Raw genomic sequence first — 50,705 nt, 5'->3', positions numbered from 1 at the left:
GCCTCCCGCGCCGCGTCGGGGTTGTCGCCTTCGAGCGCGACCTGCACCGCGGCTTCGAGCGCCTCCGGAACCAGTTCGGCGAGTTCGGACACCTCGTCGGCGACCGCCGGCGGGAGAGGGTCGGAGACCGCCGACGCGACGGTGGCGATTCGCTCGGCTTGGTCGGCCACGCGCTCTAACTCGCGGGCCGCGGTGTGGAGGCGGAACAGTTCCGGGCGCGTCTCGCCGAGGGCGTCCACTTCGTCGAGGCGGTCGAGTCCGCGGGTGAAGTGTCGGTCGACCATAGCGAACAGTCGGTCGGCGCGGTTGTCGCGCTCCGCGAAGCCGTCGAGGGGTGCGGCCCCGGTGAGCGCGGCGGTCGCGTCGCGGTGCATCGAGACGGCGACGAACTGCAGTTGTCGAACCGACTGGCGGATGGAGACCTCGTTCGCGTCGAGGACGTTCCGAACCGTGACGGCGGTATCCGACTCCTCCGTGATGGTCACGCCAACGAGGTTCCGTGCGACCCGCCTGACGGCCTGTCGCTGCTCGGCGTCGAACGTCCCGTCGGCCTCGATGACGACCTGTTTCGACCCGGCGGCGTAGGCCGCTCGGAGCGTCTGTTCGAGGACATCGCCTGTGTCGCCCCCGCCGTCCGGGTCGCTCCCACCGACAGTTACCGTGAACTGCATCGACGAATCGTCCTCGCACTCGGGAGCCTGTACGACTAACATCCCGTCGAGGTGCGTGTGGAGGTTGACGACGGTTCCGGCGGAGATGCCCTCGCCGTCCGCCCACTCTCGGGGGAGAGAGACGGTGAACGTCCCGTTGCTGACCTGCTGTATCTTGCGTGTCTCCATTGTGTTGGCTGTCTGAATTTGTGTTGTTTGCATGCCAGTTCCGCGGTGACGCCGACCCCGCCTCGGCGGGTGGCTCGACTGGTGAGAAGCGAGCGCCGCCGACCGACGGTCCGGCTTCGACGGCCGCAGGTCGTCGAACGTCGTCGTCACGTCGCGTGGTCGAAGTCGGGACTCCCGCTGCGGGGACAGGCGGGCGGGTCGGCGGCCTGTCCGGGTCGAGACGGCCGGTCTGGGTCCGGCGTCGACTACCCGAACTTGCCGCTGATGTAGTCCTCGACGCGCTGGCTCTGGGGGTCTTCGAACACCTGGTCGGTGTCGCCGTACTCGACGAGTTCGCCGCCGGTGAGGAACACCGCTGTCTGGTCCGAGATGCGCGCGGCCTGCTGCATGTTGTGCGTGACGATGACGACCGTGTAGTCCTCCGCGAGGTCGTGGACGAGGTCCTCGATTTTCGAGGTCGCGATGGGGTCGAGCGCCGACGCCGGCTCGTCCATGAGAAGCACTTCGGGGTCGGTCGCCAGCGCGCGGGCGATGCAGAGCCGCTGTTGCTGGCCGCCGGAGAGTCCGAGCGCGTTGTCGTCGAGTCGGTCCTGTACCTCGTCCCACAGCGCCGCCTGCCGCAGGGAGCGCTCGACGAGTTCGTCGACCGCGTCGTCGTCGCTCCGGCCGAGCAGGTTGGCGAGCAGACCGGTGTCGAGGTCGCCGTGCTTCCGCGGCCCGTAGGAGATGTTGTCCGCGATGCTCTTCGGGAACGGGTTCGGCGACTGGAACACCATCCCGACGCGCTTGCGGAGTTCGACGAGGTTGACGCCGTCTTGATATATCTCCTCGCCTTCGAGCTGAACCGAGCCGTCGATGCTCGCGGCCTTGATGCGGTCGTTCATCCGGTTGAGACACCGGAGGAACGTCGACTTCCCACAGCCCGAGGGGCCGATGAGCGCCGTGACGCTGTTCTCGGGAATCTCCATCGAGACGCCCTTCAGCGCGTGGTCGTCGCCGTAGTACACGTCGAGGTCGGAGACCGAGAGCTTCGCCTCGCCCTCGAACTCGTGTTCGACCCACTCCTCGCGGGTCCGCTCGCGCGTCTCGCCGCTCGTGACCTCGAGGGGCTGGTCGGTGCCGGGGCTCGCGCCGCCGGCGAGGTCGCTGTCCGTCGTCGCCTGTGCGTCGTCCGTCGTCTGTCTGGTTTCACTCATGGTTACTCGTGCTGCAGTTTACTCCGGAAGTAGTATCGCGTCGCGATGCCGACCGCGTAGAAGCCCAAGACGACCACGAGCAGGATGAGCGCCGTCGCCCACCGGAACTCGTCGATAGCGCCGATGTTCGACGACTGCCCGACGCCCGCGGTGATAAGCGAGTAGAGCTGATACGGAAGCGCCGACGTCGCCTGCATCAGTTCGGGGTTGGTGACGAACGGCGGCGCGTACTGGAACTGGAAGCCGCCGAGCACGTCGACCGTCTGGCTGCCCGGCGGGGCGACGCTCCCCGACATAGTCAGGAGAATCGGGGCGGTCTCGCCGGCGATGCGACCGACACCGAGGATGATGCCCGTGACGATACCCGGGAGCGACGCCGGGAGGACGATGCTCCGAATCGTCTGCCACTTCGTGACGCCGAGCGCCGCGCTCGCGTCGCGGTACTCGTCGGGGACCGCCAGCATCGACTCCCGACTCGTGATGACGACGAGCGGGAGGAGCATGAAGCCGAGCGTGAGCATCCCCGCCAGCAGCGACTTCTGGTTACCGAGCCGCGGGACGAGGAACGCCAGACCGAACAGTCCGAAGACGATGCTGGGCGTACTCCACAGGCCGTTGGTCGCGATTTCGACGACCTGCGTGAAGCGCCCACGGTCGGCGTACTCCGTGATGAAGACGGCCGCGCCGACGCCCAGCGGGACGGCGAACAGCACCGCCCCGATGACGAGCCAAATCGTGCCCGCAATGGCCGGGAGGACGCCGTTCACGTCGTTGAGAAGCGCGACGCCGTTCATCACGAACGGCCACGAGACGGGAAGCGAGAACGTCAGGCCGACGAGCGTCACTTCGGGACCCGCGCCCGCGCCGAACGCGAATCCGTTGAACAGCCCCGGGAGACCCTTCAGGACCGTGAACGCGACGAGGAGGAACAGCAGCGCGATGATGGAGATGGCGTTCAGGTAGACGAGGACGTACGCGCCGACGTGACGGCCACGTGCGCCGAACCCGCCGTAGGCCTTCGCGGCGGCCCAGCCGACGAGCAGGGAACAGAACGCCGTCAAGACCGGAATCGTGAACTCGGCGTTGAACGACGCCTGCTGTTCCCACCCGAGGTTCCAGACCCACGACGGGCCGATGACGCCGGTGAGGAAGACGATACCGGCGAAGAGGGCTAGCGCGCCAGCGGGGAGCGTCGAGCCGATGTCCTCGCGGGGGAACGCGCTCACCGCGAACGCGGCCCCGCCGGTAACGAGTGCTCCGATGACCCATCCGGCCGTCCCGAATCCGAGACTCTGGGAGGCGACCAACCCGCCGACGACGAACCAGACGAGGCCGAAGGCAGTCGAGGCGACCAATCCGGCGGTCGGTCTGGGGTCGGTGGCGACGTAGCCGAGTCGGGAGCCGACACCGAAGGTGACGACAGCAAAGCCGAGAACGACCAGCAGTCCGCCGAGGAGCGCGACCATCGGCACGCCCGCGACGGGGTCGGTGATGGTCACGAGTTCGAACACCGACGCGAGCGAGAGGGCGAACAGCACCGCCGCCAGCCCCACCGCGCCGGCGGCGACCGCCTCGGTCTCGGAGGTGTCCTCGCTGACGAGCGCGGTGTCGGTCGCGCTCGCCATTATTCGGCACCTCCGAGCTTCCGGCGCATGCGCGCCTCGATGTACTGCGACCCGATGCTGAGGAACAGCACCGTAACGAACAGGATGACGCCCGCGACGAACAGCGCGGAGAGCTGGAGGCCGTCGCGTCACCGTAGTTCGCCGCGATGAGCGACGTGAGCGTGTCGTTACCGTAGAAGACGTTGTACAGCGGCTTCGTGAGCCCCGGACTGCCGCGGAGCATCACGGTCGCGGCCATCGTCTCGCCGATGGCACGACCCACGCCGAGGAGGACCGCAGCCGAGACACCCGAAAAGGCCGCCGGCAGGGTGATAGAGGTCATCGTCTGCCAGTCGGTCGTTCCGAGGGCGAGGGACCCGCTTTTCATCGATTCGGGGACGCTGTTGAGGGCGTCTTCGGCGACCGAGACGACCGTCGGCAGCGCCATCAGTCCGACGACGATGCCGACAAAGAGGTACGTGCCCTGCCCGACGATATCGAACTGGTCGGCCGCCCACGGGCTGAGGATAGTAAAGCCGATGAAGCCGTAGACGATGGAGGGGATACCCGCCAGAATCTCGACGCCCGGTTTGACGACCTCGCGGACGGTCCGCGGCGCGATTTCGCTGAGGAAGAGCGCCGCGGCCACGCCCAGCGGGGCGGCGACCGCCGTCGCGATGATGGTGACGAGCACCGTCCCGTGAATCATCGGGACGAGCGAGTACTGAATCGGCGGCGTCACCGGACTCCAGCGCGTCTCGATGAAGAGACGCAGGCCCGGAATCGGAATACCGAAGACGTTCACGGTCGCGTACTGCACGGTCGGCCACGCCTCCGCGAAGATGAAGACGAGGATGAGCCCGAGGACGAGGATGGTCGAGACCGTCGTCGTCAGTGTGAGCACGCGCGCTGTCAATTCTTGGTGTCTGAGCCAGCCGTAGCCCGTCGCGACGAGGAACACCGCGAACGGGACGGCCGTCAGCGACGAGACGGCCAGGAAGCCCGCGAACGCCGCGAGGAGCGACACCGCCGCGACCGTGACCGTGACGAGCGCGTCGGGCGGCGTCTCGTCGACGAAGTCGCGACTGCGCCGGAGCCCTCGCCGAGCCGCCGCTCGGAGGCCGGCACCGTCGGAGTCTGGAAGTACGTTCATGATTGGAGCGTGGAGCGTCGATGAATGGAAAGAACGAGGTTCAGGAATCGCTACCGCGTCCGAGTCGCGTTACGCTTGGCTCGGAAGCTTGTCCTTCTCGGACTGAAGGTCCTTGTCAGGCAGTGGGATGTAGTTGTTGTCCTCGACGAACACCTTCTGACCGAACGTGGTCAGGAACATGTTCATGAACGCGGCTTCGCGCATGTCCGTCCCGCTCGGGGTGTCCTCCGTGATGGTCGTGTACTGGTGGAGGTCGCGGTTGAGCGGGTAGTCGCTGTCGAAGATGGTGTGCTCCGCGCTCTTGTCCGGCGCGTAGAGTGTGCCCTCGAATTCGATACCGATAGGGCTGGACCTCCGGGCCGGTGAAGGCGAGTGCCATGTACGCGATGGCACCGTCGTTCTGCTGGACGACGGTCGCAACCTGCTGGTTCTGACCCTTACGGGTGTCGACGCCCTCCATCGAGGCGTCGGCGCTGCCGAGCATGTTGAGGCGGAACGAGGTGTCCGTCCCGGAGCCTTCCGCGCGGCCGACCACGTAGATTTCCTGGTCGTGGCCGCCGACTTCGCTCCAGTTGGTGATCTCGTCCTGGTAGATCTGGCGGACTTCCTCGCCGGTGAGCTCCGTGACACCCGCGTCGTGAACGTCCTTCGAGACGACGACGGGCTGGCCGTCGCGGCCGAGGACGTGGTCCACGTAGTTCGCGTCGCGCTCTTCTTCGCTGATGCCGAGTTCCGCCGTGATCGGACCCGACGAGTTACCGATGTCGACGAGACCGTCGCGGACGGACTTACAGCCCGTCCCGGAGTGGCTCAGGCCGATGGACGTTGCGAACGCGGGGTTCGCCTGCGTCTCGGTCGGCTCGAAGCCGTAGAGGGATGCGAAGTAGTCGGCCAGACGCATGTCCGGTGCGCCGAGTTCGTCCCAGCCGGGGACGGTAGATTCGTCGTTCGAACCCCAGTACTCGCCGTCGCTCGGCGGCGCGTTGGAGTTCCAGTAGGAACTTCCCTTGTTCGCGATGGGATACACCGTCGAGGAGCCCTCGGCGGTGAGCATCTGCGGCGCGCTCGATTCGCTCGTCTCCTCGGGGGTCGAGGTCGTGGTCTCCGGAGCGTCCGTCTCTTCTTCTTCGGTCGCCGGCGCGTCGGTCTCGGGGTTCGACTGCCCCGAACAACCGGCGAGCCCCGCGACGCCCGCCGCGCTCGATGCGACGAGGAACTGCCGACGTGATACGCTGCCTGCCAACTTCTTGGAATCTTGCGCCATCACGTGGTCAGACCCGGTTTTAAATAAAATGCGTTTATAATACCACTTTAGTTCTATCAGAGTTCAACGTAACACTAAGAGCCGAAATAGTTCGATATTAGCGCACACATCTGTACAGAGACCTATATACGCGAACGTAATCGAGACGACAGAAAATATAACGGGTGCCGAGATACGTACGCACGATGGCCCAGCAGGACCGAAACATAGGCTCCGAACGTATCGTCGGTCTGTCGAAATCCGCGGCGGTCGTCCGCGTCGTGGACGCGGACGAGTCCCGCGACCCCGACACCGTTCGGGCGGTACTCAGTCACGTGACCGAAGACGGCGCGGTGACGGCCGACGGCGTCGATTCGGCGGTCACGGACGCGTCGATGATTCTCTCGACCGCGGAGACCCGCGTCGAACTCGCGTCTATCGACCTCGACGACGCCCGCGAGGCCGCCGGCGACGACGCGGCCATCGGTGCCGTTCGGTCACGTCTCGACGTGTTCGAGGCGAAGGTCTCGAACGCGACCGAGCGGGTCGAGTCGCTCGGCGAAGAGCTACAGGGGCTCTCCGACTGGCGCGACGACCCCCGGTCCGTCTACGACATCGTGCTCGGACTCCGGGAGGTCGCGTCCGAGTCGCAGGCGCTCACCGCGCACGCGGACAACGTACAACTCGACATCGAGGAGTTCGACCGATGGCTCTCGAACCACGACGTTCGCGTGCGCGGGGTCAACGGCGACGTGGCGGCGCTCGAACAGTCGCTCGACGGACTCGAAGACCGGGCCGCGGCCGTCGCCGACGCGGAGGGTTCCGAAGACAGCGCCGACGCCGCCGAGGACGCTGGCGACGACCGCGCGACCGAGTGGTGCAACGCCGCGCTCCGCGCCCGCGTCTCCGCCCTGTTGGTCGAGGACACCCGGGCCGAACTCGCCGACCTCCGGAAACTGGCTCCCGACCCGGACGCGGAGACCGACGGTCTCGACGAGGCCGCCGCCGACCTCGCCGACCTCGACGCCCGCGTACAGCGACTCCGCGGGCGACTCGACGACCTCGCCCGGCCGCCGTGGACCGACGAGTACGGGGCGCGAATCGAGTCGTTCGAGGCGACGCTGGCGACGTTCGAACCGCCGGTGTCGTGGGGGGAAGTGCAGGCCGAACTCGACGACGCTCGGGCCGGCGATGACGGGTGAGTGGAGGCCCGCTCACTCCAAGAGCAGAACCGAGGGGAGGCGGTCGGGGCTCTCCAGTCGTAACAGCGAGTAGACGACGCCGGAGAGACCGTGGAAGAACATCGGGTTCGTGAAGGTTTCGGTGTGTCCGGTCATCGAAAGCTCGCCGTGAGCGGCCCTCCGGGTGAGGCTCCGACGGGCCAGTTCAGTCGCGTGCGACTCGTCGAGGGGGCCGCGGCGCGCGCCGACGAGGAGCGACTCGACCCGCCCGAAGTTTCCGCAACAGAGGTGGTCCATGTTCGACGGTTCGGCACGGGCGGTCTCCGAGAGCGCGTCAATCGCGGTGTCGCGGAGGTCGCGGTCGTCGAGCGTGTCCGCGATGCCGAGCCGGGCGAGCGCCATTCCCGACCGCCCGTGGCACCACTTATCGTCGTAACTCCGGTCCTCGTGGGATTTCGCCCAGTTGTTCCGGCTCTGGTCGTACAGCGACGATTCGAAGGCGAGCGCCTCGCGCGCCGCGTCCGAGAACCGCCCGTCCCCCGTCGCCTCGGCGAGTCGAGCGAGCGCGTAGCCGATTCCGGACGCACCGTGTGAGAACCCCGTGAGCGGCGGGTCGTCGTCGGCAGTCCGCCACACTCGGTAGCCGTTTTCGAGCGCGCGGCCGTCGAGGAGGCGCTCCCCGCACGCGACCGCTCGGTCGAGGACGGACTCGTCGCCGTGCCGCTCGTAGTACGCGAGGAGGCCGAGCAGCGTCCCTGCGGAACCCTCCAGCACGTCGAACGTCTCGTCGTTCGCCACGTGGGACTCCGTGACGGTCTCCGCTGCCGAGCGCGCGGCGCGGCGGTACTCGTCGGCGTCGAGGAGTTCCGAGACGACCGTGAGCGTGTAGACGACCGACCCGACCCCGAGCATCCCGCCCAAGTTCGGCGGCGGGCCGCCGTCTCCGATGGCGGAGAGCACGGGCGATAAGACCTCCTCCGCCACGGTTCGATAGCGCGCCTCGCCCGTGGTTTCGAAGAGCGCCGCGGCCGCGAGGGCGATGCCGCCGCGTCCGTGGTACAGCGAGAAGTCCGTCGGGTAGAGGTCGATGCCCGTCTTCGTCGGCGAGATAGATACCCAGGCGTCGCCGTCCGGCGTCTCGATACCGGCGTCCAGAACCTCCTCGAACAACGCCCTCGCGGTCGAATCGAACGCGTCGGCCGATATGTCGGGCTCCGGTGCCGGACCCGGAACCTGCGGCCCGAAGGCGTACTGCAGTAGCCACGCTTGGCGGTCGCGGTCGTCGTCGCTCATCGAGTCGACCCGCTGTCGGCATCGGTCGTACCCGGGGGTATCGACCTCAACGGGGAGTTCGTCCCCGTCGTGGACGACCGTGCCGCTCGTCGGCGACGAGGCGAACCGCGGGAAGTCACGGCGGCGGAGCGCCCGCCGTTCGGCCGCATACAGCGGCCAGTACTCGTCGGCGTCGATTCGGCCGTCGAAGAAGGGCACGGCGAGCTTTTCGTACTCGACCGAGAGGCGAGCCCCGTCTCGAAGCGGGTCGCGCGCGGCCGCCGACCGGAGAATCGAGCCGTACCGGGCCGTCGCCCGGTACACCAACCGGTTTTCGATACCATCGACGAGGTCGGATGGCAACACGTCGCCGAAGAACGCGCCGTCTTCGCGCAACGAGCGGATGGCGTCGTAGGCTTCGGTGAACCCCTCGACGAGCGGCTCGGTGTACGAAACCGGCGGGTGGTCGCGCTCCGCGGTGCTCGCGGTGTTCGTGGTCAGGTTGACTTCCGGTCGAACCTCCGTTACCGTCATGACGTCCGTGTTCGCCGCTTCGATACCGGGTTTGGAGACGTCTTTGAACCCCCGTTCGCTCGAACTACCGAACCCGGCGTGCGGAACGCCGGCGTCGTCGTCGCTCGGGGTGCGCGGATCGCCGACCGACCACGGTGCCAACAGCGTCGCGAGTACCGTGCTGTGGGCGACCGTGGACACTTCCGTCGGTGTCGGCATGGCCGCCGGGTCAACGTGGGGGTGGAAGACCGTCTCGCCGTCAACGACCATCGGACTCTCGCCGTCCACGAGGAGGTTCTCGTACTGGCAGTCGGTCACGTTGAGCACGTACGCGACGCAGGTGAGGACGCCCGCCTGCTCGTAGTACCGCCGAACCGCGTCCTCGTCGGCCAAGTCGTCGTACGCTATCGGTTCCATCCACCCGTAGCCGTCTCTGGGAAGGTATTCTGGCGGTCGAAAGGTCGCGACCGACGTGTAGTCGCTCACTCGTTCGAGCACCTCGTACAGGGCAACGCCGCCGCCGACGCCTCTCGGTTTGTAGATGACGTCGGCCGACCCGAACGAGACGCGGACGGGGATTCGGCCCCTCGCGTGCGCGTCCGTCGAGAGCGGTTCGAGCGCGGTCACCGAGCCGTCGATACCGAACCGCTCTCTGAGCGCGGGGGTGTCGTCGCGAATCCGCCGACAGAGTTCGGAGACCGCGTCGCCCCAGTTGTCGATGATGACGGCGATTTGTCGGGCGAGAACGGGGTACTCGACGCAGAGGTTGGACATCCCGTGTGCGAACATCGCGTCGATGAACTCCTCGTAGTACTCCGTCGGTGGGTCGTCGAACTCGTCGGGGTCGGCAGCGGCGAGTTCGGGGTCGAAGTGCTCTACGAAGCTCTTGAACTCGACGTACAGCGGCCGGACGCAGAGCGCGTGAAACCGCCTGGTTAGTCCCTCGACCAACGGTTCCAACGACTTGTCCGGAACGGAGAGCGTGCCGAGCCGGCTCCGCGCGAACTCGCTGAACCCGGTCAAAAGCTCACGGAACGGAACATCGTCCGGCGTGCTTGAGTAGCGTGTCGGGTCGGAAGCTCGGAGATACTCGATTAGCTCTTCGACCGTCTCGAGCCACGCCGGGAGCGGCTCGTCGCTCGGCCACAACGTGGCCGCGGATTGCGTTTCGACGTCCGCCCGCCGGATTCCGTCGGCCGCCAGCCGCTCAGCGAACTGTTCCTCGTCGGCGAAGAGGCCCTCCCACTCGTCCAGAACCGCGTTCGGAGATATCTCGGGGTCGGGACCGGGGTCGTTCGGTGGCCCGTCGAGACGCTCGTGGAGCGTCCGGGCGCGACCGGCGATTTCGCGACGTTGTCGTTGTGTGAACACCATCTCGTCAGCTGTCGATGTCGTCATAGTAGGTGTGAATCGGTACGCTACGGGGTGAATCGGAGAGCATCTGCAGGCCGTCGGAAAAAACCGATGTCCCTCTCCGCGGTCGAGCGGCGCGGAGAAGGCTCGGAGACACCTCAGTTGGTGGTGTCGCAGCAGGGGAGCTTCGAGGCCGTGTGACACGGGAGGTAGCACGACGCCGTCCCGGTGCTGTCGTGGGACATCTCGAACTTGTCTGAGATGATCGACCCGAAGAGACCGTCGTAGTGCGATTTATCAACAGTACGTGCAATATCGATGTCCAATGCTACTGACATCAAAACGTATGTCCGGCCGACCCGTTATAAATCTAATGGCAATTGATTATAAATTCAGTTCGTGCTGTCGCTGGGGAGAGCGGGACGGCACCCCGAACGGTGGACGACCGCTCAGTAGTGTCCCATGACGCCCCGGCGCCGAGCGACTCGCGAGCAGTACTTGAAAACGACGTATCCGCAGACGAGATAACCGACGCCGACTCCGAGGAGCACGGACAGCTCCCCGGCCGAGAACTCCCACAGCCGAACCCCCCGGCGCATCGATTGCTGGAGGAGCGCAGAGCCCTGAACGAGCGGCAGCAACCGAAGGAGCGGCACGTCCGCCGTCGGTGCCCCAACGAGGCCGACCATCGCGAACTGCATGAGGTTCGAAACCGCCCCGATTCGCTTGTAGATGAGCGCGAGCCCCGCGAACACGAACCCGATTCCGACGACCGAAAGTAGCGCCGCGAGTACGACGGGGACGATAGTGAGCAGGTCGACCGAGAGCGTTCGGCCCGTGGTCACCAGCATGAGAACGAGGATGAGCCCCCCGATGGCCATGCTCTGAATCACGTTGGAGGCCGCTTTCAGGAGCATGATACGCCCGAACCCGAACGGGGACATATACAGCTGTTCGAGGGTTCCCCACTGGGACTCCTGCGTGACGTTCCCGGAAAGACCGGAGTAGGCGCCCTGTGCCATCGTCCAGAGGAACCAGCCGACGATGACGCCATTGAGTGTCGAATCGAGCGATTGTGGAGACCCGCCGATTCCGCCGACAACCGCTTGTCCGCCGAAGAAGACGATGGCGAAGAACACGTACATCGTCGCCACGTTGATGGCGAAGTTCACTCGGTACCGGAGCATCACGGTGAACTGCTTTCTGACAATCTCCCAGAGGAGTCGGCCGAAGCCAGCAAGCGTGGTCTCGCTACCGGGACTGGTCGAATGCGCTGTCTCCGAACTCATGTCTGCGTGTCCATCCGCTGTGAACGGTCGGATTCGAGCGGGCCCTCGGAAGGCTCGTTCGTCAGTTGGATGAATACCTCCTCGAGGTCGGGTTCTACCGAGGTGAACGACTCGACGTCGCACCCGGCCTCGCGCAGGCCGTCGACGAGACGGTAAAACTCGTCGCCGCCGACGCGGACCGAAAACTGGGTCGAACCGCCCCTCGTCTCGAACGAATCCGCGTCGAACTGAGCCGAGAGACGCCGGCGGACCTCCTGTGGGAGCGTTCCGTCGACCACGATTCGATACGACTGAATGTCGAACACGTCGAGAAGGTTCGAGACGCTCCGGTCGGTGACGACTTCGCCGTCGTTCATCACCACGACCCGGTCGCAGATGTCCTCGATGACGTCCATGTCGTGGCTCGACAGGAGGAGCGTCGTCCCTCGGTCCGTGACGAGGCGTCGAAGCTCCTCGCGCAGTTCGAGCGAACTCTCGACGTCGAGTCCGAGCGTCGGCTCGTCCAGAAGGACGACATCGGCGTCCCTCGCGAGCGTACACGCGAGCGAGACTTTCTGTTTTTCGCCCCGCGAGAGTTCTCTGACGGTCGAATCGGCTTTCTCCGTGAGCCCGAATTTATCGAGTAACTCCCGTTGTCGCCGCTCCGTTCGCCGCGTCGATTCTCCGGCAAGCGCCGCGAAAAACCGCATGTTCTCCCGCACCGTCAGCCGCCAGTAGACGTTCCGTGCGCCCTCTAACATCGCCCCGATATGTCGATACGCGCGCTCCGGTTCGTCGTGGATGTCGGTTCCGTGAACCCGGACGGTGCCGCCCGTGGGGACGATGAGCCCGAGTACCGATTTAATTGTGGTCGTCTTCCCGGCCCCGTTGGGTCCGAGTAGCCCGACGGCAGTGCCCCGCTCGATGTCGAAGTCGACTCGCTCGACCGCCGTAACCGACCCGTCGCTCCCCTCGTACTGCTTGTGGAGGTCCGATACGGAGAGGACGGTCGCTTCGGTATTGGTGGAGGGCTCGGCTTCGTCAGCGCGTACTGACGAATCGTGTAAGTCTCCCATCACGTCAGTTCGTGACGACGGTCTACTATAATAACTTGTTGGCTGTTAAACAATAACAAGAATCCCGAAGGGTCACGCAGTCGTCCGGTTTTTGAGGTGTGTCCTCAGTTCCGAGCCGGACGAGCGCCTCGGAACTGTCTGTTCGCACCGTCTCTCCGTGAGTCGGTGAATTTGTGAACGGAGCCGGACCACGAAATATCATATCCACTACGTAAATCGCGTTCAGCGAACGTACATATGTGTTCGGTCCCTCGGTCTAACTGCGAACACCAATGTCAGACTACGAACTTGACCCCCTCCCGTACGAGTACGACGCGCTTGAACCCCACATCTCCGAGCAGGTGCTGACGTGGCATCACGACACCCACCACCAGGGCTACGTCAACGGCTGGAACGCGGCCGAGGAGACCCTCGCCGACAACCGCGAAGCAGGCGAGTTCGGCTCGTCCGCCGGCGCGCTCCGCAACGTCACGCACAACGGCTCCGGTCACATTCTGCACGACCTGTTCTGGCAGAACATGTCGCCGGAAGGCGGCGACGAGCCCTCGGGCGCGCTCGCAGAGCGCATCGCGGAGGACTTCGGCTCCTACGAGGCGTGGAAGGGCGAATTCGAAGCGGCGGCCGGCGCGGCCGGCGGCTGGGCGCTCCTGGTGTACGACTCGTTCTCGAACCAGCTTCGGAACGTGGTCGTCGACAAGCACGACCAGGGCGCGCTCTGGGGTAGTCACCCGATTCTCGCGCTGGACGTCTGGGAGCACTCGTACTACCACGACTACGGCCCGGCCCGCGGCGACTTCGTGAGCGCGTTCTTCGAAGTCGTCGACTGGGACGAACCGTCGGCTCGCTACGAGCAGGCCGTCGAACTCTTCGAGTAACGCCGCATCGCCGACCCGGCGCGCTTCCCGCGCGACCACCACAGGTTACCGTGAAAGGGTGCCTCACCGAGGGCATCCGGCGGGGTGGGTTCACCCCGCCTGACCGGCACCCTTCTGCCGAACGTCCGGCGTATCTCCCGGCAAGCGGCGCGACCGGGCGCGCTCGGAACCCACTTTGTTTCAATCAAAATTCATAACTACGCGGGAGGGGATGTGCGGGTAATGAGCAACCCACCGTGGACCGCCGAATTCGCCGCGCTGAAGTCCGACTGTGCCGCCGAACTCGCCGCGCTACTGGAGGAATACCCGCAGCCGGTCGTCTACGAGGTGATGAGCGAGATGCTTCGCCGTGAGATGCGCGACCAGTTCGCCGTCTCGTTCGCCGAGTCGCAACTGGAGGAGTAGACGTCGAAGCGTCACGTCGGTCGGTTCCGGGCTCGGCCGACGCGGCGAATCGCCTCGCCGGTCCGTGTTCACGAGGAGAACGCCGAGGACTGCGCCGAGACGCACGCCCGGGTAGAACGTAACCGAGAGGAACACAAAATATCCGCTTTACCGAGGTTCTTTATCGAGTGCGCTAGTGCATTGGGCATGGCAGACGTAATCGTCATCGGCGGCGGTCCCGCTGGTCTGACAACCGCTCTCTTCACCGCCAAGAACGGGCTCTCCACGACGGTCTTCGACACCGACGAGACGTGGATGCACAAGGCGCATCTGTTCAACTACCCCGGAATCGGCTCCGTCGACGGTTCGGACTTCATGGAGACGCTCCGCACGCAGGTCGACCACTTCGCCGCGGAACGCCATCAGGGCGAGGAAGTCACCGACGTGAGCGAGAGCGACGACGGGTTCGTGGTCGCGACCGACGACGGCGAGTACGAGGCTGACTACGTCGTGCTCGCCACGGGCGCGAACCGCGACCTCGCCGAGGCGCTCGGCTGCGCGTTCGACGACGGAATCGTCGACGTGGACGTGACGATGGAGACGAGCGTCGAGGGTGCCTACGCGACGGGTGCGATGGTCCGCGCCGAGGAGTGGCAGGCCGTCATCTCCGCCGGCGACGGCGCGGCCGCCGCCCTCAACATCCTCTCGAACGAGAAGGGCGAACACTACCACGACTTCGACGTGCCCGCCGACGCCGAGTCCACCTTCGGCACCCTCGTCGACGAGGTCTAATCCACGCACTCGGTCGCGTCTCGACCGCGGCCACGCACGCTCGTTTTTTCTTCGCCGACCCCCCGAGACCCGTCTGTCCAGTCAGTCGAGTCGCTCGATGAACGAGTTGGTAACCCGGACTTCGTCGTCGTTGATGGCGTGGCCCAGTCCCTCGTACAGCCGACTCGTCGCGTCGGCTCCGCGCCCCGCGAAGATTCGGGCCGACGCCTCGACTCGGTCGGCGTCGACGCGGGGGTCGTCGCGGCCGCTTCCGAAGAAGACGGGCGTGCCGCCGAGGCCGCCGTCGCCGGTTCGACTCCCGAGGTCGGGTCCGAGAAGGCTCCCCGAGAGCGCGACGAGGCCGCCGTACCGGCGGGGGTTCCGAACCGCGAACTCGGCGGCGAGACACGCGCCCTGCGAGAACCCGAAGAAGACGACTCGCTCGGGCGGAACTCCGGCGTCGGCGGCGATGTCGAGCGCGGCCGACACCCGGCCGAGCGCGGAGGTGAGCCACGGCTCGTTTCGCTCGATGGGACCAGCGGCCGGGGCCGGATACCACGAACTTCCGGCGGCCTGCGGCGCGAGATACATCACGCCTCGATGGAGGAACTCATCGACGAGCGTGAGGGCGTGCCGCGCTTTCGACCCACGGCCGTGGAGCACGACGACGGCCGCGTCGGCGACCTGCGGCGGCGCACCGGCCGTCGCAATCTCCTGTCCTTCGTGGGGGTCGGTCGCGGACCGAGGCGCGGTCGGTCGGGGTGACATCAGTTCGGCCCGTCGTCGCCACTGGGTCCAACGCCCGCGGTGCCCTCGTCCTCACCGTCGTCCCCGTCGTCGCCTCCAACGCCAGTCGGCAGGTCCAGCGGACGCAGTTGGCTCCGTATCATCTCGCGGTCCTCCTCCAGCCACGGCGGGAGGTACAGCGACTGACCGAGCGTTTCCGGGTCGACATCGAACGTGAGCCCGGGGCCGTCGGTCGCGAGCTCGAACAGGATGCCGCCCGGTTCGCGGACGTACAGCGAGTGAAAGACGTGTCTGTCTTTCACCCGCGACACGTCGTAGCCGCGCTCGCGGAACAGGTCGTGCCACTCGTACAGTTGGGCTTCGTCCTCGACGCGGACCGCGACGTGATGGATGCTCCCCGCCCCCTCGCGGCCGAACTCGCCGTCCCGGTCGAGGAGGTCGACGGTGGTCGCCCGGTCGCCCGGCACTCGGTAGCGGACGCGGTCGCCCTCCTGTGCGACGAGGTCGAACCCGAGCGTGTCGAGGACGCTGGCGGTCACGAAGGGATTCGTCGAGTGGAGCGTGACGCCGTGGATGCCGCGAATCGCGCGCTCTGTGGGGACCGGGCCGTCGGCCCACGGTTCGACCGACGACTCGCCGGTGACGAGTTCGAGGTCGGTCCCGTCGGGGTCGGAAAACCGGATGACCGTCTCGCCGAACCGCTCGAACGGGCCGTCGACTTCGATGCCGCGGTCGGCGAGGCGGTCGGCCCAGTAGTCGACGGCCTCGGGGGGAATCACCAGCGACGCGGTCCGAATCTGCGGCGTCCCGGGACGTCCCGGCTCCTCGGCGGGGTACGGGAAGAACGTCAGGGCCGTCCCGGGCGACCCGGTCTCGTCGCCGTAAAACAGGTGGCGCGTGAACTTCTCGTTGAAGTTCACCGTCTGCTTGACGAGGCGCAGGCCGAGCGTCGTCGCGTAGAAGTCGACGTTCGCCTGCGCGTCGCGGACGATTCCCGTGACGTGGTGGATTCCGGCGGTGTCTGTGAGCATCGAGTTGGGTGGAGTGTTCTGAGGGACGGCGGGAGCGATGGCGATGGCGCGACGGGGACGGTTCGGCGCGTCGGGACCGCGGTCAGCGACCGATGGTCCCCTGTCGGGTGACGGGCGCGTCGGGGTCGACGAGGAAGGCAACGACGGTGGCGTCCTCGTCGGCGGTGAGCGTCACGCCGGCGTCGTCGACGAGCAGGCCGCTTTCGGTCTTCCCGAAGCGCGTGCCCGCGGCCTCGACCGCGCCGTCGAACACGTAGAAGTACGCGTCCCGGCCCTCGATTTCGGGGAGGTCGGCGCTCGACCCGGCGTCGAGACGGAGGTCGAAGAGGTCGACCTCGTTGCGGACGAAAAGCGGCGGGTCGGAGCCCTCGGGGCCGAACAGGTGCCGCCACTCGCCCTCGACGGGGGCGTCGATGGGTTCGTGTTGGACGTTTGGCTCCAGCCCGAGACTGTGGGGCCGGACGAACATCTGGAGCATCCGCAGCGGCGGGTCGTCCGCGCGGGTGAACTCCTCGTGCCAGAACGTCTCGCCCGCGTTCATCACCATCAGGTGGTCGGCGTCGGTGACGAGGTCGTTGCCGTCTTGGTCGCCGTGGCGCATCACGCCCGCGGGCACCCACGAGATGATTTCCTCGTCGCGGTGGGGGTGCATCGCGATGTGCGTGTCGGGGTCCATGAACGACTCGACGATGGTCGCGAGCGGGCCGTAGCCGTGGTCCGCGTGGTCCGGGAGGGCGCGTCCGGGGAAGTTGAAGTAGGTCCGGAACTTCCCCTGATTCTGGGAGACGTCGGTTCGCTCCGCCTTGTAGAGCTTCGTCTCGGAGCCGACTTTCATTACGTGCGCACCTACGCGTCGAATCTATATACCTTCTCGGCGACGTGACCGAAAGCAGGTGACGTCGGTGTCACCGGGGCACGTTTCGGGTGTCCGCTCACGCCGTGTTCACGCCGTCGCCTCGTCGTCCCACGACCCGAGCGAGGGCGACTGGGAGTCGATGTCCGCGACGAACCGCATCGTCGCGGCGTTCAGCGCGAGTCCCAACAGTCCGCCACCGATGACGCCGACCAGCAGGCCGATACCCGGCACGTTGACGACGAACACCGTCGCAAAGACGGAGATGGCGAGCACCAACGCCCCGTATTTGATGAAATATCTGAAGTACTCCCCGCCGTCGACGGCGAACGAGACGGACGCCCGAAGCGCGTCCGACAGTCCAGCGTCTCGGAGGACAATCAGATACGGCGTCGCGTAGACGAAGTACCCCACAACGAAGTACGCGACGACGGAGAGCACGACGAGCAGAACCAACTCCGAACCGGGGTTGCGTACGCTCTCGAAGAGCGCGAGCGCACCGCCGAAGACGGCGAGGGACGGCACCGCGGTCAAGACCAGAAACGGAACCGCGTACGCCCGGACGTTCCCGAAGAACTCGAACTCGCCGCGTTTCAACTGGTCGGCGAGGCTTCCGAAGTAGCCCGCCGCGAGGAGCGATTTCACGACGATGGCAACCACTCCGAGGACGACCAGTCGCGACCCTGTGCCGACCGGAACGCCGGGGGAGAGATTGACTCCGCTGTTGGGTGCGGCAACGAACTCCCACACTGAGCCGACCGAAAACGGCGTCCCGAAGGTGACTCCGAAGTACACGCCATCGTGCGTGAGCACGTTCGATATCTTGTCTTCGTTGAGAATCCCGAACAGGATGGGAATCACGGCGAGACGCGGGTCGTTGACTGCGCGGTCCCAGCCGTCGGCGATGCGGGTCAGGAACCCCGGCATCACGACGCCCGTTCGTGTTGCAGACGGTTCGACCGTGGTGAGACAGGAGACGACTCGGAGGGCATCATCACCGACAAAACCATTGGCGGATAAACATGTTGTGGCTGTACTGCGGTGGCAGTCGTCGTCACCACCCCTGCCGCAGTACGAACGCGGCGTGGCCGAACACGGCGAACAGGAAGGGGACCGAACCGGCGGGCCAGACGAAGACGGTGCCGAGCGGAATCGCACCCAATCGGCCGATTTCGGCGTCGAATCCGCGGACATCGAAACGTCGTGTCGTCGGAGTGTTTCGCGGAACTGGGAGTCGACCTCGTCCGGAACCAGAAACATGGTGGGCTTGTTGACGAACGACTTCCCGTAGTACAGCCGGACTGCAGTCTGGTCGCCGAAGGTCACGAATCGGGCAGTTTCGACGTCCGAAAGCGAGGTCGTCACGTCCTCGTCGCTCCGAAACAGCGAGGGGTCGCCCATGTGGTAGGTGCTTTCGAGTTCGCCGTCGTCGCCGTCGACCGCGACGCGCATGCCGATGAACCGTTCCGAACTCTGGAGGACTGCCGTCAGTACCACCGCGCAGTACATACTGTACACGAACGGACCGCTGTCACCGGCGAGCGCCCCGAAAATCAGTAACGCGACGGGGGCGACGGCGAACACGCTCCACCACAACACGCGGCCGAAATCGACGCCGTTGTACGCGATTCGCTTCGGGAGTTCCCGGAGACCGGCCATCCCCGCGGTCCACGTTACGACGGCCTCGTTCTCGCCAGAGTGTGTCACCGTTAGCGTCCTTCAAAATCGGCGGGCATATAGCTCTCTTGCAACGAGTCGCGGTGCGACCGCCACGCCTCGGGTTCGGGCCCGAAAAGACCGAGTGAGACGGACCGAGGCCGACCGAAGGTACTGGTACCTAAATTAAACTAGGTTGACAATCTGGGTCCGAAGCAGAAGTCTTACCACTAGCAACCGAGTTCGATGTAGTAGCGGGATGGGATAGCCAGGAGATTCCGCCGGGCTCATAACCCGGAGATCGGTAGTTCAAATCTACCTCCCGCTATTCTCCTGAAAACTACACTCAAGCAGCGCGGTTTATCGCGCTGCGGCGCCCCGTTTTCCGTGGTAATCGCAACAGGTAGTTTGAACGAGGGAGCGTCAGCGACCGGAGTTCAAATCTACCTCCCGCTATGGTTTTGCCGACCTCAGCTCCTGAGCGCCGAGTCTTGGCTCGGCGCGACCCACGAGGTCGCCTTCATAATCAGTCAGTCGAACCGGTGAGTAACACTTCATGTTTCGAGTGAGGCCCACTCTCTCTGACCATCAAGAGAAGACCGAGTTCGGAACGAGGAGACCGGCAACTCAGTTGTCGGCAAACTTACCGCGTTTCTCGGCGACGACCGACCCGACTGCCGACCGCAACGCCTTCCAATCGACTCGACCGGAGTCGAGTCGGGCGTACTCCTCTCGGACGATTATCTCGAATACGCGTGCGTGAATCTCGGCGGTTGTGGGCGATTTTTGAGCCGCTTCGACGGCTTTGATAGCGCGGCTGACTCTCGCGTCGGTGACGAGCTCGTCGGCGAGTTCCGCTGGCTCGCCTCGTATCGGCTCGTGGTCGTCCATCTCGTCGAGGACGGGGCCTTCGATAAGTGCGCGCCCACCACGTCTGTTTTCGACGATAACCCCTGCAGCGGGGTTGTCGTACCACGCGGATTCGGGGATGTCGAGCCGCCCCGGATGGAAATCACGGACGTGCAGTTCCTTCTGGAAGGTGTTCACCGGCGTCAGACCCAGCCGTTCGAAGACCTGCTCGGCTTTGTCGATGGGGAACAGCCGCTCTTTGGTCCCGTTCCAGATAGTCCAGCCGAGAACTGCTGGGAGTCGCTCCCAGTCGTAGTCGATACCGACATTGCACGGTGCCACACAGAAGAAGACGTACGCTCCCGGCTCGTCGACCGCGTCGTGGAACGCGTCGCGGTCAAACTGCTCTCGAACGTGCCGAACGGCGTATTCGTACGGCGGGGGCACGTCATCGAAGACTCGGTCTCGGTCACCGAAGACCAAACGCCCCGACGGTTTCATCTGAAACCGCAACCGGGGACCAGCGACGTACTCACGGAGCCACAGGTGACCGCTCGACAGCAACTCATCTGGGGCATCTTCGAGATGAGGCGTCGATGGATACGGTTGCATGAGTGATTCGTTCCACTACGAGACGGATAGTCTTGGGTGTGTGCGCTGGCACACCTTGCACACCGTGTGCCGCGTTCCGAGCACACGGCGGGGAGCGTCTTCGTCGTCGAGCTCCCCCGAGCCGACTGACTCGCCAGTACACCTGAAGGGATTATCCCGCTCGACGACTGAGAACGGGTATGCAGTTGTTGGACGGGTCGACGAGAGCGTCCGAGAGCGAGGCTGTGACGGCTCGGAACGGAGGCCGGGAGGTCCCGGTGGCGTGACCGAGGAGTCGCTCCCTTCCGAATACCTCTCGCCGCTCGCCACGCTCGTCGACGAGGTGCTTGCAGAGGTCGGTTACGAGATAACCGCCGCCACCGAGGCCATCGACGACGCCGTGCCCGGTTACGGCGGCCTGTTCGACCCCACGACGACCCGGGACGAGTTGCGGCGCGCGCTCGATGAACTGCTGGCGTCGGAGCTCGCTCAGCCGCCCGTCTCTGAGCCGACCGACGACTCGTTCATCCTGTACGTCGACGGCAGTTCGCGCGGCAACCCCGGCCCGGCGGGTGCGGGCGCGGTCATCATGGACTCGGAAGAGACCCAACTCGCCCGACTCGGCCGTCCCGTCGGCTCCCGAACGGGGAACAACACCGCCGAGTACGTCGCGCTCCAACTCGGGCTTTCCGAACTGATGACTCGCTACGAGCCACACAGCGTGGAGGTGCGAATCGACTCGATGACCGTCATCCGAGACGTCTGGGGTGGCTCAGCCCCGACAGAATCGGGTGTCGAAGCGTACAGCGAGGCCATCGCCACGGCACTAGCGAGCGTTCCGAACCACCGCTACACGCACCTGGCCGATAGCGACCCGAACCCCGCCGACGCCCTGGCGACGGTCGGTGCCGATATCGCGGCGCTGGGCCCCGGATAGCGACGACACCACCAGTGGTCTCTCCCGAGCGAGTCGCTGACTGCCCGAGTTCCGTTTACGAAAGAACAATTTTGCCAGTCCGGGCAGAGAGCTAGTCGTGCCCTCCGAGACAATCTGTTGGCCTCGACACCTAATTTTATATAGCGACATACGATTTATTTGTTGATCTCGCGAATTAGCCGACAAATTACTAATCCTCGTTGTCTGTCGCCGACAACGACACAACAAAAATAGACAGCTATCGGATACTTCTCGCCTCTCGCTCGAAATCGGGGCTCACAGAATTATCGAGGGGTCGGTGTTCGGTCTTCTCTCGACGGGTGACCAGTCAGATGCGCCAGTTCAGCGAGAACGAGTCGTTCGTCGCGGTATCGTTCGTTCCGGTCGTGCTGTTGGTCGTGGAGTTTGTGGTCGTCTTCGTCTGCTCGGCCGGCTCACCCGTATCGGCCGTGACGGTTCCGCTCGTCAGTTCGCCTAGCGGGGCCTGGATAGCGTAGCTCGGCGTCTCGACCTGAATCGTGCTCTGGGCGTCGACCTGCACGAACTTCAGTTCGAGCGCGTACGAGCCGTCGGACTCGATTTCGGTCGCTTCGACCTGGTCGGTCTGCGGGTGGAACGCCCACGCCGTCTCACCGGCGTCGAGCCGACTCGTCTCGCCTTCGATGGTCCGAACCGTGTAGTCCCGGTTCGTATCGGACCCCGCGAGCGGGTAGTTGCGGTCGAGCCACGCCTGGAAGCCTTCGTCGATAGCGTACACGTTCTCGAAGCCGGTCGCGAGCAGCATCGCCGCCCGGAGCGACGACAGGTGGTGCGGGCAGTGGCAGTAGGTCACCACGCGGTCCGCCTCGTTCCAGTCGTCCGTGGGGTCGAGTGTCCGACCGTCCGGTGCGGGGCTGAGAACGGACCCGAAGATGTGGGAGACGTCGTACCCGGTCTCGCTGCGGGCGTCGACGAAGCGCGCCTCGCCGCGCGCGTACCAGTAGTACGCGTCCTCGATGGGAACGAGGGGGACTTCGACGGTCACGTCGTGCACCTCTCGGGTGAGCGTGTCGTACGAACTCGTGTCGATGGACCGCTCTTCCGGCACGGTGTCGAACTCCGGCGGGTAGCCGTCCGAGGGCTTGGAATCGGTCGGCAGGTCGTCGCCCTCGCGCGGGCCTCGCATCTGATTCTCCGGCGCGGCCGTCGTCGTTTGCGTCGTCGTCTGCGTCGCGTTGGCGGTGGTCGTCTGGGTCGACGTGGACGTCGTCCCTTCGGGGGACCCGCTCGAACAGCCCGCGAGCCCGGCAATCGTCGCTGCACCGGTCAACTGGAGGAACCGTCTGCGGCTCGACTGTCGTTCTGTCATCACCCATCCGTACTGAGCAGTAGTGGTTTATTATATACAGAGTAAGCGCTGTACGCCCGTACTCGCGTGGAAAGACGGACTACGAGCGACGAACGTATCGAGCCGCTAAACCGCCGGTCACGCGGTCTGCTTGAGATACCGTTTCTCCCAGCGACGACGCGTCTCGACCGCTTCGCGGCCCTCGTCAGTGAGTGAGTACTCGTTGGTCCGTCCGTTCTTGCTCCCTTTGTTGACGAGGTCCTTGTCGACGAGTTCGTTCAGGTTCGTGTACACGCGGCCCGTGAGCAGGTCGCGCCCCTGCGTCTTTTCGAGTTCGGTCTTGATAGTCTGTCCCGAGGAGTCGCTCATTCCTCGCACAACGAACAGCAAATCGCGTTGAATCGCGGTTAATTCGTGTACGCACATAGGGGATGCCACGGACGCACCCTACATGAACTTCGGAGATAGTTGTGGTACTAAAGAACCCCTAGAACGGGTGGAACGGTCGTTTCTCGGAGTTTGCTCTCAGAACCGACGACGACTGAGTGAATAGACACATCATAAATCGGGGTCGCCCCGACCGCTCGAACGCACGAAATCACGCACACCCGGACGAGCGCGCCATCGTTCCGCGACTGCCGACCAGCGGACGCCGGGCGATGACCGGCCCGCTAACTGCGCCCATCCGGGAGCGAACGCCCCGACCCAGCAGTTCCTTACTCATCCCATAGTAAGGAACCCCGCCGACCACGTGCAGAGTATGTTTGGAACGAGCGGCGTTCGCGGTGCCGTCGGCGAAGACGTGACGGCGGAAGTGGCGCTCTGTATCGGAAGGGCGCTCGGTAGCGAGGTCTCCGGACGCGTCGTCGTCGGCCGCGACGCGCGCGAAAGCGGAACGATGCTCGAACACGCACTCGTCGCCGGGATTCTGGAGTGCGGAATCGACGTACTCCGACTCGGAACCCGGCCGACACCGTCTATCGCCCGCGCCGTCGAGTGGTTCGACGCCGACGCCGGTGCCGTCGTCACCGCCTCGCACAACCCGCCGACCGACAACGGCGTGAAGCTCTGGACCGCGTCCGGCCGGGCGTTCGATTCAACCCAGCGCGCCGCCATCGAGCGGCGTATCGAAGACGAGGACTACGAACTCGCCGCGTGGGACGGTGTCGGAACCGAACAACACCGGAGTATCGAAAACCGCCACCGCGACGCGCTCAAATCGAGCGTCGACCTCGAAGACGACCTCTCGGTCGTCGTCGACATCGGCAACGGGACGGGGCGGCTCACGGCGGACGTGCTCTCGGACCTCGGGTGTACGGTGTCGACGCTCAACGGCCAGCGAGACGGTCGGTTCCCCGCCCGTCCGAGCGAACCCACCGACGAGACGCTTCGCGGGCTCAAGTCCCACGTCGCCGCGACCGACGCGGACCTCGGCGTCGCCCACGACGGGGACGCAGACCGGATGATGGCCGTCGACGGCGACGGAAACTTCGTCGATGGCGACGCGCTCCTCGCCCTGTTCGGGCGCGAGGCCGCGTCAGAAGGCGACCGAATTGCGGTTCCGGTGAACACGAGCCTCGCCGTCGACGACGCGGTCGCGACCGTCGGCGCGGACGTGGTACGGACGCGCGTGGGCGACGTGTTCGTCGCCGAGAGATGCGCCGAACCGGGCGTCGTCTTCGGTGGCGAGCCCTCCGGGGCGTGGATTTGGGCCGACGAGACGCCCTGTCCCGACGGCCCGCTCGCGGCGTGCAAACTCGTCGAGTTCGTCTCGCGGCGCGGCCCGCTAGCCGACCTCGTGGACGACATCGACGCCTACCCGCTTCGCCGCGAGAGCGTCGAGACGACCGACAAAGCGGGCGTCCTCGAACGCGTCGAAGCAGCGGTGCGCGAGGAGTACGACGACATCGACGACCGCGACGGACTCCGCGTCGAGACCGACGACGGGTGGTTCCTCGTCCGGGCGAGCGGAACGCAACCGCTCGTTCGGGTCACCGCCGAGGGTCGGACCGAAGCGGCGACCGACCGACTGTTCGACGAGGCGCTGGCGCTCGTCGAGTCTCGAACCGACACCGTTCGCGCCTGAATCGGGGGTAATCCCCGTTGAAGAGGGATGGAGATTCGAGCGTCCCGCGAGGTTCACCACCGAGTGACACGGCAGGAAGGAACCCCGCAAACGTACGCCTTGCAGCGGTGAGACGCCGGACTGTTGGCCAATCGAACAGCGCTGCGGACACGTAGGCTCGGTGAATTTCGTTCTTGCTCCCGCGTGGAATCGGTGAATATCTAAATATGACCGTCAGAGAGTGTGACACACCAACAAATCGTCGATATTTAGTGCGTTAACTGTACACACAGATATAAAAAGACTGGACATGTGAAGGCTCGAAGTTTCTTCGTTTTATGACGTTCAGTAAATCGGACACAATGAACTCGAAATTTACTCGTCGCACCTTTCTCACCGCCGCCGGCGGACTCACGCTGCTCGGAACTGTCGGAACTCGGAACGCCGCTGCGGGGTTCTCGCCGGGCGTCGTCGGGACCGCACCATATCTCAGTGACCGACTTTACCCGACGATGGGCACCGACGATTCGAACCCGACGCTCGTCGTCTACGTGAACTTCCTGTCGGACTCCTCGCAGTACTTCGTCCAGCACAATCTCGAAGACATCGTCCGCGAGTACGTCCTGACGGGCGACCTCAATCTCGAACTGCGATTCCTCTCGTACAGACCGGACGCCATCGACACCTACCTCGTCGGCGACGACGAGGGCGAAGCCCGCGCCGCCCGCGCCGCTCACGGCGTCTGGGACGTCGAACCGGAGAACTTCTGGCAGTTCTTCGAGTTCATGTTCTGGAACTTCACGACCAAGACGTACACGCACGCTCGGTTGGAGTCCTACATGGACCTCGCAGGCGTCCGCAACATCACCAAAATCGCCAACCGCGCCTACGAAGACCGCTACGACAGCCTCGTCCGCTCGGCGACCGACGAGGCCGTCCGCTACGGTATCTCTGGCGTGCCGCGGGTCCGACTGCTTCGAGACCACAAGGACGCAAACTACGGTGACGTTCTTGGCTGGATTCGGACCCGTCTCGACCGGGTCAATGCGGGGTCGGTACGCACCCACTCGCTGTTGCCCGGAACGAAGTACGAAACGCCCGTCTACGTCATCGACTCCGGAAAACCCGGCCCGACGGCGTTCGTCGTCGGCGGTATCCACGGCGAAGAACCGCAGGGCTACCACGCGGCGGACCATATCAGGCATCTCCGCCCGACTGGTGGCAAACTCGTCGTCGTCCCCTACGCGAACGCGCCCGCAATCAGCATCGGGGCCAGATACACTGAAGACGGCGACCTAAACCGGCAGTTCCCCACGGGGGCGCAGCCCACGTCCCGACTCGCGCGGGCGCTCTGGGACGAACTCGCCTCGCACGACCCCGACGTCGTCGTCGACCTCCACAGCTCCAGCGGCATCTACAAGCACGACGGGAAAGTCGGGCAGGCGGTCTTCCCGACCCGCGCAACCCCGATGAACGCGGTGAACGCCTGCGACTACGTCAACGAGCAGTACGTCGACCCCTCGGAGTACCCGTCGTACTACGACTTCGACTGCGGGAACTCCCTCGACGGCTCTCGGCCGCTGTTCATTCACAAGGTGTACGGCGACCTGCACCTCCCCGGCTACCTCGTCGAGACGACTCGCAAGGGGACGACCCTCGAAGACGCCGTGACGTGGGAAGTCGCCGTCGCTCGCGACCTGCTGTGGCAACACGGCGTCTACCACGGGTGAACCACTACGTCGCGCCTAACGCGACCAACTCGCCGAAAATCGCCGACAACGACCACTTATCTCACGTATAATAACGCCCATCGTTCGACTACGGCGGGGTATGCAAGCGATTCTACTGGCAGCCGGACGCGGCACGCGAATGCGCCCGCTGTCGAACGAGGTTCCGAAACCGATGCTGAGCGTGGCCGGACAACCAATCGTCGGCCACACCGCCGCGGCGGCGGTCGAAGCCGGTGCCGACGAACTCGTCGTGGTCGTCGGGTACGGCCAAGAGACGGTGCGCGAACACTTCGGCTCGTCCTACCGCGGCGTCCCGGTCTCGTACGTCGAACAGGACGAACAGCAGGGGACCGCAGACGCGGTTCGCGCCGCCAAGGAGCACATCGACGGCGCGTTCGCCGTCCTCTACGGCGACAACCTCTACGACCCCGCTGGAATCGATTCCCTGTTCGACGCGGCACCGAGCATCGCGTCGGTCCGCGTCCCGAACCCCTCCAACTACGGCGTGTTGAACGTCAGCGACGGCGCGGTGGCGGAAATCGTCGAGAAACCCGACGCACCGCAGAACGACCTCGTCAACGCCGGCGCGTACGTGTTCCCCGCCGAGGCCCGCGACATGCTCGACGTGCCGCTGAGCGAACGCGGCGAGCGCGAACTCACCGACGTTCTCGACCGGGTCATCGACCAGTTCAACGTCTCGCCGGTGACGCTCGACCGCTGGATGGACGTTGGACGCCCGTGGGAACTCCTCGAAGCCAACGAGTGGAAGCTCAAGACGTTCGACCGCCGCATCGACGGCGACGTGAGCGACGACGCGACGGTCCAAGGCGACGTGGTCGTCGAGGAGGGAGCGACCGTCAAAGACGGCTCCGTCGTCGAGGGGCCCGCCTACATCTCGGCGGGCGCGACGGTCGGACCGAACGCGTACGTGCGCGGTTGCACGTTCCTCGGACCCGACGTTCAGGTCGGCCACGCCGTCGAAATCAAAAACAGCGTCCTCCTCGCGGAGACGAGCGTCGGCCACCTCTCGTACGTCGGCGACAGCGTCGTCGGCCGCCGCGTCAACCTCGGCGCGGGGACGAACGTCGCCAACCTCCGCCACGACGGCGAGGCCGTCTCCGTGACGGTCAAAGGCGAACGAGTCTCGACCGGCCGCCGGAAGTTCGGCGCGGTCGTCGGTGACGACGCGAAGACCGGCATCAACACGGCGCTCAACGCCGGGGTGAAACTCTCCGAAGGCGCTCGTACCCTGCCCGGCGAAACCGTGACGACTGACCGATAACGCGGCGGCAGCGACGAGACAGCTTTCTTCTCACACCGGTTGCGACACCTCGGAACAGTCCGAATCTCTCCGTACCATCGCATGTTCTTGTCAGTCGTCGTCGATGTCGAGGTGCGTCAGTACCGACAGCAGTGTGTGGTGGCGGAGAACGAGCGAGACGACATCGCGAGCACGAGTCGTCGGTCAGTCGGGGAGAAGGAACGGGGTGTTCAGGAGTCGGTGAGCATCCGCACCGGCGGACACAGCACGTCGTTGGGAGTGAGGACGCTGTCGTCGTCCGCGGCGTTCATCCACGTGGTGATGTCGTTGATTCGGAGTTTGACTCGGACCGGAAGCTCGTGGATGCTCGGGTAGCCGGGGAACAGCTTGCGGTCGAGTTCGTTCCGGTCGTACTGCGCCTCCATGTCGGGCCACGGCGAACTGAACGGCTCGATACCGGGGACTTTCCGGCGGACGAACTTCTCGATTTGGTTCCTCCTGAACGAGTTGTGCGGTCTGTCCGGCGGCCGGTGTCGGAAGATGTCCGGGTTGAGTTTCCGCATCGCCGCCATCATCGTGTTCGTGTTGCGCTTTTCGGGCGGGGTCTTCAGGTGCCAGTCGATGAGTTCGGCGTCGGCGGCGACGAACGACTCGATGTAGTTGTCCGATAGCTCGAAGTGGAACGGGACCGACGGCTGGTTTTGGATTCCGATGAGTTCGATACTGTCGTAGACGTTGTCGTATCGATCCGACCACTTGTCGAGTTGCTCGTCGACGACGTCGTCGATGAACTCCATGCTCGTGTCGAACTCGTCGTAACACTCGGGGAAGACGTGGTCGCACGCCGGGTGGTAGCCGAACTTCGACGACAGCACCTCGGCGGGGTCCGGGTCGGGGTCCAGACCCTGCAACGGGAACCGATTACCGAACACTTCGACGACGTTCTGGGGGAGGAAATGTCCGCGGAGGAACGTATCGAAGAGCAGTCCGTGAAAGACGGTGTCGGCGTCCATCTTCTCGTCACAGCCCGCGTGGTGGACGTGGACCGACTCGCGCGTGCCGAGCGAGTACTCGATGACGTCCTCGTCGACGTTGATGTAGTCGTCGTCGGGGACGAGCGTCTCGTGGTTGGCACCGTACTGGTTCGCGATGTTCCGGGCGGCTTCGACCTCGGGATGGTCGGGCGCGCCGAGCGTGTAGCAGACGTCGATGTCGGGGTGCTGGGCGACGATTGCTCGCGAGTCGTAGCCGCCGCTCAGGAGCACGCCCTGTTTGCCGGGGTAGTTCGCCCGGCGGGCTATCGCCCGTTCGAGGCGCGCCGCGAGCTCGTCGACGTAGTCGAACTCGTCGGGGTCGGCGGGGTCGTAGACGAACCGAGAGAGCGTCCCCGACTCGTCGGCGGTGAAGTAGCCGTCGAACGGGATGCAGCTGAGTCGGCTGTAGACCGTCCGCTCGTCGACGACGACCCCCATGTGGATGTACTCGAGGAGGCCGCGGGTGTCGACTTCCAGCCCGGTTGCCGCCGAGAGGACGCGCTGTGGGTTCGTACCGAACACCCGCCCGTCGGGCGTGTCGGTGTAGAAACACTGCCACGTGCGGGCGGGGTCCGAGGCGACTATCGCGTCGCCGTCGAGTTCGACGAAGACGAGAAACGACCCGTTGAGTTCACCGAACGCGTCGGCTCCGACCGCGGCGTACCGTTCGAGGGTGTACTCCGCTGTCGGGGTCGAAACGTCATCGGGGGAGAACGCCTCGCCCCAGACGATACAGCTCCCTCGCTCGTCTCGATACGTCGACGAGCGCCCCGGGAACCCGAGCGCGGGGTCGCGGATAGCGACAGTCGCGCGCTCGCCGTCGGCGACCCAGTCGAAACTCGACCGAGACGCGAGGCCGTCGAATGCCCCGTCGTCGTCGAGGACGCCAAACAGTTCTTTGTTCATTGTGGGTGGCTGGTCTCCGTGAGGTTATTCGACTGTGACACTCTTCGCGAGGTTTCGCGGCTTGTCTATCTCGCGGTCCAACTCGGTCGCACAGTAGTACGACAGCAGCTGTAGTTGGACGTTCGCGAGGAGGTTCTCACAGACGGGATGTCTGTCGGGAACGTAGAGCTGTTCGTCCGCGGTGTCCATTATCTGGTGGTCCGACGGGCCGAGCGCGACGATGGGCGCGCCGCGGGTCTTCGCCTCCTTGGCGTTTGTCACCGTCTTGTCGCTGCCGTCGGTACAGACCGCGAAGACGGGGGTCCGGTCGGTGACGAGCGCCAGCGGACCGTGCTTGAGCTCGCCGGAGGCGAACCCCTCCGCGTGCTCGTAGGTGATTTCCTTGAACTTGAGCGCGCCCTCCTTGGCGACCGAGCAGCCGAGTCCGCGGCCGATGAAGAAGTACGCGTTCATGTCGAGGTACTCGCGAGCGAGTCGCTTGGCGTCGCTCGTCTGGAGCACCCGTTCGACGGCGTCTGGGAGTTCGGCCAGGTCGGAGACGAGTCGGTCGAGGTTGTCGGCGGGGACGCCGGATTCGACGATGTCGGAGAGGTGCTGGCTGAGGAGCGTGAGCACCGCCGCCTGCGACGAGAACGTCTTCGTGGCGGCCACGCCGATTTCGGGGCCGGCGCGGATGTAAATCGGTTCGTCGGCCTCGCGGGCGGCGGTCGACTGCACGACGTTCGTCACCGCGAGCGTCTCGACGCCCTCGTCGTTGACCTGCCGAAGTGCGCTGAGCGTGTCCGCTGTCTCGCCGCTCTGCGTAACCGCGATGAACAGCGTATTGTCCGTCAGCGAACTCGTCGTCAGGTCGTACTCGCTCGCGCGAATCGCGCGCGCTGGAACGTCACAGCGGTTCAGGAGGCTCGCACCGAACAGCGCGGCGTGGTACGAGGTGCCGCATCCGACGAGTTGGACGGAGTCGACGTCCGAGAGGTCGGTCTCGATGTCGAGGTTGATGTCGCCAGCCTCCTGGTCGAGACGGCCCTCGAGCGTCTTCTGGAGCGAGGTCGGTTGCGTGTGAATCTCCTTGAGCATGAAGTGGTCGAACTGGCCCTTTCCGGTCTCGTCGGGGTTCCAGTCGACCGTCTCGACTTCGCGCCGCACCGTCTCGTCGTTCTCGTCGGTGATGTCGACGCCGTCGGCGCGGACCTCGACGGTGTCGCCGTCTTCGAGGTAGACGACGTTCCGCGTGTGGTCGAGGAAGGCGGGCACGTCGCTCGCGAGGTAGTAACTACTCTCGTCGACGCCGAGGACGAGCGGCGACCCCTGCCGGGCGGCGTAGATGGAGTCGTTGCCGTCGACGACGACCGCGATGGCGTAGCTTCCTTCGAGCGCGTCGACCGCGTGCTGGAACGCCGCCAGCGGTTCGTTCCCGCGGTCGAGGTAGTGGCTGACGAGGTTCGGAATGACCTCGGTGTCGGTGTCGCTCGTGAACTCGTAGCCCTCGGCTTCGAGGGTCTCCTTGAGCGTCGCGTAGTTCTCGATGATGCCGTTGTGGACCGCGGCGACCTGGTTCGTCTGGTTCGTATGCGGGTGCGCGTTCTCGTCGGTCGGCGGCCCGTGGGTGCTCCACCGCGTGTGTCCGATACCGAGCGTCGCGCTCGATTCGACCCCGTCGATGGTGTCCTTGAGGTCGGAAACCTGACCCGAGCACTTCCATACGTCGAGTCCCGAGCCGTTTTTCACCGCGATACCGGCGGAGTCGTAGCCGCGGTACTCCAGTTTCTCGAGTCCGGTCACGAGCGGACTGATAGCCCGGTCTTCACCGACGTGAGCGATGATTCCGCACATGTTAGCGTCCCTCCGAGGACTGCGAGACACGCGCGGTCCCGGTCGTCGTTGGCTGTGGTCGGTTCAGAACGGACGGGGCGGAGATGTTCGACTCCCCCAGGAGTTGTTTCTGATGTGTCATGGTTTGTGGGGTCAGCGGGTGAGCTGTCCGTGAAACCACGATACGGGGAAGCGGCCATTACTATAGACGCGCTAAGGGACGGTGGCGACTCCACAACCGAAACAAACGCGTCGCTGTCGTGCGGTTTTTCGGAAACGTGGCATCGGCGGGTCGAACGACGAATTAGGCACCGAACAGGCCGCAGAGCGCGCGCCGGGACGGCTTACACGGCCGATAATAATGCCGTTTACGACTAGGTGTGGTGTATGGTTGACCGAGAGACAGACAGACGGAGTATTCTCAAGCTATCCGGCGTCGCGGCCATCGCATCACTGAGCGGCTGTGCGAGCTTCGCCAAGCAGGCGAACAGCGGCGGAGCGGACACGCCGGCGGGGCAGTCGGAACAGCAGACGACGACCGCGCAGCCCGAGACGCAGACGGCCGCAGGCAACGAGACCGACGCGAACGCGTCCGTCGAGATGCGTCCGAAGACGGTGTCCGACCCGTCGTTCGAACTCCATCCGGGTGCCCTCCGGTCGCTGCAGACCGACGCGCGGTATCCGACCATCGGCACGGCCGACACGACGGTAACGGTCTACGGGAGTTGGAAGTGTCCGTACACCCAGGAGTTCGTGCGACAGCAGTTCGGCGGGCTGGTCGAGGACTTCGTCGCGACCGGAGACCTCTCCATCGAGTTCCGGAACGTGGCGTACATGGACGGCGAGCCGTATCTCGGGCCGGACGCGCCCCGGGCGAGCGAAGCCGGGCTCGCGGTCTGGAACATCGACCCCGAGTCGTTCTGGACGTACTTCTCCTACGTCTTCGCGAACCAGCCGCAGGAGCGCCGCGACTGGGCGACGACCGAGAACCTCGTCCGATTCGCCGAGACGGCGGACACGAACGGCATCGACCAGATTCGGCGGGCGATTCGCTCGCGCGCGTACGCCCAGAGCGTCCAACTGTCCGCCGACAGCGCGGCCGAACTCGGCATCACGACCGTCCCGCGCGTCGCCACCGACGACGAGGTGACGGCACCGACGGTCGACCCCGAAGCGACGAGAGAACAGCTTGAGCGGGTCGCGAACGGCGGGTCGACGTTCGGCGGAACCACAGAGAACAACTCCACGTTCGGCGGCAATTCGACCGAAAACGACACCTCGTTCGGAGAGTCTACGACTGAAAACGACACCACCTTCGGGTCGTCGTCCGGCGGAAACGAGACCGGAGCGACGAACAACAGTTCGACGACGTTCGGAAGCAACGAGACGACCGAGTCGGACGACGACGCGTTCTAGTTCTTCGCGGTTCTGTCGCAGTCTGGTTTTTCGGTGTGAGCCGTCTGCGTCGGCCGGTCGCCGTGCGATGCAGATAACTCGTTGACGGAGATACGCGCCCAGCACCAGGAATCCGCGAGAATTAGTTGACTATGTAACTGTACTCGAACTCCTCGGATTCATTGATTGTGATCCCGCTCTGGAGGAGCCCAGCGTTGAGAGTAACGTGTCTCTCGAAGGAACTCCCGTTCATCGTGGCCGTGACGTCGTAGGTGTTCTCCTGCCCGGTCAGCGTAGCCACGTGGCGCGTTGCCCCCGGACCGAGGGCGACCGTGTCATTGTAGACTACGGTTGACTCGTTGCTGATTACGACATGGACGCTCTTGTTCGAATTAGCTTCGTTCTCAAGGACGAATGGCACGCGCTCGGCTCGCGGGACAGTTGTCGGTTGTGTGGTGGTCGTGGCTGTCGTGGTTGTCGTCGTCGCCGTCTGTGTCGTAGCTGTTGGTGGTGCAGTAGTCGTTGTCTGGCCAGTCGTCGCACATCGGCAAAGACAACGAGACACACGACCACGAGCGTCTGGAGGGACAACCGTCGCATTCTGGTAGATATGTCATTGTCTCTGAATATGCTTTGTGTGCTCTCGAACCGCGTTACTGCACAGGACGGGGAGCTTCATCACCCGCGTTGCGGAAAGAGCCTCAACGAGAACAGCCACGGTAAAAAAAAGAACGACCGCGAGCCGAGCGATCAGTTAGCGCCGGGGAGCGAACAAATCGTGACCTCGCCGTTCGCGTAGACGTAGTTCGTCGTCGGCGGACAGACCTCGGTCTTCGACGGGTCGAGGTTCGTAGCCACGTCCTGTTCGTTCGGGAAGTACGAGGCACTCTGTGATTGGTACTCCCGATAGGCCGTTATCCCCTGTGGGACTGGCCTCCCTTCTTCGGCCGGTAACGGCTCGGCCGGATACGCGTTCGTCCGCTCCCACACCGTCCCGTACGGCAGGTCGGTGTAGAGTTCGCCGCCCTGTTGCGACGAGCGGGCCGAACCGTACGTGTCGATGGCGGCGAGTTCCTGTTCGGTGTACGAGAGCCGTTCGTGTTGGTCCGGGAACGCAGGACTGTCCATCGCGCCGTCGTTCGACATGAGCATCACGTTCGGGTAGACGAGCACGAACAGGAGCAGGATGACGCCGACCACCTTGAGCGAGGTCCGGTTCGCGAGGTGGCGGAACCCGAGGACGCCGATGATGGCGAGGAGGGCGTAGAGGTACGCGAACCAGCGACCGGGGACGAAGCTCTCGATACCGACGAGCGGCAGTCCGAGCACGACGAACAGCATCGCCACGATAGCGCCGACGAACGTGTACGTCGTCTGCGTCGCCCGCGAGCGGTTGAGCACCGTGAGACACCCGATAAGACCCGCGAAGATGAGCATGAGGAAGCCGGCTTCGGTGACGTACGTCGAGAGCTGCGAGAAGAACGTCTGACCGGCCGAACCGGCCGCACCGGACGCGCCGGCCGACCCGCCGCTACCGCTCACGCCCTGGAGGAACCCGGCGTTGAACAGGTTCAACACGAGGTAGTTGATGACCGTTTCGAGGAAGGTGTCGCCCTGATACGGCGTCAGCGACCACGTGAAGACGATGAGTCCGAGGTTGAACCCCACGAGCCCCGCGAGGTTCACGGGGCTGGACCCGCCGCCCGAGAACGAAAGCGGGTCGGGGTCCTCGGTGAAGAAGTCGAACCGGAGCAACACCTGCGCGACGAACCCCGCGAAGAGGAGCACCAACATGATGAACGACGACACCTGGTGGGTGAGGATGACGGCGGTGCTGAACAGGACGAGCAGGCCGAAATCGCGCCATCGCTCGCTGGCGTGGGTTATCCGCACGAGACAGTACAGACACGCGAGGAAAAACAGCAGGCCGAGGCTCGTCGGGATGAGGTGGATGCCCCAGCGGACGACCTGGTCACCCATCGCGTACAGCGCGCCAGCGGTGAGCGCCCACCGGGTCGGGACGAGCAGTCGCGCCGTGCCGTAGACTAAAATCGGAACGAGCGGCATCACGACGCCGAGCGAGAGGTACAGCGCGTTCCGAAGCGACAGGTCGAGGAGGTGCGTCGACGCCGCCGTGAGAAGGTGGAACAACGGCGACGCGTAGTACTTGATGTCGTTGATGGCAGACAGCGAGTCCGCCTGAAGAATCATCTGGACGAACGTCGTGTGCGACCAGATGTCGATTCCGATGTAACCCGGCGCGGTGTAGAGCGCGGCGAAGCGGACGACGAACGAGTACACGAGAATCTCCGCGAGGAAGACGCTCGGCCGCAGTTCGTCGTCCGGGGCGAGCAGTATCTGTCCGAGGAGGAGCGTGCCGACGACGCCGCCGATGTCCATGAACAGGATGCTTCGTTCGCCCTGAACGACTGCGAGAACGACCATAACGGCGAGGCCCAAGAAGACGCCGGCCGAGATGAGCCGCACGAGCGACGGCGCGAGCGTCGGGAGGCCGTTCGTGGTCCCCCTCCCGCGGGCGGCCGCGAGATAGAGGAGACTCCCGACGCCGAGGAGTATCGGGAGCGTCACGATGAAAATCTGCGACGAGAGGAACCGCAGCGGGAACAACGCGAGCGCGAGCACGACTCCGAGGGCCGCCGCGAGCACGTCGAGTTCGGCTCGTTGTAAGCGGTCGTATACCGATGAGAGCATCGTCATGTATGAGCTGAGAGTTGTGGTTCGAAGAGCGTCCGTCAGATTGTGGTCGGGTCCGTATTGGGGCCGTAAAACACGTCCTGCCAGTCGCGGGTCACGTGGGTTCCCCACTCGATGTCGAGTTCGGGAAGCTCACGGTCCATCGCGTACTGCACGCTGAGCGCGGGGATATTGGCGCCCGCACCGACCGACGCGGTGACCGACCGGGAGATTCGCGGATGGACGTCGACGAGTTTCGGCCTGCCGTCGGCGGTGTATTTGAACCGGAACGTGGCGTTGTACTCCAACCCGAAGAGCGAACAGAGCTCGTGGGCGTCCCCGAGGAGTTCCGGGTTCTTCTCGACGGTGCCAACGAACGAGGAGTCGTCGCAGGTCGCGGCGTGCGACCGTGAGACGAGAACCGGCGTCTCGTCGTCGCGAACGAGGGCGTCTACGGTGTACTCCTCGCCGGGGAGGTACTCCATCACGATGAGTTCGGGGAACTGGGCCGTCTCACGGAGGACGGGGAGCACGTCGTCGAGCGTGGTGACGGTGCTGTCCGGTTTCTGGTTCAACAGCGCGTTGAACCGGTCCATATCCGGGTCGACGACGCGAAAGCAGCGCCTGTCGTTGCTGACGGGTGGCTTGAAGCAGACGCGGCGGTCGGGATAGCCGAGCGCGTGGACCGCGTCGAGAAACTCGTCGAACGAGGAGGCGCGGTAGAACTCGGGTGCCATCGGGTGGGCCTGCTTGACGAGTTCGTCGTACAGCCGTCCTTTATCCCTGGTAATCGAGAGCGACTGGGGCGGAACGGCCATCACTTCGATACCCTCGCGCTCGAAGGCGGGCTTCGCCTCGGAGAGGGCCTCGACGTCCGCCGCGTTGAGAGGGAAAATCACGTCGGCGTTCTCGCGGCGCGCGACCGAACGCAGCTCGGAGACGAACGCGTCGGCGTCGCCGGCGGGGACCGTCTCCGCCGTGTCGACGAGGCTGAAGCCGTAGGCGTCCGGGTCCGTATCGACGCCGACGATGTGGGCGTCGAACGCGTCGGCCCGGCGAATCGCCTTGATGATACCCGAAGCGCCGAAGGTACCGGCACCGGTCACCAGCACGGTCACATCGCCGTCCCGGCTCGACGGTCGGACTGTATCCAGCAGTGTCATCGAGACGAGACAGACACCAAGGGCCCCTTATTATATAGCAGATAAACGGCGTGAACCGTCGAAAACCGGCTGTTTCGGGGCCTCAGTCACGGTCCGAGAACGAGCGGCGAAACGCGGGGACGTGCGGCTAGTCGACGGCCGCTACTCGACGGCCGCGAGAACCCGTTCGACGATGATGTCCGTCGCGTCGACGTTCTCTTCGAGGAGTCGCTGTCGGCGGGCCTCCCAGTCGGCGTCGGTCGACCGGAGGATGTCGACCGCCCGGTTCGCGGCGCGTTCGTTCCGATGTTCGCCGTGGTACCCGAACAGCAGGTCGAACGAGGCGAGGTCGCGCATGAGCCCGGGGTTCGCGCTGTGGACGTAGACGGTCGGCGTCCCGAGCACGGCGCTCTCGGAGGCCATCGTCCCGCTCTCGCCGATAAAGAGGTCGGCGTACGCGAGCACGTGGTGAATGAGGTGCGGGTCGATGGTGATGGCGTAGTCTGTTAACTCGGGGGGAAGCGAATCACCCTCCGCGGAGATGAGTACCGATGCGCCCGCGTCTTCGAGGCGACCGACTAACTCGGTGAGGCCGTCGAGACCCTCGTCGCCGATGTCGTGCGCCGCGCCCCAACTGACCAACCGGACGACCGCGTACGTGTCGTCGGCGTCGACCGGCAGGCCGTCGAGCGCCGACGGGTCGGGGTCGAATCGGTCGGGGTGGAGGTACGCGAGTTCGTGGTAACTCGGGTACCGGTAGTGGTTCGAACCGGCGTCGTCGCGGTAGCATTTCGGCGTGGCGACCTCGTCGGCGAAGGGAAACGTCAGCGCGTTCGAGAGCGTCGCGTGCTCCGTGTCGGTGAAGACGACGCACTCGGCCCCGACGAGTTTCGCGACGTGTGCGGCCTCGAACCCCCCGATGGAGGCGATGACGTCCGGGTCGATGTCCCGCGCGGCGCGAAACAGGCGATACTCGATACCGAGCGTCGACAGCGCGACGCCGGCAAGCGAATCGCCGCGGGAGCCGACGACCTCGTAGTCGATGTCGTACTCGTCGAGGAGGTCCACAGCGACGTCCTTGTCGAGGGCGCGAACGTGGACTTCGTGGCCGCGAGCCTCGAACTCGTCGATGGCGTGCTTGAAGAAGTGAACGTGCGCGGGGTGCTGAATCGTGATGAGGATGTCCATCGCGGTGTCTCAGAGTTGCGCGTAGTGGAAGCCGCGCTCGCCGGCCTCGTCGGCGTCGAACGCGTCGGCCACGTCTATCATGACCGGGTCGGACCCGAGCGCGGCGGCCATCTCGTCGAGGTCGTAGTCGGCGAACTCCTCGTGACCGGTCGCCACGACGACGCCGTCGTAGGCGTCGAAGTCGACCGACTCGACCACCTCGATGTCGAAGACCTCCCGCGACTCGTCGGGGTCGGCGTGGGGGTCGTAGCCGACGCAGTCGACGTGGAACTCGTCGAGTTTCTCTATCATCGTGCTCACGTCGGAGCTTCGGATGTCGCCGACGCCCGGCTTGTAAGCGAGTCCGAGGACGAGCAGTCGCGTGTCCTGGAGGACGCGCCCCGACTCGTTGATAGTCTTGACCGCCTTGCGGGCGGCGTGAACCGGGACGTACTCGTTGATTTCGCGCGCCTGCAACACGAGTTTCGGCGAGAAGCCCTCGCGCTTGGAGCGGTAGGTGAGGTAGAACGGGTCGACGGGGATGCAGTGGCCGCCGACGAAGCCCGGGGAGTAGCCGTCGTGGAAGTTCCACTTCGTCCCCGCGGCTTCGAGTACGTCCTTGGTCGTCAGGCCCATGTGGTCGCACGCGATGGCCAGTTCGTTGACGAGCGCGATGTTCATGTCGCGCTGGACGTTCTCGATGACCTTCGACGCCTCCGCCGTCTCGATGTCGGGCGCGCGGTGGATACCGGCGTCGACGATACTCCCGTAGAGGTCGGCGAGGCGCTCGCGGACCCCCTCCGAGTTGGCACCGACTACCTTGACCACGTCCTTGACGCTCCGCCCGGTGTCGCCGGGCGACGCGCGCTCTGGCGAGTAGCCGACGAAAATGTCCTCACCCACGGCGAATCCGGACTCGGATTCGAGCGCGGGGACGAGGACGGACTCGGTCGCACCGGGGTAGACGGTGGATTCGAGGACGACGGTCGTCCCCGGAGAGACGTGCTGACCGATGGTCTCGGCCGCGGATTCGACGAACGTGAGGTCGGGATTCTCCATGCTGTCGACCGGCGTGGGGACCGTCACGATAACGAAGTCCGCGTCCGAGATGTGCGTCGCGTCCGTCGTGAACAGCACGTCGGAGGCGGCGACACCCTCGTCGGTTACGTCCCCGGTGGGGTCCGTCCCCGCCGAGAGCGTCGAGACCTTGTCGGGGTCGACGTCGTAGCCGATGACCGACTTCCCGGCGCGGTCGAACTCGATGGCCAGCGGCAGGCCGACGTAGCCGAGGCCGACGACGCAGACGGTGTCAGTCATGGAGTCCGATTCCCTCGTAGTCGACGCGGTCGTGGTCGCGGTACTCCGTGGCGGCCTGCCGCCCGTCGACGAAGACGACCGGGCGGTCGTCGTCGGCGAAGGCGGGAACGTCGAGGTGGTCGAACGACTCGTGGGCCGTCACGAGGACGATGGCGTCCGGCGACAGGTCGTCGCTCGTCACGCCGCGCATGACCGTCGCGCCCGCCTCCTCGAAGACGGCGGTGTCGTCGAGAATGGGGTCGGTTGCGACCACGTCCGCGCCCGCTTCGTCGAGATGTTCGACGACGGGGAGCGCCGGTGTCTTGCGGATCTCTTCGACGCCGGCGCGGTAGGTGAGACCGAGGACGAGAACGGTCGCGTCCTCGGGGTCGATGCCCCGCGCCGCCAGTCGGTCGAGCGCCGTCTGCGCGGTGACGTGCGGCATCTCGTCGTTGACGGCGCGAGCCGTCTCCATGAGCGGCGACCCCGTCTCGAACTGCGTGATGAGGAACTGCGGGTAGTACGGGATGCAGTGGCCGCCGACGCCCGCGCCGGGCGTGTGAATCTCGCAGAACGGTTGGGTGTTGGCCACGTCGATGGCCTCGGTCACGTCGATTTCGAACTCGCCCGCGTGGGTCGCGAGTTCGTTGGCGAGCGCGATGTTCACGTCGCGGTAGACGCCCTCGAACACCTTGACCGCCTCCGCGGTCGTCGTGTCCGAGACCGTGATGACCTCGTTCGACGAAATCTGGTCGTAGATGAGCGACGCGGCACGGGTGCTCTCGTCGTCGGCGCCGCCGACGACCTTCGGGTACGCCCCGCGGATGTCCTTCAGCGCGCGCCCGGACGAGGTCCGCTCGGGGCAGAACGCGAGGCCGAACTCGCCGAGCGAGAGACCGCTTTCGGATTCGAGAAGCGGCAGGAGCGCGTCGCGACAGGAGCGCGGCGGGAGCGTCGATTCGAAGACGACGAGGTCGCCCTCGTCGAGGCCCTTCCCGATGTCTCGTGCGACCGCCTCGATGACCGAGAGGTCCGGACGGCCCGCCTCGTCCACGAGCGTCGGGACGATGACAACGTGAATGCTCGCCTCGTCAGCGACCTCACGCGGTTCCGTGTTGGCGACGAGCGCGCCGTCCTCGACGAGTTCTTCGACGAGTTCGTCGAGTCCGGGTTCGCCGACGATGTGGTTGCGGCCGGCGTTAATCTCGCGGACGACGTCGGTGTCTATGTCCGCGCCGGTGACGTTGCCGGTGGTCTCGGCGTAGACGGAGGCGAGGGGAAGCCCCATCTTGCCGAGGCCGTAGACGCCGACCGGCACGTCGCCGGACGTGAACGCGGCTCTCTGTTCGTCTTCGGAGCGTTCGGAGCCGTAGATAGTCGTGATTGAAGATTGCGTGCTCATATGGAGTTCGCTCCCTGAAGCTTCGCCGGGAGTGGGCGGTGTTCGGCTGGCGTTCCGACCGCGAGCGTCTCCGGCGGAACGTCCTCGGTGACGGTCGCGCCGGCGGCGACGAACGCGTTCTCGCCGACGGTCACGTCGGGGAGAATCGTCGCGTTCCCGCCGATTGACGCGCCGTCTTCGAGCGTCGGGCCGGTCATCTCGACGTCCTGCCGGACCGGATACGGGTCGTTCGTGAGCACCGCGCCCGGCCCGACGAACACGTCGTCGCCGATGTGCGTGTGGGTCGGGACGTAGACCCGGGTCTGGAGGCTCACGTTCGAACCGATGGTTGAGGTTCCGTCGATGACGGTGTCGGTCCCGACGACGACGTTGTCGCCGATTCGGGTGTCTTCGCGGACGAGCGCGTCGTGGCCGGTGACGAAGCCGTCGCCGATGGTCACGTCGCTGTAGACGATGGTCCCCGAGCGGATTCGGGCGTCGTCGCCGACGATCGTCTGCTGTGAGTCGTCGCCGGCCGGGTACCCGAGGGTGACATCGTCGTCTATCTCGCAGTTGGACCCCGTGACGTACAAGTTCATGTCTGAGCCGAATCGGCGGTCGTCTCGTCCTCGTCGGCGGGCGACACGTCGCCGTCCGACCGGAGGGTGGTTACGAGCACGAACAGTGCGACGAGCGCCGCGAGGAGTTTGGTTTTGGTGCGCATGTGTTGGTCACGCCGCGGGCCGTCGTGGCCCGCGATTCGAAACGGAGGTCACGCGAAACGGCCATTATTATCGGGACGATAAGCCCGCAGACGCCCGAAAACGGCGGGAAACGAGTCGTCCCGGCCGTGCGAACGCTCACCAACCAGCGTCGGAATTCCTCGATTTTTCGGAGCGTCACCCCCAGATCGCCGCCGTCGGCGCAGTCAACCATCCGCCCTTATCAGACCGCTAAGCCCTTCTTTCGCCCGATTTCGAGCGTGAACGGTCGCGGCCATTTTTCAACACGGACTGTCAAGGCGCGGGTAATGAAGTCGTCTACCCGTCGCTGGACACTCGACTTACTCCTCGTCGTCGCGGGGGCAATCGCCGCGCTCGCGGTGGTCATGCTCGACTTCTCCGGGTCCGTCGTCCGGAGTCTGTTCGTCGTGCCGCTCATCGTTCTGTACCCGGGGTACGCGCTCCTCGCCGCGGTGTTCCCGGAACGGCGGTCGGACGTCGAGTCCGACACCATGAGCGACGAGTCGGCGCTGACGCGACCGACGCGTCACACCGCCGGACTGCTCTACTCCGTTCGGCTGGTCCTCTCGGCGGCGTTGAGCCTCGCGCTCGTCGCCGCAGTCGCGCTCGTCACCAACCTCGTCGGACAGGGGTTCGACGCGAGCATCGTCGCGCTCGGCGTGTTCGGCGTGACGATGTTGTTCACCGCGGTCGCCGTCGCCCGGCGCATGCTGCTCCCCCCGGACGCGCGGGCCGGAGCCCCGCCGCTCAGTACCGTCCTCGGGAGCGTGGCGTCGACCGCCGGTGCGGTCACGTCCCCGCTGTCCTCCGAGTCGCGGAGTTCGCCCGTCTCGCTCGCCGTCAACCTCCTCGTGGTCGTCAGCCTCGTCGCGTTCCTCAGCAGCGTCGGGTTCGCGATGGTCGAGACGCAGACTCCCGAGTCGGACTTCACCGAAGCGTACCTCGTGACCCAAAACGAGTCGGGCTACGAGGCCAGCGGCTATCCCCAGCAGCTCAGTTCGGAGGAACCGGTCCCGGTGACGCTGGCGCTGGAGAACCACGAACACGAATCGACGACGTACACGGTCGTCACGGAGCTTCAGCGACTCGACAGAACGCCGAACGGGACACAGGTGGTCGAAGAGCGAGAACTCGACCGAACGCAAGCGTCGGTCGAGGACAACGAGACCGCCTACGTCCAACAGGACGTTCGACCGACGATGTCCGGTGAGTCGCTCCGACTCGTCTATCACGTCTACAAAGGTGACGCTCCCGACGATGCGAACCGCGAGAACTCGTATCGGACCGTCCAACTCGTCGTGTCGGTCGACGACGGCGGCGGCGACACCACCGCAAAACTCGGTCAGCCGGGTTCGATTGGGGGGACCTCGGCCTGATGTGGCCGTGGGAGCATCTCCTCTTCGGCTACGTGCTGTACTCCCTCGCGAACCGCGCCGCGTGGGAGACGCCTATCGGTGACGCGGCCGGCGTCACCCTCGCGGTGATGACGCAGATTCCCGACCTCGTGGACAAGCCGCTCTCGTGGACGCTCGGCGTCGTCACGACGGGGTACGGCCCGGCGCACTCGCTCCTCGTCGGCGCACCACTCGTGGGACTCCTCGCGGGGGCGCTGTGGACGCGGAACAGGGTGAAACTCGCGGCCGCCGCGGTCGTCGGGTACGGGTCACACCTCGTCGGCGACCTGCTCGCGCTCCGGGCGAACGGGCCGAATGTCGGCCGGCTACTCTGGCCGCTCGCGCCGCGGGAGCCGTACTCGAACGACCTCGGCTTCGTCCAGCGGTTCGCGGAGTACTTCCAGACGTTCCTCTATCAGATGCTGCGCCCCGAGAACACGGGGCTCGTCGTCGGTTACGCGGCCGTCTTCGGGGTGGTCGTTCTGCTGTGGGTGCTCGACGGGACGCCGGGACTTCGGTGGGCTCGCCGTGCCGCCGGCCTGCGCCGCTGATTCGCGGCCCGTCTTGTAACGGATAACGGAAATATAATTTGACAAAAGCAACCCTGCTTAACAGTTGCATCCCTAATCGTCGACATGAATGGACATTCTGTTTGAATAATACGATAAACGCTAAAAATACTCATTAGACAGAGGCAGAGACGTTCTCTCGATGCGGAATCAAGGCGCAGAAGAGCGCAGGAGGACAGTCTCTCGGAGACAGGTACTGAAGGGCATCGGCGGGGCGGCCGCTGCCGTTTCGTTCGCTGGGACGGCATCAGCCGACGACGACTGGTACAACGTCGTCGACGAGGGGGCCGACCCGACCGGCGGGGAATCTATCAATCCGGTCTTAGACGACATCCAGTGCGACGACGGGACGGTTCTGTATTTCCCGGAGGGCGAGTATCTCATGGACGACTCGTTCCGTCACGTCGATTTCCGCGGGTTCGAACTGCGGGGAGATAACGCGACTATCGTCCCGGCCGCCGACTACGACGGCAGGTGGCTGTTCAAGTTGGGGACGTTCGACCAACCGGGGGAAGACCTCGTCGTCGAGGGCTTCGAGTTCGACTTCACGGCCGACAACACCGGACTTCGCGTCGTCCAAGCGCAGGTCAGAGACGACCTCCTCGCGCGGGACCTCTCCGTCGTCGGCCAACACGACAGCGGGAAGTACGGTCCGTTCGCGTTCGACGTCACCAGTTCGTCGGGCATCGGGACGCTCCAGAACATCAGGATCCCCGACGGCGGCGAGTTCTCGGACAACACGCCGGGCGACATCGACGTGGGGCCCACGGGCATCATCGTGTCGCCGTACCACGACGGCAAGCTTTGGGTCCGCGACTGCGAGGTCGGTGCGTGGCCCGACAACGGCCTCTACTGTTCGACCGAGGGCGGCCGCGTCGTCGTCGACGGCGGCGTGTTCAAGAACAGCAACATCGCCAACATCCGGCTCTCGGGCGATTACAGCTCGATTCACGGCGCGACCGTCATCGTTGATGAACGCCGCACCGACGACACGAACCAGCGGGGCATCCGACTCGACGGCGGCGCGTACAACTGGATAGACGACACCGTCGTCCGAATCGACGAGCCGAACGGGCGCGCCATCAGCGTCCAGAACGACGTCGAATGGGCGCGGATTCAGAACTCGAGCGTCATCGTCAACGGAGACGTGCCGACGAAAGCCGTCACCGTCTCGTCGGGCGCTGGCAAAGTCGACATTCTCAACACGGACATCGAGTTCAACACCAGCGGTCACGCGCTCGTCGTGGGCGGACCGAGCAGCGCCGACGCGGACCCGGTCTACATTCTCAAGTCGAGCGTCGGCGGCTCCGGCGGCGGGTCGAGCGGCCGGCACGCGGTCCGACTCGAACGAGGGAACTGCACGCTCGACCGCTTCGACGTCGAGCAGACCGGCGGCGACTATCGACGCGCGGTCAAGGTACTCGGCGACGGCAGCACGTTCGTCTGGGGCGACTACGACACGAGCCACATCCCGCTGGTCAACGACGCCGACGGGACGACGTTCCGCGGTATCACCTCGGAATCGCACGACGGCTACGAGGGGATGAAGGTCATCGACGGGTCGAGCGGCGTCGAAGTTACCGAGTCGGTGATTCACAACGGCGTCTGGGAGTACGGCGACGTCGACGTCACGTACGACGGAAACTGGTTCTGAGCCACGACGGGTCAATACCAGCGTCGCCCCCGCGACGCAGCCCGCTCACCGCTCACTCGGTCGGAGTCACGGCGACAGTGTCGCCTCGATGAGTCGCGAGATAGCCCGACGAATCCGCTGTGAGACCCCCGACTTGGAGATGCCGAGGATGGCCGCGAGTTCGCCCTGCGAGGACCGCCGCGGGACCTCGAAATAACCGTGTTCGTGGGCGATGAGAAGCGCCTTGCGCTGTCCCGGGAGGAGCGCCGTCTCGGAGCCTACGTCGGTTTCGCGGGCGACGTGGAGGCGCTTTACCCGGAACGAGATATCGTTGTCGTGGTAGTGTTCTTGGACGCGGTGCAGCGTCGAGTGAGCGGGGAGGTGCATCTGGATGGACCACCTGCCGTCTTCGTGTCGAACGGAGATGACCCGAACGCCCATCTCCGTCGAGGACGGGGGAATCAGGCGGACGCCGCTCCCGAAGAGGACGCGAAACCGGTGGTCGGAGCCGACGGAACCGAGGAAATCCGCCTCTATCACGGTCGGGTCGACGACGAGGGACGCCCCGACTGAATCGACGGAACCCTGTTCGACGACGACGAACGCGCAGTCCCAGCCGAATCCCTCGGTCGGTTGAAATTCGAGTTCGACCGGCCCCCGGTGTCCCGTGACGAACGACGAGAGAATCAGCCTCGGGTCCTCGAGCGTTATCTCCAAGTATATCGGTCGAGCGTCGTCCCCCCTTCGGTCCTCGTGCATCGCCTGTTGTTCGAGAATCGGTACGGGTTATTATGCGGGTGATAAGCGTCTGTGGCCGCGTCTCCGCGGGTTCGCTCCCGTACCTGTCGGCGGGCTGTGAGCAACTACGATGCCCATAATAACGACACCGAAACGTCCACAGTTCGGTAGGACTCCGACTACAATGTACAAAGACAACTCAATCGCCGTCGTCGTGCCGGCCTACAACGAAGAGGGCTACGTCGGGGACGTCATCGACACCCTCCCCTCGTTCGTCGACCTGGCCTACGTCGTCGACGACGGGTCGACAGACGGGACGTGGGACGAAATCGTGACGCACGCCGACGCGTTCAACGAGGACCACACCCCCGAGGCGACGGCGTACGACGACGTGGTCGTCCCGATTCAACACGAGGAGAACCGCGGGGTCGGCGGCGCGCTCAAGACCGGTTACCTCCACGCGCTGGAAGACGAAGTCGATATCACGGCCGTCCTCGGCGGCGACGGGCAGATGAACCCCAACGAACTGGCGAAGTATCTCGACCCCATCGCGGAGGGCGACGCCGACTACGCGAAGGGCAACCGGTTCATGGAGCAGTCGGACCTCGACGCCATGCCGGGCTACCGACTCGTCGGCAACTCCATCCTCTCGTACCTGACGAAGTTCGCCAGCGGCTACTGGAAGACGATGGACCCGCAGAACGGCTACACCGCGATTTCCCACGAGGCGTTGAAGCAGGCCGACATCGAGAACATGTACGAGTACTACGGCTACTGCAACGACCTCCTCGTCAAACTCAACGCCGAGAACCTCCGCGTCGCGGACATCGCCTGCTCCGCGGAGTACCTGTACGACGACGACTGGAAGAGCCACATCAACTACAGCGAGTACGTCCCCCGCGTCTCGGGCATGCTGCTCCGGAACTACTTCTGGCGGCTGAAAAACAAGTACATGCTCCGCGACTTCCACCCGCTCGCGGCGTTCTACTACCTCGGAACCGTCATCGCGGGCGTCGCGGCCATCGGCCTCATCGGCTCGGGACTGACGGGTGGCGGTGACGGTGACGGCGACGGCGGCTCACCCAGCCTCGGCAGCTGGGCAATCGGTCTTCTCTTCGGTATCACGTTCCTGCTTTTCGGCACGGTCCTCGACCACAACGACAACGAATCGCTCGAAATCCGGGTCGACGACGACACCTACGAGACCGAGGTTCCGAGCGAGTAACCCGAGTCGAATCGGGGGCCGGAGGCCGCCGAAATTCGCAGGCATACTTAAAGGCTGAACATGTGAAGCCGGGAACGTTCGTGAGTATACGACGTTCTCGGTTGTATGAGATTCACGCAATCTGACGATACCGACGCAAATGACTCCCGGGGCCCGAAGCTCACGCGGCGCTCGTATCTCCTCGGAGCCGTCGGCACCCTCGCGGTCGGAAGCTACCTGTCGCGCCCCATCAACAGCGTCGAGGCGAACACGATGAGCGTCGACGTTCCGCGGGCGTACCTCGACCGGTTCTCGAACGTCGTCAACGTCGTCGACGCGGGGGCCGACCCGAAGGGCGTCGAACCCATCGACGACGTGCTCTCGCGGCACGTCGCGGACGACACGCTCCTCGTCTTCCCGGAGGGCGATACCTGATGCACAGGCAACTCCGAAAGACCGGATTCGAGAACCTCGGGTTCTACGGGCCGAACGCGACGCTCACGCACGGCCGAATCGACGCCATCGACAGCAACGTCGTCACCGAGGGCGAGTTCACCGGCGCGGCCCGGTTCTTCCGGCTCGGCGTTATCTACGCCCCCGGCAGAGACCTCCTCTTCGAGGGGTTCACGTTCGATTTCACCACCCCGCAGACCGGGATTCGGGCCATCGAGGCCTACGTCACGGACGGGCTCGAAGTCCGTGACATCACCATCGCGGGCGAACACGACACCGGGACCCTCGGTCCGGCGCTGTTCAGCGTGACCACCGCCGGCGGGACCGGCACCGTCGAGCGGTTCAGCGCGCCCGACGGCGCGGCGTTCACGGAAGACACCATCGGCGACATCAACCTCGGCCCCACCGGGATACTCATCGACCCGAACAGCGCGGGGACGCTCCGCTTCGTCGACTGCGAACTCGGTCGGTTCCCGGACAACGGGCTGTACGTCTCGGGTTCGAAGGGCGTCGTCCACGTCGAGGGCGGGACGTACAAGAACAGCACCGTCTCCTCGATTCGACTCAAGGGGTACGGAAGCAGCATCCGGGGCGCGACGGTCGTCATCGACGAACTCGTCCCCGGCATCAGCCAGCGCGGGATCCGCCTCGACGACGGGGCTGACCTCCGCATCGAAGACACCACCGTCGAGGTCACCGGTTCCGCGGAGAACGCCATTCGCGTCCTCGACGACGCGCAGACCTCGGTCATCAAGAACTGCAGCATCGTCCTCAACGACGACGAGGGCTGTGCGCGCGGCATTCAGGTGACCCCCGGTGCGGGTCGCCTCGAAGTCCTCGACACGACCATCGACATCCACGGGTCGAACTTCGCCATCTACCTTCAGGGACAAAACCTTCCGGAGGACCCGATGGTGCTCGTCAAGAACGTCACCATCACCGGATCGGCACCCGGCGACGGCCAGCGCGAGGCGATTCGCGTCGAGCGCGCGAACGCCCGGTTCGAGAACCTGACCGTCCACCAACCCGGCGAGAGCTACCGGCGCTGCGCCGAGATTCTCGCGGACGACGCCCTGTTCGTCGGCGGGACCTACGAGGCGACGCACCACCCCTTCATCAACAAGGGCAACCGGACGCGCTTCGACGGCATCACCGCGCGGTCCCTCGGCGGGCGACAAGCCATGAAGCTGTACTCGCAGGGGACCGACGTGGTCGTCATGGACTCGGTGCTCTACGGCGGCTACATCGACGGCGGCGCGGAGGGGTTCGTCGTCGACAACACCGAACTGCCCCAGTGCCACCGTCTGAGACGAACGGATCTTACCGACCCGATAATCATGGGGGTCGGTACGCAACTGCGGGTAACGCATGGACCACGACCGACTGGCCGATAAGGACCTCCTCGTCGTCTCACACGGCTACAAACACTTCGTCAAGTCGCAGGTCGACGTGCTCGCGGAGTACTTCGATTCCGTTACCGTCTGCGTCAGGTACAACTGGTTCGCCGACGTGGCATCTCGACTCCCCGTGGGCGGCGGCGAGGGGTTCGGAAGAGACGCCAAAATTGCCACGACGGGCGTGCCCGACAACGTGCGCGTCGTCGAGACCCCGCTTTTGTACCTCCCCGGTGGACGCGCAGCGCGAGCACATCCTCGGACAGCAACACGCCCGGAGAGTCCGCAAGAAACTGGCGGACTATCCCGTCTCGTTCGACCTGATTCACTGCCACATGACGTGGACCTCCGGGTACGTCGGCGCGCGTCTGAAAGAGGAACTCGGAATCCCGTACGTCCTCACCGTCCACGCCAACCGCAACTGGTTCGAAACACAACTCGACTCCGACAACGCCCGACTGAAGCGGGCGTGGACCGACGCCGACCGACTCGTTCGCGTCAACCGGCGCGACCGCTCGAAACTGGAGGCCTACAACGACGACGTGGTCCACATCCCCAACGGCTACGACACCGACGTGTTCGAGCGCATCTCCACCGCCGCGGCCCGCGAGCGACTCGGCATCGGCGACGACGAACCCATCGTCTTCGCGCTCGGGACGCTGAAACCGCGGAAGGGCTTCCAGCACCTGATGCGAGCGATGACGCGAGTCCGCGACTCCGAACCCGAAGCGAGACTCGTCATCGGCGGACAGGGCGGCATGCGCGACGAACTCGAATCGCTCGCCGCGGAACTCGGTATCGACGACCGGACCGACCTGCTCGGCTACGTCGAGTCGGGGACGCTCAACGACTGGATGAACGCGGCCGACGTGTTCGTCCTCCCCAGCTACAGCGAGAGCTTCGGCGTCGTCCAACTGGAAGCGATGGCCTGCGGGACGCCGGTCGTCGCGACGAAAAACGGCGGGAGCGAAGAGGTCGTCACGAGCGACGACTACGGCTTCCTCGTCGAGGGGCCGGAGTCGCACGACGAACTCGCCGACGCCGTCATCGATGCCCTTCACAAGCGGTGGGACGCGGACGCGATTCAGGCGTACGCGAACGAGTGCACGTGGGAGAACGTCTGCGAGGACATCGCCGACCTCTACGTCGAAGTCCTCGACGAGACCGAGAGCGAGCGGCAAGCCGTCGCCGCGCAGTAAGGCTCCGGAACGGCACCAGAACCGCGCTATCTGTTTCTGTCGGGAGGCGGTCCGCGTAGCACTCGGGTCCGACGGTCGGCGTCAAAAAATCCAGACGGCCCGTTAGCGCGCGCTTCGACCGGCGAGCGCCACGATTCCCACGAACAGAACCGAGTGGAACCACGGCGACCCGCCGAGCGGAGACGACTGCAAATCGAGCCACTCGACCGCCGAAAGCGGTTGCGTCATCAGGAGCGTCGACCCGCTGTCGGTCGTATTCGATGTCGTGGTGGTATCGGTCGCTGTCGTGTCTGTCGTCGCGGTGTCGGTCGTGGACGTATCCGTCGTCGTGGTGTCGGTGTCCGTGGACGTTGTCGTGGTATCTGTGGTCGTCGTCGTGTCGGTCGTCGTATCCGTGGTCGTCGTCTCAGTCGTGGTTGTATTCGTCGCTGTCGTCGTCTCTGTGGTCGTAGTCGTCGTGTCTGTGGCGGTGTCGGTCGTTGTCGTAGCTGTGTCGGTCGTTGTCGTAGCTGTGTCGGTCGTTGTGGTGGTCGTATCTGTCGTCGTTGGTGACGAGGTCGTCGTCGTTGTCGTCGTGTTGTTCGACGGTGTGTCCGTCGTCGTCGGCGACGAAGTGGTCGTTGTCGTCGTGTTGTTCGACGGTGTGTCCGTCGTCGTCGGTGACGCGGTCGTCGTCGCTGTCGTCGTGTTGTTCGATGGCGTCTCCGTCGCTGTCGGTGACGCGGTTGTCGTCTGGTCGTCGCTATCATCGCCGGTCGTCGTCATCGTCGTCCGTC

At 65.1% G+C, this 50,705-nt stretch carries 45 protein-coding genes, 1 tRNA gene and 3 pseudogenes; 20 read left to right on the top strand and 29 right to left on the bottom strand.

What is annotated here, in order from left to right:
• On the bottom strand, positions 1–839 hold an 839-nt coding region (locus tag ATB1_RS15950; protein WP_042665547.1), incomplete at its 3' end, for a phosphate uptake regulator PhoU.
• Between the two features lie 81 nt (positions 840–920).
• On the opposite strand from ATB1_RS15950, the gene ATB1_RS15945 reads away from it, so the two are divergent.
• Positions 921–1,109, top strand: coding sequence for a hypothetical protein (locus tag ATB1_RS15945; RefSeq protein WP_042665545.1), 189 nt, complete (start codon positions 921–923; stop codon positions 1,107–1,109).
• Here the strand turns inward: ATB1_RS15945 and pstB are convergent.
• The 3 genes and pseudogenes from pstB to pstC all read right to left on the bottom strand — a co-directional run bounded on the left by pstB (position 1,085) and on the right by pstC (position 4,666).
• Positions 1,085–2,035 carry a phosphate ABC transporter ATP-binding protein PstB gene (gene pstB, locus ATB1_RS15940; RefSeq protein WP_042665544.1) on the bottom strand — a complete coding sequence of 317 codons (951 nt, stop codon included), beginning with the start codon at positions 2,033–2,035 and terminating at the stop codon, positions 1,085–1,087. The two genes, ATB1_RS15945 and pstB, sit on opposite strands and share 25 nt — an antisense overlap.
• 2 nt (positions 2,036–2,037) lie before the next feature.
• Positions 2,038–3,660 carry a phosphate ABC transporter permease PstA gene (pstA, locus tag ATB1_RS15935; RefSeq protein WP_042665542.1) on the bottom strand — a complete coding sequence of 541 codons (1,623 nt, stop codon included), beginning with the start codon at positions 3,658–3,660 and terminating at the stop codon, positions 2,038–2,040.
• Positions 3,660–4,666, bottom strand: a pseudogene (pstC, locus tag ATB1_RS21100) (phosphate ABC transporter permease subunit PstC). Before pstC ends, pstA begins: the two are co-directional and overlap by 1 nt.
• Here pstC and ATB1_RS24430 point away from each other — a divergent pair.
• Complete coding sequence (locus ATB1_RS24430) at positions 4,562–4,816, top strand: hypothetical protein (RefSeq protein ID WP_349674960.1); 255 nt, start codon at positions 4,562–4,564, stop codon at positions 4,814–4,816. The pseudogene pstC and the gene ATB1_RS24430 overlap by 105 nt on opposite strands.
• Before the next feature lie 45 nt (positions 4,817–4,861).
• Here the strand turns inward: ATB1_RS24430 and ATB1_RS15920 are convergent.
• Positions 4,862–6,056 (bottom strand): annotated as a pseudogene (locus ATB1_RS15920) (substrate-binding domain-containing protein).
• 185 nt (positions 6,057–6,241) lie between these two features.
• On the opposite strand from ATB1_RS15920, the gene ATB1_RS15915 reads away from it, so the two are divergent.
• Positions 6,242–7,237: a hypothetical protein gene (locus tag ATB1_RS15915; protein WP_042665537.1), complete on the top strand. Its 996-nt coding sequence runs from the start codon at positions 6,242–6,244 to the stop codon at positions 7,235–7,237.
• 12 nt (positions 7,238–7,249) lie between these two features.
• On the opposite strand, the gene ATB1_RS15910 is transcribed toward ATB1_RS15915, so the two are convergent.
• The 4 genes from ATB1_RS15910 to ATB1_RS15895 form a co-directional block, all read right to left on the bottom strand.
• The gene (locus ATB1_RS15910) at positions 7,250–10,399 is read right to left on the bottom strand and encodes a type 2 lanthipeptide synthetase LanM family protein (RefSeq protein ID WP_241768305.1); all 3,150 of its coding nucleotides are present in this window, start codon (positions 10,397–10,399) and stop codon (positions 7,250–7,252) included.
• A gap of 113 nt (positions 10,400–10,512) precedes the next feature.
• Positions 10,513–10,692 carry a hypothetical protein gene (locus tag ATB1_RS15905; RefSeq protein ID WP_042665533.1) on the bottom strand — a complete coding sequence of 60 codons (180 nt, stop codon included), beginning with the start codon at positions 10,690–10,692 and terminating at the stop codon, positions 10,513–10,515.
• Positions 10,693–10,803: 111 nt separating this feature from the next.
• Complete coding sequence (locus tag ATB1_RS15900) at positions 10,804–11,643, bottom strand: hypothetical protein (protein ID WP_004967899.1); 840 nt, start codon at positions 11,641–11,643, stop codon at positions 10,804–10,806.
• Complete coding sequence (locus ATB1_RS15895) at positions 11,640–12,698, bottom strand: ABC transporter ATP-binding protein (protein WP_042665530.1); 1,059 nt, start codon at positions 12,696–12,698, stop codon at positions 11,640–11,642. Before ATB1_RS15895 ends, ATB1_RS15900 begins: the two co-directional genes overlap by 4 nt.
• Positions 12,699–12,970: 272 nt before the next feature.
• Between ATB1_RS15895 and sod the strand changes: the two genes are divergently transcribed.
• The 3 genes from sod to ATB1_RS15880 all read left to right on the top strand — a co-directional run bounded on the left by sod (position 12,971) and on the right by ATB1_RS15880 (position 14,749).
• Positions 12,971–13,573, top strand: coding sequence for a superoxide dismutase (gene sod, locus ATB1_RS15890; protein ID WP_042665528.1), 603 nt, complete (start codon positions 12,971–12,973; stop codon positions 13,571–13,573).
• 222 nt (positions 13,574–13,795) lie between these two features.
• Positions 13,796–13,978, top strand: coding sequence for a hypothetical protein (locus tag ATB1_RS15885; RefSeq protein WP_042665527.1), 183 nt, complete (start codon positions 13,796–13,798; stop codon positions 13,976–13,978).
• Between the two features lie 186 nt (positions 13,979–14,164).
• On the top strand, positions 14,165–14,749 hold the full coding sequence (locus tag ATB1_RS15880) for an NAD(P)/FAD-dependent oxidoreductase (protein WP_042665525.1): 585 nt from the start codon (positions 14,165–14,167) through the stop codon (positions 14,747–14,749).
• Positions 14,750–14,830: 81 nt separating this feature from the next.
• Here the strand turns inward: ATB1_RS15880 and ATB1_RS15875 are convergent, their stop codons facing one another.
• The 4 genes from ATB1_RS15875 to ATB1_RS24620 all read right to left on the bottom strand — a co-directional run bounded on the left by ATB1_RS15875 (position 14,831) and on the right by ATB1_RS24620 (position 19,066).
• Complete coding sequence (locus tag ATB1_RS15875; RefSeq protein ID WP_042665523.1) at positions 14,831–15,496, bottom strand: alpha/beta hydrolase; 666 nt, start codon at positions 15,494–15,496, stop codon at positions 14,831–14,833.
• On the bottom strand, positions 15,496–16,506 hold the full coding sequence (locus ATB1_RS15870; protein ID WP_042665521.1) for a ring-cleaving dioxygenase: 1,011 nt from the start codon (positions 16,504–16,506) through the stop codon (positions 15,496–15,498). Before ATB1_RS15870 ends, ATB1_RS15875 begins: the two co-directional genes overlap by 1 nt.
• A gap of 82 nt (positions 16,507–16,588) precedes the next feature.
• On the bottom strand, positions 16,589–17,341 hold the full coding sequence (locus ATB1_RS15865; RefSeq protein ID WP_042665519.1) for a pirin family protein: 753 nt from the start codon (positions 17,339–17,341) through the stop codon (positions 16,589–16,591).
• 108 nt (positions 17,342–17,449) lie between these two features.
• The gene (locus ATB1_RS24620; RefSeq protein ID WP_241768304.1) at positions 17,450–19,066 is read right to left on the bottom strand and encodes a hypothetical protein; all 1,617 of its coding nucleotides are present in this window, start codon (positions 19,064–19,066) and stop codon (positions 17,450–17,452) included.
• A gap of 202 nt (positions 19,067–19,268) precedes the next feature.
• Between ATB1_RS24620 and ATB1_RS15850 the strand changes: the two genes are divergently transcribed.
• Positions 19,269–19,343: transfer RNA gene (locus tag ATB1_RS15850), tRNA-Met, on the top strand.
• Between the two features lie 299 nt (positions 19,344–19,642).
• Here the strand turns inward: ATB1_RS15850 and ATB1_RS15845 are convergent.
• Positions 19,643–20,365, bottom strand: a complete 723-nt coding sequence (locus ATB1_RS15845) for a hypothetical protein (protein WP_042665556.1) — start codon at positions 20,363–20,365, stop codon at positions 19,643–19,645.
• Positions 20,366–20,738: 373 nt separating this feature from the next.
• On the opposite strand from ATB1_RS15845, the gene ATB1_RS15840 reads away from it, so the two are divergent.
• The gene (locus ATB1_RS15840) at positions 20,739–21,392 is read left to right on the top strand and encodes a ribonuclease HI family protein (protein WP_042665515.1); all 654 of its coding nucleotides are present in this window, start codon (positions 20,739–20,741) and stop codon (positions 21,390–21,392) included.
• Positions 21,393–21,720: 328 nt separating this feature from the next.
• Here the strand turns inward: ATB1_RS15840 and ATB1_RS15835 are convergent, their stop codons facing one another.
• Positions 21,721–22,740, bottom strand: coding sequence for a rhodanese-like domain-containing protein (locus ATB1_RS15835; RefSeq protein WP_042665513.1), 1,020 nt, complete (start codon positions 22,738–22,740; stop codon positions 21,721–21,723).
• Positions 22,741–22,857: 117 nt separating this feature from the next.
• Entirely contained in the window at positions 22,858–23,088 is a 231-nt protein-coding gene (locus ATB1_RS15830; RefSeq protein WP_082256459.1) for a helix-turn-helix transcriptional regulator, read from the bottom strand.
• A 176-nt stretch (positions 23,089–23,264) separates the two neighbouring features.
• Here ATB1_RS15830 and ATB1_RS21760 point away from each other — a divergent pair, with 176 nt between their 5' ends.
• The 4 genes from ATB1_RS21760 (at position 23,265) to glmU (ending at position 27,796) form a co-directional block, all read left to right on the top strand.
• Positions 23,265–23,450 carry a hypothetical protein gene (locus ATB1_RS21760; protein ID WP_128081490.1) on the top strand — a complete coding sequence of 62 codons (186 nt, stop codon included), beginning with the start codon at positions 23,265–23,267 and terminating at the stop codon, positions 23,448–23,450.
• Positions 23,451–23,479: 29 nt separating this feature from the next.
• On the top strand, positions 23,480–24,805 hold the full coding sequence (gene glmM / locus ATB1_RS15825) for a phosphoglucosamine mutase (RefSeq protein WP_042665511.1): 1,326 nt from the start codon (positions 23,480–23,482) through the stop codon (positions 24,803–24,805).
• Positions 24,806–25,146: 341 nt separating this feature from the next.
• The gene (locus ATB1_RS19960) at positions 25,147–26,514 is read left to right on the top strand and encodes a succinylglutamate desuccinylase/aspartoacylase family protein (RefSeq protein WP_052368055.1); all 1,368 of its coding nucleotides are present in this window, start codon (positions 25,147–25,149) and stop codon (positions 26,512–26,514) included.
• Positions 26,515–26,614: 100 nt separating this feature from the next.
• On the top strand, positions 26,615–27,796 hold the full coding sequence (glmU, locus tag ATB1_RS15815; protein ID WP_042665510.1) for a bifunctional sugar-1-phosphate nucleotidylyltransferase/acetyltransferase: 1,182 nt from the start codon (positions 26,615–26,617) through the stop codon (positions 27,794–27,796).
• A 209-nt stretch (positions 27,797–28,005) separates the two neighbouring features.
• Here the strand turns inward: glmU and ATB1_RS15810 are convergent, their stop codons facing one another.
• Positions 28,006–29,715, bottom strand: a complete 1,710-nt coding sequence (locus tag ATB1_RS15810) for an asparagine synthase-related protein (RefSeq protein ID WP_042665509.1) — start codon at positions 29,713–29,715, stop codon at positions 28,006–28,008.
• Between the two features lie 24 nt (positions 29,716–29,739).
• On the bottom strand, positions 29,740–31,548 hold the full coding sequence (gene glmS / locus ATB1_RS15805) for a glutamine--fructose-6-phosphate transaminase (isomerizing) (RefSeq protein WP_042665507.1): 1,809 nt from the start codon (positions 31,546–31,548) through the stop codon (positions 29,740–29,742).
• A 366-nt stretch (positions 31,549–31,914) separates the two neighbouring features.
• Here glmS and ATB1_RS15800 point away from each other — a divergent pair, with 366 nt between their 5' ends.
• Positions 31,915–32,943, top strand: a complete 1,029-nt coding sequence (locus ATB1_RS15800) for a thioredoxin domain-containing protein (protein WP_042665504.1) — start codon at positions 31,915–31,917, stop codon at positions 32,941–32,943.
• A gap of 121 nt (positions 32,944–33,064) precedes the next feature.
• On the opposite strand, the gene ATB1_RS15795 is transcribed toward ATB1_RS15800, so the two are convergent.
• The 9 genes from ATB1_RS15795 to ATB1_RS23960 form a co-directional block, all read right to left on the bottom strand.
• Positions 33,065–33,343 carry a hypothetical protein gene (locus ATB1_RS15795; RefSeq protein WP_042665503.1) on the bottom strand — a complete coding sequence of 93 codons (279 nt, stop codon included), beginning with the start codon at positions 33,341–33,343 and terminating at the stop codon, positions 33,065–33,067.
• Positions 33,327–33,467, bottom strand: coding sequence for a hypothetical protein (locus ATB1_RS22515; RefSeq protein WP_198526126.1), 141 nt, complete (start codon positions 33,465–33,467; stop codon positions 33,327–33,329). Before ATB1_RS22515 ends, ATB1_RS15795 begins: the two co-directional genes overlap by 17 nt.
• Before the next feature lie 205 nt (positions 33,468–33,672).
• Entirely contained in the window at positions 33,673–35,634 is a 1,962-nt protein-coding gene (locus ATB1_RS15790) for a glycosyltransferase family 39 protein (protein ID WP_042665553.1), read from the bottom strand.
• A gap of 41 nt (positions 35,635–35,675) precedes the next feature.
• Positions 35,676–36,779, bottom strand: a complete 1,104-nt coding sequence (locus tag ATB1_RS15785) for an ATP-grasp domain-containing protein (protein ID WP_241768303.1) — start codon at positions 36,777–36,779, stop codon at positions 35,676–35,678.
• 141 nt (positions 36,780–36,920) lie between these two features.
• On the bottom strand, positions 36,921–37,946 hold the full coding sequence (locus ATB1_RS15780; protein ID WP_042665501.1) for a DUF354 domain-containing protein: 1,026 nt from the start codon (positions 37,944–37,946) through the stop codon (positions 36,921–36,923).
• 9 nt (positions 37,947–37,955) lie between these two features.
• Positions 37,956–39,242: a nucleotide sugar dehydrogenase gene (locus ATB1_RS15775; RefSeq protein WP_042665499.1), complete on the bottom strand. Its 1,287-nt coding sequence runs from the start codon at positions 39,240–39,242 to the stop codon at positions 37,956–37,958.
• Positions 39,235–40,623 carry a nucleotide sugar dehydrogenase gene (locus ATB1_RS15770; RefSeq protein ID WP_042665498.1) on the bottom strand — a complete coding sequence of 463 codons (1,389 nt, stop codon included), beginning with the start codon at positions 40,621–40,623 and terminating at the stop codon, positions 39,235–39,237. The genes ATB1_RS15775 and ATB1_RS15770 overlap by 8 nt, the downstream gene beginning before the upstream one ends.
• Positions 40,620–41,201 (bottom strand): acyltransferase, encoded by a 582-nt coding sequence (locus tag ATB1_RS15765; protein WP_042665496.1) that lies wholly within the window; start codon positions 41,199–41,201, stop codon positions 40,620–40,622. Before ATB1_RS15765 ends, ATB1_RS15770 begins: the two co-directional genes overlap by 4 nt.
• Positions 41,198–41,326, bottom strand: a complete 129-nt coding sequence (locus ATB1_RS23960) for a hypothetical protein (RefSeq protein WP_277813238.1) — start codon at positions 41,324–41,326, stop codon at positions 41,198–41,200. Before ATB1_RS23960 ends, ATB1_RS15765 begins: the two co-directional genes overlap by 4 nt.
• Positions 41,327–41,632: 306 nt before the next feature.
• Here ATB1_RS23960 and ATB1_RS15760 point away from each other — a divergent pair, with 306 nt between their 5' ends.
• The 3 genes from ATB1_RS15760 (at position 41,633) to ATB1_RS15750 (ending at position 44,962) form a co-directional block, all read left to right on the top strand.
• Entirely contained in the window at positions 41,633–42,721 is a 1,089-nt protein-coding gene (locus ATB1_RS15760; protein WP_042665494.1) for a DUF1616 domain-containing protein, read from the top strand.
• A complete protein-coding gene (locus ATB1_RS15755; protein WP_042665492.1) occupies positions 42,721–43,290 on the top strand; it encodes a metal-dependent hydrolase in 570 nt (189 codons plus the stop codon). The genes ATB1_RS15760 and ATB1_RS15755 overlap by 1 nt, the downstream gene beginning before the upstream one ends.
• 160 nt (positions 43,291–43,450) lie before the next feature.
• On the top strand, positions 43,451–44,962 hold the full coding sequence (locus tag ATB1_RS15750; RefSeq protein WP_042665490.1) for a hypothetical protein: 1,512 nt from the start codon (positions 43,451–43,453) through the stop codon (positions 44,960–44,962).
• 66 nt (positions 44,963–45,028) lie between these two features.
• Here ATB1_RS15750 and ATB1_RS15745 read toward each other — a convergent pair whose 3' ends face one another.
• A complete protein-coding gene (locus ATB1_RS15745) occupies positions 45,029–45,700 on the bottom strand; it encodes a helix-turn-helix domain-containing protein (protein ID WP_082256458.1) in 672 nt (223 codons plus the stop codon).
• A 163-nt stretch (positions 45,701–45,863) separates the two neighbouring features.
• On the opposite strand from ATB1_RS15745, the gene ATB1_RS15740 reads away from it, so the two are divergent.
• The 4 genes from ATB1_RS15740 (at position 45,864) to ATB1_RS15730 (ending at position 49,929) form a co-directional block, all read left to right on the top strand.
• Positions 45,864–46,904: a glycosyltransferase family 2 protein gene (locus tag ATB1_RS15740; protein ID WP_042665489.1), complete on the top strand. Its 1,041-nt coding sequence runs from the start codon at positions 45,864–45,866 to the stop codon at positions 46,902–46,904.
• Positions 46,905–47,009: 105 nt separating this feature from the next.
• Positions 47,010–47,318 (top strand): hypothetical protein, encoded by a 309-nt coding sequence (locus ATB1_RS23495; protein WP_241768302.1) that lies wholly within the window; start codon positions 47,010–47,012, stop codon positions 47,316–47,318.
• A complete protein-coding gene (locus ATB1_RS15735; protein ID WP_241768300.1) occupies positions 47,318–48,730 on the top strand; it encodes a right-handed parallel beta-helix repeat-containing protein in 1,413 nt (470 codons plus the stop codon). The genes ATB1_RS23495 and ATB1_RS15735 overlap by 1 nt, the downstream gene beginning before the upstream one ends.
• 233 nt (positions 48,731–48,963) lie before the next feature.
• On the top strand, positions 48,964–49,929 hold the full coding sequence (locus tag ATB1_RS15730) for a glycosyltransferase (protein ID WP_241768299.1): 966 nt from the start codon (positions 48,964–48,966) through the stop codon (positions 49,927–49,929).
• A gap of 102 nt (positions 49,930–50,031) precedes the next feature.
• Here ATB1_RS15730 and ATB1_RS22090 read toward each other — a convergent pair.
• Positions 50,032–50,705 (bottom strand): annotated as a pseudogene (locus ATB1_RS22090) (lipopolysaccharide biosynthesis protein); the annotation flags it as partial.

The sequence above is a fragment of the Haloferax sp. ATB1 genome (genome assembly GCF_000730175.1).
The sequence above is the reverse complement of the archived record's forward strand: the minus strand, read 5'-3'. Positions and strand labels throughout refer to the sequence as shown.

Bases quoted from the DNA above. Each gene is read 5' to 3' on its own strand.
- ATB1_RS15835 (WP_042665513.1), bottom strand. From the start codon at position 22,740: ATGACAGAACGACAGTCGAGCCGCAGACGGTTCCTCCAGTTGACCGGT.
- ATB1_RS15800 (WP_042665504.1), top strand. From the start codon at position 31,915: ATGGTTGACCGAGAGACAGACAGACGGAGTATTCTCAAGCTATCCGGC.
- ATB1_RS15830 (WP_082256459.1), bottom strand. From the start codon at position 23,088: ATGAGCGACTCCTCGGGACAGACTATCAAGACCGAACTCGAAAAGACG.
- ATB1_RS15810 (WP_042665509.1), bottom strand. From the start codon at position 29,715: ATGAACAAAGAACTGTTTGGCGTCCTCGACGACGACGGGGCATTCGAC.
- ATB1_RS15740 (WP_042665489.1), top strand. From the start codon at position 45,864: ATGTACAAAGACAACTCAATCGCCGTCGTCGTGCCGGCCTACAACGAA.
- ATB1_RS19960 (WP_052368055.1), top strand. From the start codon at position 25,147: ATGAACTCGAAATTTACTCGTCGCACCTTTCTCACCGCCGCCGGCGGA.
- pstA (WP_042665542.1), bottom strand. From the start codon at position 3,660: ATGGCGAGCGCGACCGACACCGCGCTCGTCAGCGAGGACACCTCCGAG.
- ATB1_RS15770 (WP_042665498.1), bottom strand. From the start codon at position 40,623: ATGAGCACGCAATCTTCAATCACGACTATCTACGGCTCCGAACGCTCC.
- ATB1_RS15875 (WP_042665523.1), bottom strand. From the start codon at position 15,496: ATGTCACCCCGACCGACCGCGCCTCGGTCCGCGACCGACCCCCACGAA.
- ATB1_RS15765 (WP_042665496.1), bottom strand. From the start codon at position 41,201: ATGAACTTGTACGTCACGGGGTCCAACTGCGAGATAGACGACGATGTC.
- ATB1_RS15775 (WP_042665499.1), bottom strand. From the start codon at position 39,242: ATGACTGACACCGTCTGCGTCGTCGGCCTCGGCTACGTCGGCCTGCCG.
- glmS (WP_042665507.1), bottom strand. From the start codon at position 31,548: ATGTGCGGAATCATCGCTCACGTCGGTGAAGACCGGGCTATCAGTCCG.
- ATB1_RS15760 (WP_042665494.1), top strand. From the start codon at position 41,633: ATGAAGTCGTCTACCCGTCGCTGGACACTCGACTTACTCCTCGTCGTC.
- ATB1_RS15755 (WP_042665492.1), top strand. From the start codon at position 42,721: ATGTGGCCGTGGGAGCATCTCCTCTTCGGCTACGTGCTGTACTCCCTC.
- ATB1_RS15895 (WP_042665530.1), bottom strand. From the start codon at position 12,698: ATGGGAGACTTACACGATTCGTCAGTACGCGCTGACGAAGCCGAGCCC.
- ATB1_RS15780 (WP_042665501.1), bottom strand. From the start codon at position 37,946: ATGGACATCCTCATCACGATTCAGCACCCCGCGCACGTTCACTTCTTC.
- ATB1_RS22515 (WP_198526126.1), bottom strand. From the start codon at position 33,467: ATGTGCGACGACTGGCCAGACAACGACTACTGCACCACCAACAGCTAC.
- pstB (WP_042665544.1), bottom strand. From the start codon at position 2,035: ATGAGTGAAACCAGACAGACGACGGACGACGCACAGGCGACGACGGAC.
- ATB1_RS15865 (WP_042665519.1), bottom strand. From the start codon at position 17,341: ATGAAAGTCGGCTCCGAGACGAAGCTCTACAAGGCGGAGCGAACCGAC.
- glmM (WP_042665511.1), top strand. From the start codon at position 23,480: ATGTTTGGAACGAGCGGCGTTCGCGGTGCCGTCGGCGAAGACGTGACG.
- ATB1_RS15880 (WP_042665525.1), top strand. From the start codon at position 14,165: ATGGCAGACGTAATCGTCATCGGCGGCGGTCCCGCTGGTCTGACAACC.
- sod (WP_042665528.1), top strand. From the start codon at position 12,971: ATGTCAGACTACGAACTTGACCCCCTCCCGTACGAGTACGACGCGCTT.
- ATB1_RS15845 (WP_042665556.1), bottom strand. From the start codon at position 20,365: ATGAAACCGTCGGGGCGTTTGGTCTTCGGTGACCGAGACCGAGTCTTC.
- ATB1_RS15745 (WP_082256458.1), bottom strand. From the start codon at position 45,700: ATGCACGAGGACCGAAGGGGGGACGACGCTCGACCGATATACTTGGAG.
- ATB1_RS15785 (WP_241768303.1), bottom strand. From the start codon at position 36,779: ATGACACTGCTGGATACAGTCCGACCGTCGAGCCGGGACGGCGATGTG.
- ATB1_RS15910 (WP_241768305.1), bottom strand. From the start codon at position 10,399: ATGACGACATCGACAGCTGACGAGATGGTGTTCACACAACGACAACGT.
- ATB1_RS15790 (WP_042665553.1), bottom strand. From the start codon at position 35,634: ATGCTCTCATCGGTATACGACCGCTTACAACGAGCCGAACTCGACGTG.
- ATB1_RS15915 (WP_042665537.1), top strand. From the start codon at position 6,242: ATGGCCCAGCAGGACCGAAACATAGGCTCCGAACGTATCGTCGGTCTG.
- glmU (WP_042665510.1), top strand. From the start codon at position 26,615: ATGCAAGCGATTCTACTGGCAGCCGGACGCGGCACGCGAATGCGCCCG.
- ATB1_RS15735 (WP_241768300.1), top strand. From the start codon at position 47,318: ATGCACAGGCAACTCCGAAAGACCGGATTCGAGAACCTCGGGTTCTAC.
- ATB1_RS15885 (WP_042665527.1), top strand. From the start codon at position 13,796: ATGAGCAACCCACCGTGGACCGCCGAATTCGCCGCGCTGAAGTCCGAC.
- ATB1_RS23960 (WP_277813238.1), bottom strand. From the start codon at position 41,326: ATGCGCACCAAAACCAAACTCCTCGCGGCGCTCGTCGCACTGTTCGTG.
- ATB1_RS15750 (WP_042665490.1), top strand. From the start codon at position 43,451: ATGCGGAATCAAGGCGCAGAAGAGCGCAGGAGGACAGTCTCTCGGAGA.
- ATB1_RS23495 (WP_241768302.1), top strand. From the start codon at position 47,010: ATGAGATTCACGCAATCTGACGATACCGACGCAAATGACTCCCGGGGC.
- ATB1_RS15900 (WP_004967899.1), bottom strand. From the start codon at position 11,643: ATGAGTTCGGAGACAGCGCATTCGACCAGTCCCGGTAGCGAGACCACG.
- ATB1_RS15905 (WP_042665533.1), bottom strand. From the start codon at position 10,692: ATGTCAGTAGCATTGGACATCGATATTGCACGTACTGTTGATAAATCG.
- ATB1_RS15870 (WP_042665521.1), bottom strand. From the start codon at position 16,506: ATGCTCACAGACACCGCCGGAATCCACCACGTCACGGGAATCGTCCGC.